Here is a 57,671-nt window from a genome sequence, read left to right on the forward strand (position 1 = left end):
CTTCACGAGGTATTCAGACATGATGCCGTCGTTGGATGTACTAACCATCGTCATCCCCTTTCCCGTTGAAACATGGGTCGCAGATGGGCGCTAGTCCAGAGGCCCTTGCCTCTGATCGCATGGGTGGCTGGGCAACCGGCTATCGCCGCTCAGGCTGGTAAATTCACGATCAGGGCTGATGCAAAACTTTTGACTTTTGCATCAGGGTCCTTTGGCTTCGGTGGATACCTGGGTATTAATCCGGGCACATATTAACTTGCCGGGACGAAATCGTACTGCCGCGAATTCGCCTTTCGGGATAGCCTCCCCCGTCCGAGGGTTTCGGACGGTTCGCTGAGCATGCTGGCTTAGAAAAAAATCGTCCAAAACCGCGTAATTCAACGGCACCGCCATCTCTGAGATGGTCGATAATGGCGTTAAACAGCTTTTCTACCAACGTCCGGCATACTGGTTCTGACAGGTCCGGATTTAGTGAGGCTATGCTCCGAATAAGCTCACTTTTACGCATTTGGCCTCCGCTGCTAACCACAAGCAAACGTATCGTTTCGAGCAGCGATCGTCATGCCATAACTGGTGCCGCGCATCCTGACCGGTGATGCAAAAGGGACCCCTTTTGCGATGCGACAGAAGCCGCCTCCGGTCAGTTATTGTCGCAAAATTAGCCACATATGCGACGTCCGAAAATCAGGATATTTGCAGCTGAGAGCTGCCAAGTTGATGCCGCTAAAACGATCATTGCTTCAACCATAATTAAGGGGTTATGCACCAAGCTAGACCGGCATGATGTATTCCCCAATCACAGCTGCCGATGCTGCACAATCAACGTCACTGGCCAGGTCGAAGGCGTGCCAGGGATGCAGAACCGGTGCCCCCCCTCACTATGACGATCACAATGGCGTTTTAGCCAATCGTCGACATCGGGTCCGGGGCGGTCTTCGCCTACGAAGCCCTTGTCCGCGGCGCGGACGGGCAGTCCGCCGGGGAGGTGCTGGCCAGCGTCGATGCGGACATAATCTACAAGTTCGACCAGACGTGCCGGGTCAAGGCGATCAAACTGGCCGGGCGGCTCTTTCCGCCGGATGACGCCACGAAGCTGTCGATCAACATCATGCCGAACGCCGTCTATGAACCCGACGCTTGTATCAGGGCGTCGCTGACGGCAGCTCATCGTGTCGGCTTCGATCCTCAGCGACTGATGTTCGAGTTTACCGAAGACGAGCGGATGCGCGAGGTGGCTCACGTCCGGCGGATTATCGACGCCTATCAGGCTCGCGGGTTTACGACGGCGATCGATGACTTCGGTGCCGGTTACGCAGGGCTCGGACTGCTCGCAGACCTTCAGCGTCCAGTCATTCGCCATGGCCAGCGCATAGCCGACCGACAGGTCGGTCGCCCAGCTGTGTAGACCATAGCGCCCGGTTACGCTGCTTGCCCCCGGCAGCGCGCGCGTGGCGCGGGCATCGCCACCATCATAAAGGATCGACGCGCCAATCATCGGTTCTGGTCGCAGCGCCAAGGGCACTGATCCGCTGGCGGCTGTTGAAATAGCCTGCAAATGCGCCGACCGGCCAATTATGGTTGCCGATACCGATCCCGCCGAGGAAGCTGTAACCGCTGCTGCGTGCCTTCGCGTTGCCCGAGTGGCGGTCAGCAGTGCGGGCAGGGCTGGCGAGCAGTGTACTGGTCGCCGGCTGCACCTGGATCGCGGGATTGGCATAGTCGATGCTGCGCGTGGTCTATGGGAGGGCAAGCCGTCATTGCCTGCGCCGAGAATAGGTAAGTTAACTCCCATCCACTGCGTTCAAGATTGCACGCCCATAGCTCGTTTTGTTAAAGCGCTCGCCAGCCTCGCGAGCCTGATCAGCAGTTATGAAGCCTTGGTGAAACGCAATCTCTTCGAGACATGCGACCTGAATGCCTTGGCGGTGCTGGATGGTGCGCACGAATTCGCTGGCTTCGAGCAAGCTATCGTGCGTGCCGGTGTCGAGCCAGGCGTAACCGCGGCCCATCTGTTCGACGAACAGGTCGCCCGCCTCCATGTAAATGCGGTTGAGATCGGTGATCTCGAGCTCGCCACGCGCGGAGGGCTTCAGGTCGCGGGCGAACTGGACGACGCGGTTGTCGTAGAAATACAGGCCGGTGACCGCATGGTGCGACTTGGGCTTTGCCGGCTTTTCCTCGAGGCTGACGGCCTTGCCGCCTTCGCCGAACTCGACGACGCCGTAGCGCTCGGGATCGTCGACGCGGTAGGAGAAGACCGTCGCGCCGCCCTTGCGCGCGACCGCGCTCGCCAGCAGGTCGGTCAGGTGTGCGCCGAAGAAGATGTTGTCGCCGAGCACAAGTGCGACATCGTCGTCGCCGATGAAGTCCGCGCCGATCGTGAACGCCTGGGCGAGGCCCTCGGGCCTGGGCTGTTCGGCATAGGAGATGGCGAGGCCGAACGCGGACCCGTCCTCGAACAGGCGACGGTAATTGTCGATATATTCGGGGCTCGAGATGATTAGGATGTCGCGGATGCCTGCGAGCATCAGCACCGACAGCGGATAATAGATCATCGGCTTGTCATAGACCGGCAGCAGCTGCTTGTTCACGGCGAGCGTCGCCGGATGAAGCCGCGTGCCCGAACCGCCGGCGAGAATGATGCCCTTCATTGGGAGATGTCCTTCTTGGGGGCCCCGAGCAGTTCGTCGAGGATGTTGCCGAGCGCGGTCTGCCACGCGGGCGGATGGATGCCATAGTCTCTCGTGATCGCGTCATGGCTGAGCAGCGAGTTGGCCGGGCGCGTCGCAGGCGTCGGATAGTCGCTGGTCGGGATGCCCTCGACCTCGGCGCTGGCCCCGCCGCGCGCGCCGCTCTGCGCGAAGATCTCGCGTGCGAAGCCGGCCCAGGTGACCGCGCCGGCATTGCTGAAGTGATAGACGCCGGTGGGGGCGGCGGGATCCTCGACGAGCCGCATCGCGATCGTCGCGAGCGCAGCGGCGAGATCGGCCGCGGACGTCGGGCTGCCATGCTGGTCGTCGACCACGCGCAGGCGCGGGTTGGTCGCGCCGACGCGGAGCATCGTCTTGACGAAGTTGTTGCCGTGCGCGCTGACCACCCAGGCAGTCCGGACGATCGCGTGACGGGCGCCCGAGGTGCGGACTGCGAGCTCGCCGCCAAGCTTGGATGCGCCATAGACGCCGAGCGGCGCGACCGGATCGGTGACCTCCCACGCGCCCTCGCGCGCGCCGTCGAAGACGTAGTCGGTCGAGACCTGGACGATCGGGATGCTAGCCTTGGCGCAGGCTTCGGCGAAGGCCGCGGGCGCCATCGCGTTGACCGCCCAGGCGGTGACGATATCGCTCTCCGCCTTGTCGACTGCGGTATAGGCGCCGGCGGAGATCACCGCGGCCCAGGGCGTGCCGTCATGGCCGCCCGCAACCATCGCGGCGATCGCCGCGGTATCGCGCAGGTCGAGTTCGTCGATGTCGATCGCGGTGACGGCCCAGCCTTCGGGCCAGGCATAACGCTTAAGCTCGGTGCCGAGCTGGCCGTTGCCGCCGGTGACGAGGATCTGCTTCATACCGAAAGCCCGCGACGCTGGTCGGCCTTGTGCTCGGCGACGATCGCCTGCCACCAGTCCTGGTTGTCGAGATACCAGGCGACGGTCTTCTCGATGCCCGTCTCGAACGTCTCGGCGGGCTCCCAGCCGAGCTCGTCCTTGATCCGGGTCGCGTCGATCGCATAGCGCTTGTCGTGGCCGGGGCGGTCGGCGACATAGGTGATCTGCGTCGCGTAAGGCTGGCCATCGGCGCGCGGGCGGAGGCGATCGAGGATCGTGCAGACGGTCTTCACGACCTCGAGATTCTGCTTCTCGTTGTTGCCGCCGACATTGTAGGTCCGGCCGGGCTCGCCCTTTTCGAACACCGCGTGGAGCGCGCGGACATGATCCTCGACATACAGCCAGTCGCGGACCTGATCGCCCTTGCCGTAGACGGGCAGGTCGGCGCCCGCGAGCGCCTTGACGATCATCAGCGGGATCAGCTTTTCGGGGAAGTGATACGGCCCGTAATTGTTCGAGCAGTTGGTGATCAGCACGGGCAGGCCGAAGGTGTGGCCCCAGGCGCTGACGAGATGATCCGACCCCGCCTTCGACGCCGAATAGGGCGAACGCGGATCGTACGGGGTCTCTTCGGTGAACAGCCCGGTCTCGCCGAGCGAGCCGTACACCTCGTCGGTCGAGATATGGTGGAAGCGGAATGCCGCCTTGGCCGCGTCGCCGAGGGACAGCCAATAGGCGCGCGCCTCGCTCAGCATCGTGAAGGTGCCGACGACGTTGGTCTGGACGAACGCACCGGGGCCGTCGATCGAGCGGTCGACATGGCTCTCGGCGGCGAGATGCGTGATCACGTCGGGCTTGAATTCGGCGATCGCCGCGCGGACCGCGTCTGCATCGCAGATGTCGCCCTGGACGAAGCGGTAGCGGTTCGAGCTCGCGACGCGCTCGACCGTCGTCAGCGTGCCCGCATAGGTCAGTTTGTCGAAGTTGAGAACTTCATGGTCGGTGTTTTCCATCAGGTGACGGACGAGCGCCGAACCGATGAAACCGGCCCCGCCGGTGACGAAAATACGCATCATGTCTATCCTTCAGGCGAGCGGTGCCAGCGGGCGGCCGTCATAGGGAAAGGGGCTGTCGAAATCTGCCAGCAGCGGCTGTACCGCATCCTTTGCCGAAAGCTCGGGGATAGTACGCGCAGGCATTGGCCAGTCGATGCCTACCGCAAGATCATCCCAGCGGATGCCACCATCAGAGTCTGGTGCGTAGATGTCCGAGCATTTGTACGTGACTTCGCAATTGTCCTCAAGCGTTAGAAATCCGTGCGCGAAGCCAATCGGAATGAACAGCTGATGGCCGTTTTCTGCCGATAATTCGGCGCCAATCCATTTGCCATAGGTAGGCGAGCCTTTCCGAATATCGACCGCGACATCGAAGATCGCACCACGAACGCACCGCACTAGCTTGTCCTGACCACGCGGCGGGGTCTGGAAATGCAGTCCTCGCAGCGTGAACGCTGGTACCGACAGCGAGTGATTGTCCTGAAGAAAGGTACAGTCAATTCCCAAAGCGGAAAAGGCAGGAACCGAATAGACTTCAGTAAACCAACCTCTAGTATCGCCAAACCGTTTGGGTCGAATTAATTGTACGGGAGAAGATCCAGTCATGGTTCAGACTTCGCCTAAATGAGCCACTGTTTGTTATAAAATAATAGTTATGTAGGAATAAAAAACAAATAATTTGTTAAAACTGATATCAAGATATCAGCTGATCGGCTTAATAAAGGTCAGTGTAAGCCATTCACGACGTTGCGGACGAATTGGTCCGACAAGCTCTGCCCAAGCAGCTCTGGCATATCCGCTCTTCGCCGACTGCCCGCTTGCAGTTGCTGAAAAGGGATAGACTTCAAACGGCACGAACGGCCGACGATGTTGCTCATCGAAATTGAGGCCATGTTCCTTGGCTACCATGCGGAGTGCCTTAAGGCTGGGTATGCATAGATGGCGTGGTGGGTCGAGATCGCGCCATCGTGCACCGTAATAAGCCAGCCCCTGTGCGTTCGGATTGGGGCATTCGATCCACAATTTACCGCCAGGTTTGAGCAGTCGGCTGGCCGTGCCGATAACGTGCCGGGGGTCATGCACGTGTTCGATCACATGGCTTAACGTGATATAGTCGAAATACCCGTCGCCCCAGATCGATGTGGCGGCGTCGATATCACCCTGATGAACATCGAGCTGTTCGGCGCGCGCCTGCTCAACGGCCTTCGGGTCAATCTCTAGCCCAGACGCTTCGTATCCAATTTCCTTCACGAACTTCAAAAAGCGTCCGTCTCCATGCCCCACATCAAGCACGCGGAGCGGTTTTCCAGACGGCGTCTTTGTAGGAAGGTGACGGCACTCGGCGTCGATCCAGCCCCGCAGTGGCGGGATCGCCAACGCAGCGGCCACACCTAAACCATTAAGTGAAGGGCGCTCGCTGCCATATTTGTGGTTGCGCCAGCTATTGGCGAGCTTTTTCGCTATGCCTGACTGAACGGAGATGCCGGAGATTGATGGCGTACCGGTTTCGTTCTCATGGGTGTAATAGCGCTCATAATAGCGTCCAATCTCATCAACGCTTGGACGATTGACTAGGAATAGACTTTCGCAGGTTTCGCATTGATTGACCGACCAATGCTCGTCTGTGGCGTGAAATACGAAATCGGGAACCGCATCAAAGCGACTATGTTGCGCTTCGCTGCCACACATAGGGCAGCGCAAAATGGTTTCGAGCATGATTTATTCCTCAAAGGCCAGAGCGACATAACATTCGGCGATCGCCTGCCATTGATAGCGCGGATCGGTCTGGAGCGCAGGTGGGGGAGTATAACGTTCGAGAGACCCAGCTTCGATCAACGCGCTCAAATCGGCTGTCGAGGCGAAGAATGCGCCGCTGTTATCGAGTGTATATCGATTAAAGGAGCAATCGAAACACAGCGTCGGACGGCCATAGGGGAGGATCTCTACCAACGACGGATTGGTGCCTCCGACGCTATGGCCATGAAGATACGCCTGACAACCCGACCGCAACGCCGCAAGTGCCATCGGATCATAAGTAGCAGGAATAAGACGTATCAAAGGATCGCCACGGTAGCGTTTAATAAGTTCTAGTCCGTAAGGTGACGATGTAAAGTTGCCGAGTATTACATATGGGACCCCCTGATTGCGAGGGATCGAACGGATCATCATTTCAATATTATTTTCGGGCTCGATCCGCGCGACAGTTAGGAAGTAGCCATCCGGTATCAGATCAAATTCAGACTTAAGAACTTGGCGGCATTCGCTATCGTCGATCTGCAGCACATGATCATTGCCATAGGCAATGATAGTAGACGTGTGGCCATGGGTTTGGGCGATAATATCCGCAATACCACGATTGTCGGCGACAATATGTCGCGCACCTCGAATTGCGAGCGTTTCGGCTGTTGCCAAGTAACGTTTGCCTAGTCGAGACCATTTTGCACGGCGAGATTCGAGACCGTCGACGTTGACAATCAAATTGCCGCCACGTGTTAGACGCCGCATAATCGGGACAAAGGGGCCGGCAGACACACCTAGCAGCAGCACCGCGTCGGCCCAGCGGCAGACGGTAGCGAAACTTGCTATATCATAGGGGATGGAGGCTACGCCGTTGGCGCTCAGTGGGAGATTCCGTACCGTGACGCCCTCGGGCAACGTTTCGCCAGCGGGCCGTCCACGCGACGAGCCGACCACGAGGACCTCGTGGCCTAATCCTGCAATCCGAGGCGAAACTTCCATGGCGAACGTCTCGAACCCGCCATACCGGGCGGGCAGGCCGTCCGTGCCGATTATTGCTAACTTCACGAACGCCCCTGTCCCGTTTTTCCGTTTGCCGGTCCAATGACTGCCCGGGCCAGCAATAGAAGGCCAATCGCCTTCCTCTGCCAAGTCGGCCCACGCATCACGGCCCCCATTGATAATGCTAATGCAGCAGGTCGATATCCGCATCGGCACCATGCTTCCAGTCCAGAAGACGTAATCGCTCGCTTTATCGAAAGATCGTGCGCAGCCCGTGCGAAGCCAACCGCCTGTACGACCATTCGATCAGTGAAGCGCAGCAGTCGCGACACCGATGCAATCCCGCCCCGGGTGCGATAAGCGCCAAGGACATTATTTTCATGCTGACGATAAAGACTGAGCGCTATAGGAATTTGCTCAATCCGCCCGGCGCGGCTGGCAATTAGCATCGCAAGCCAGTCGTGCATCATATAGCGGTCCGTGTCGGGCCATACCGTCATCAAGTTGATCAGGGCAGGCGACATAAGCATGGTATGCCCGATCGCGGGATTGGCCATTAACAATCGGGTGCGATCTATGTCGCGCGGTACGCAGAAAGGATTGCCCGTATAATAGGTCGGCCTTATCATTTGCAGCGTATCGTCGACGACATGAACGTCGTGGAAGAGAATGAACGGCTCGGCAGGGGACAAGCGCCGACGTTCAATTTCGTTCTTAACGGTAGATAGCTTTTCTGGAAGCCATATGTCGTCCTGATCCGCCAAGAATACGAGCGACTGCTCTGTCAGCACTGGAGCGGTATGCTGTAAGGCGCGGATAAAAGATGCAGCAGCCCCGGGGGCGTCGGGGTGATAATGAAGCTGGATCCGGCTTCCGACTTGTGCCTTCAGTCCGTCGAGCAATTCGCGCGACTTATCGCCCGATGCAAAATCGTGAATGTGCAAGACAGCAATTCCATCGCCTTGGCGAAGAATAGATGCAATCTGGGCTTCAATAAATGCCGCACCATTGTGGCTGCATAGAACCACGTGGAAACGGATGTCACTAGCGTGCATTATCATACCTGAACAATAGCTGGCAAGTCAAAAACCATGATGGAACAAACAGCCAAGGATTGTTAAATCCAATTAGTAAATAAACGGCAAACCTGGCAAATCCCATAATCCTGTTATGTGTAGATGACAGGAACATCATCAGCATAAGTGTAACTATTGATAATAGCGCAATAGGACCCAATTGTAGTAGCAGCATCGGCAGCTGCATCTCAACTTGGTAAGGTTGATCCGGATCGCTAGCGAGCTGAGGATAAAAGGTGCCCCACCCCCATCCTGACCAAAGGTCGCCAAGGGACCCGGTAATGATATCAAGCTGAAATTGCTTTACCTTCAAGCTCAAATATACATCTGGTCGTATAATGGGCAAATAGATATAAAGCACTGTAAAGGTGATAATTGCAACGACTGTAACAAAAAACTTTATGCCAAGCGAGCTTCTAAGAAGGTACGGTAATATCAAGTTCAGTCCGAGCAGCATTACAATAACTACGCTTTTCGCAATAAGTAATGTGAAGGCAAATACTGCAACTATCGTGAAAATCTGCAGCCATCGCCGCTTGAAAGTTGTTAGAAGGATAACGGCGGCTAGGCTCGACGACTCAAAATAAATACGGGCCGTAATGCCGTCGGTGCCGACAACGCGATTCAAGCCACGCAGGCCGTATAGATCAATGTTCGAGAATAAGAGAAAGAAGCCCATCGCTGTATTGAACAGAGTTAAATAGGTCAGAAAGCGGCGTAGCTTTTCGGCGTCAAGGCGGATGGCGTAGTTTATCGTTGGCATTGAAACGACAAACAGGAGAAAGCCGATTAAATGCGCTTGGTCGTAGGAATTGCCATACTGTAAAGCGTAGACGATTAGGCCGACGCACGACATTGCAGCTGCGATCAGCAAGTCACGGCGATACCCCGTGTCGCCTGCCCCGGTCAGGACGAGCGCGGGAATTACGAACGCCTTCTGTGACACAAACAGAAGGATGGGCCAGAGGTTTGTCAGCAGCGGGAAGGCCAGAATGCGCCAGGGCACGGTCGTTCCGACCCGTATTGGATCCCCGGCGTCGTTCTCCTCGAGCACCGTATTCGCGTGGGTGAGGGGTGCGCTCACGCTCGCGTCACGCCAGCAATCCGATCGCCAAGATGGCGGCTACGCCCACGATAATGGCGCTTCCTTCCTGCAGCATCGATAACCGTTCCTTTTGTGAATAACCGCTCCACAGCGTCAGCAATGCCGCATCAAGGAGGATCCGACCAGACCATAACCCTGCCGCACCTACGGCCCCTAGATGCCCGATAGCGAGCGGTACGCAGGCCAAATAGATAACTAATTCGCCCATATGCATCAGTGCCGCATCTCGCGCGCGCCCCGCCGCAACCAATCGTGCCATAGGGAACTGCGCCACCGCGCTAGCGGCGATACCCAAGAACAAGATGCGCAACGCTGCGCTAGCTTCGCCGACCGGAAGTAGTGGATAGAGCAGATGGACAATATAGGGGCTGATCAACGCGCCGCCGATGCATCCCAGCATCACTCCTGGTACAATGGCGAGAAACAGGCGGCGGGCAAGGGGGCGGGCTGCCGCGGTACCGTTACTTGCCGCGAGTCGAACGGCAAGAGCGGGAAGCAATGCCGCCGGAACCGCGATGGCTCGCAGTGCCAGATCTTGAGTTGCGAGGAACGTCGTCAACGTCTGGCCTGCCAAGCCACCCCAACCGATCATGATGTAGCGGTCGAACCCAGACATGGCGACGGCCAGAATGGAAAGAAGTGCAAACCACCCGCTTTCGCGCATAAAGCCACTGATGACGTCTTCGCGCTCGGCGTCCTCGCCGACGACGCGGCCTGCTACGGTCGAACGGATCGCACGCTGCTGCTCCCAAATGAATGGGATCCGCACGACTAGGGCGGCGAGGCTCAGCGCGGTTGCATCGCGAACGAAGAAGGATGTGGCAACGGGGGCGCCGACTAACATGATGCCGACCGCAGCGCGATTGAGTGCTGAACGCGAAAAGGCGCCCAATCCTTCCAAGATTCCGCGCTGGCAATTCGCATAGATTGCCAGCGACACGCCGAGTCCAGTTACGAGTGGTAGGCCAATCCTGGCAACGCCGTCATGCTGGGGTGGAAACAGGATAGCGGCACCGATCGTGGCGAAAACGGCTATCGCCATTGCGACGATCGTGGCGCGGCGAAGCGAATGAGCGACGAGCGCGCCCAAGGTTTCGACGTGGAAGGGGGCGGCATAGGCCACACGTCTCTGCATTGTCCGGGCGACGCCTAGGTCAAGGCTTGGAGCGAAATTGATCGCACCATAGGACAGGAGGAACAGCGTAAATACCTGCTGACCGACATTGCGAAAAATCAGCGGCAAAGCCAGTAATCCGATTGCGATCGGCACCAGCATTGCAAATGCACTCCACGCAACATCCTTGTCGAACTTATTTCGCGTGTCTTTCGTAATGCCGTGATTCACGCGGGAGACCTGTCACAAATTCAAGAAAGCAAGTAGATATTGATAGCTTCAGCGCGCGCCAAAGCCGCCAATCATCGTTGGAATTGTTCGAAACGCAATCACCATGTCGAGCCACGCGGAGAAGTATTTTACATAGTAGAAGTCATAGGCAAGTTTTTCACTGACCGCGCTCAAATCTGTCACATGACCTTGTTGCACTTGCGCCCAACCGCTTATTCCCGGACGGATAATATGCCGGTAGCTGTAGAACGGAATTTCGTTTTCGTACCATTGAGATAGCGGAACTGCTTCCGGACGAGGACCGATCCAGCTCATCTCACCTCGCACAATGTTAAGTATTTGTGGCAATTCGTCGAGCCGGGTCTGGCGCAGGAATCGCCCGATTCGAGTTATCCGGTCATCGTCACTCTGTGTCATCGCATCTTGACGCGCAGCCTGCTGGTCGAGCACGGCCTCGCGTGGGCGCATTGAGCGAAATTTGAACATCTCAAAAACCTCGCTGCGGTATCCGACGCGCCGCTGGCGGAAGATGACAGGCCCCGGCGAGTCCAGCTTGATCAATAGCGCGATTGCGATCATCGGTACCAGCAGCAAGGGGGCAAGCGCCAAGCAGACAAGGAGATCCGCCATCCGCTTGAATTTATGATATGCCAGATTGGGTAGAAGTGATCCAAAGCTGTTTTCGGAAAGATGCTCGATCGTCACCTTTCCCGTCAAAGACTCTCGCAAAAGCTTGGAATGGTAGACGAGCTGACCGCCAACCGCGGCGCGAGCCAGCAATCGCTCCCAGTCGTCATCGTGATCATAGCGAAAGTCTGCAACTAGCATAGCGCGCGGGTTGGTCGGAGCTGTAGGCTCCTTCAGCCGAACCCACTCAGCGGCTTCGATAGTTTCAAGCGAGTCCACGTCACCGCCCGGAACTACGAAGAATAGCAGCTTAATGATCCGTTCCGTCATGTAGACCAAGACGAACACAGTTATGACGGCTAGAACGAAGCTACCGGTCAGCACCGACCGGCTATATGCGAGACGTAGTCCAAAGATCAGGACCAGGGTTGCTCCATAGGCGGCGGCGAGAGACGGCAAGATAAAGGCGTAGGACCGGATACCCGGAAAATCGTTGATCCGGCGTAGCATCACTAGCGCGACAAACGACGCGAGGGCGGCTGCAACGGCGCTATTAAGAATAGCCCGATTTGACTCCGCCGTGATGAAGCCCGCATACACGTACAGACCCGGAAGGACGACGGCCAGCAGCCATAATGCCGTGAGTTGGAAGCGGTAGCGGCCGACAATCGCGACACTACGGGACGGGCTAGCGACAGCCTGTCTTGTCATCAGCATGGTGAACGTTCCAGATCACATAAGAGTTTGAGCGATCGCCTTGTTCCAAAGGATCTAGGCGCCTCTAGGCGTTTCGGATGCTCGGTCGAGTGGAGTGCCCTTTAGATCCGACAAAAGCCGATAGCATTTATGCTATTCGAATGCCAGTGACAGCCGGACTTCCAGTCCGGCGGGCAAAGCAACGGGTTGCCCAGAGGGGTTGTAGATGCTGATCGGTATCGATGCATAGTGCGCTACCGTATTGGCATTGCGATGGAGTACCTTGCGTTCGATCGAGATCGCGCCACCGCCCGGTTCGGCTTCCTCCATCGCCTGCCAGTAGGATCCCGTCACCTCCGGCACGATGGCTGATACCGTCCACTCGACGCATCGCGATACCAGCGATTTTCCGGGTGGAACCAGAACACGGAGCTCGTCGAGTAGCACCGACGTGGTAGGCGCGACGCGCGATGCAGAAGATTTTCGGACTACATGCCCCCAAGGCGCCGACTGAAGGTGCACGCAGCGGACCACGCCTGCTGATCCTTCGGTGACGATCCGGCCGCTAACGTTTGGCGCGCTGGCGGCATCGGCCCAAACCGCGATCCAATAGCTTGATCCGCTAAACGAGGCAGTGAGCGAGATTGAGTTTGATCGCTCGATACGAATGGCCCCGTCCGCACTAGCGAGATTGCCTGTCGACCAATAAGGCGTACCTATCGTCGCGTTAACTGATATATTAGTGCAATCCAACATAGTAACGGCCCGCCCAACTGGCTGTTCAACGACCCCTTCGAAAGACATATCGATACAGTTATCCCAAAGCATCGCTGCATGCTGCACTAGGGGGCCGCCGCGGTAGAAGCCGGCGCGAGCGAGCATGATGCCACTCATGGTCACGTATCGGCACGCCCGTAATATGACAGTCTCCTCACCAGTCTCGAACAGCGTCACGCCGATGATGGCAACAAACGGGGTGTCCTCGATCAGGATAGAATTGAGCGTGCATTGAAAGAAGCGCGCATTCTCAATGCGTAAACCGTCGCAGTTGCGAGCCTCGACAATGCGATTGCAATGAAGTGCCGCTAGACACCCCTCGATCCGCGCATCCCGAACGGCGTTGAAATTCTTGTTGGTCGATACAAACCGGAACACGGTGGCGCAATCATGCGCCACCCAGTTGCCGATGTGGGGCATTTGCGTCGTGGTACCATGATCGGCGACACTGGATACCGCGACGTCGAGGCCGTGAAACGACATATCGCGCGCATCGAACTGAAGCGATCCCGCAATATCGATACCGATCGAGCCCACTTGAACGCCCGGAGGCGCTCCCCAGCGAGACTGCGTGGTCTTCCGGGCTCGGATGGCGAGACCACTGACCGCGGCATTGTTCGTATCACGAGCGTCGAATCCCACGCGCGCATCAATGACAATCTCAGTGCGTGATGCTGAGCGTGGCGGCCCGGTCCCGGTATAGGGGTCCCATCCCGAGCGACCGGCACCGCGGACGAGATGCCCATCGGAAAGCTTGAGCGCTGCCTCTATACAGTACGTACCAAGTGGAACGTCAACAATTTGCGCCGCTGCCAACGCTGTTTTGAAGGCAGCGGTGTCGTCGGTTATGCCGTCCCCTTTGGCGCCGAAATCACGAACGTTGACCGTCCGCTTGGCTGGCGTGCCGGCTCCGGCGGTAGGCACCGTTGCGGCGACCCCGATTACCGGGACAGCCTTGAACAGATGGCGTCGCGTAATTTCTACGTCGCCAGCATTTTGGGTTTTTGAACCGTTCATTGTGCGCTCGGTCCGTTTGCCCGGCCCCAGTATGCGTGTTCAGCGCACGCGAAATGCTGGCGGGGTCGATGCATCACGTAGCGCCTAGTCCATTCAGCATGCGAACGCGAGGATGATTTGCCGCGCCCGTCGTCCACAAGTTCCTCGAATCCCCGCTATGGCAGTGCGAATGGGTTTCGTTTCCGGGCGGATGGGATTAAGCGCATGCGACCATGTCGACGTCTCAGCGATCCTCTCTACCGGCCAAGGCCAGCCTGCCGTTCATCCTGCTTACGCTTTTGCTATGCACGGCGTGGCTCGTAGGCGGAGCATCGCGTGCCGATGCGCTAGGGCAGGTTGTTATTCGCGTGGCGGCTTGGGTTGCACTCATCGTCGCGTTACTGATAGCGCCTCGACCCGTGCACCTCGACGCTAGGCCGGTTGCGATCCTCCTGCTCGCCGCTACCTTGCTGGTACTGGCCCAACTGGTTCCGCTGCCCCCAGCCGTCTGGCAGGGGCTTTCAGGTCGTGCGATGTTTGCCGAAGCTGCCGCGGTCAGCGGTCAAGGCCAGCCATGGCGGCCATTGGCGATTGTACCTGGTGCCGCGCTCAATGCAGCTGCATCGTTAATTGTGCCAATCACCATTCTCGTCCTCGTCATGGGGCTGGCCAAGCGGGAGCGATCATGGCTTCCGGGTCTTCTACTGGTGTTGATCGCGATATCAATGCTCGTCGGTCTGTTGCAATTTGCAGGCGCGGGCTTCAACAATCCGTTCGTTAACGATACGCCGGGCCAGGTGAGCGGCACCTTTGCGAACCGCAATCACTTCGCGTTGTTCTTGGCAATGGGGTGCTTGATCACCCCGGTATGGCCTTTTTTGGGCGGGCGCCGGTCAGGCTGGCGCGGTCCGATAGCGCTCGGACTTGTTCTCCTGTTAGCGTTGACGATTCTCGCCAGCGGATCACGCGCGGGAATGATTGTAGGCATGTTAGGGATGGCGTTTGGTTTGTTTCTTGCCCGCCACGGCGTAAAGCGCGAACTGCGATCTGCGCCGCGATGGGTATTTTCCGCTCTGATTGCCGCGATCGTGGGAGTAATCGTAATTTTCGTGCTCATCAGCGTAGTCGCCGGTCGAGCGGAATCAATCAACCGTATTATTGCAGTCGAGGCAGTCGATGATATGCGCAGCCGCGGCATGCCAACCGTGCTAGAAATGGTGCGGTTCTACTTACCGTGGGGATCCGGCTTCGGAGGTTTTGATCCGATGTTCCGAATTCACGAGCCGTTCGAACTCTTGAAGTTTACATACTTTAATCATGCACATAATGATTTTCTAGAGATCGTCTTAGACGGAGGTTTTCCGGCCTTGCTCTTGCTCTTGGCTGGCCTGGCGTGGTGGCTTTTGGCAAGTGTCAAGGTTTGGCGATCGGGATCGGGCTTTGACAATATATTGCCCAAAGTCGGCTCCGTGATGCTACTTCTTATCCTTCTTGCTAGCACAGTGGATTATCCGGCGCGCACTCCGACGATAATGGCCATGATAGTAATTTCAGGCTTGTGGCTTGGCGATACCCGTCCAAAGCCTCATGGCTCGTCTTTACCACGCGGTGGGCAGTACCTATAGCCCTCTGGCTCCTCAATCTGTCGGAAGCTTCCTGAGCGTATGCGTAAGATGATCATCGCCCTGCTGTTTGCGACTGCCCTATCGGCCTGTGGAGGCAGGGAGCCGCTCGTGTCGACGCCGCGCCTCACCGTTGTCCCAGACAGTGCTGGCTTACCCGCGCCGAACCGTGGAGATCTGACGGCAGCGGATCGCCCTGCTCTGATCGGCCCGCTCGATACGATACAGATTGACGTCTTTAACGTGCCGGATCTCAGTCGCGAGATTCAGGTCGATGCGAGTGGTCGAATCTCTATGCCGCTGGTCGGTACGGTTGATGCCCGCGGCAAGACCGCCGCCGAGCTCGAGGGGGCTATTGAGGGAGCCTTGCGCGGTCGGTACGTCCGCAATCCGGAAGTGACGATTAACATCAAGAGCTCGGTCAGCCAGGTCGTGACGATCGATGGTCAGGTCGTGGAACCAGGTCTGTATCCGGTCACCAATCAAATGACCCTGATGCGCGCAATTGCATCGGCGAAGGGTCTGTCCGAATTTGCGCGTCAGGAAGAAGTAGTGATCCTGCGCACCGTTAACGGACGCAAGATGGCGGGCCTCTACAACGTAGAGGCAATTCGGCGTGGAGAATACGACGATCCGGCCATCTATGCGAACGACATGATCGTCGTTGGGGACTCCCCGCAGCGACGCCTGTTCCGTGATTTCGTTTCCTTATCTCCGCTTCTCGCGGGGCCGCTCATCGCTGTCCTGCAGTAAGGCCGTACCGTCATGAACGTTGTATCTACAAATTTGCATACCGGTACACCCAAGGGGGCGATGGCGACTGACGCGCGTGGCGTGGAAGCGGACCGGATGCCGCTCATTCGGCAATACATGCGGATTGCCGTCCGGTGGCGGTATGTCATCCTTGGCATCATCGCTACCTGCATCATCCTTGGGTTGGTAACAACTTTGTTGATGACGCCAAAGTATACCGCGCTGACGACTGTCGAGATTTCACGTGAATCGGACAAGGTTACCGGCATCCAAGGCGTCGAACAGGAGGTCAGCGTCGCTGATCAAGAGTTTTATCAGACGCAATACGGACTTCTCAAATCACGTTCGCTTTCGGAGCGGGTCGCATTACAGCTAAGGCTTGTTGACGATCCAAAATTCTTTGAACTGTTTGGCAAAAATGGCGGCGAAACCGCGCTTGAGATGGTTAACGGCCAATATTCGGCAGCCGGCCGTGTCGATCGCCAGCGGATCGCGGGCGAGATTCTGTTGAAGAACGTTAACGTTTCTCCGACACGCTTGTCGCGTTTGGTCGACATCCGGTTTACTAGTCCCGATGCAGCGTTTTCAACGAAGGTCGCGAATGCGTGGGCTGAGAACTTCATTCAAACAAACCTAGAGCGTAAAATCCAGGCAACGTCCTATGGGCGCAATATGCTGCAGCGACAGCTTGGCCAGCTGAAAGAGCGGCTCGACCAGTCGCAGCACCAGCTCGTCGCCTATGCCTCTGCGCAGCGGATCATCAACCTGCCATCGCTTTCTGGCGGTGACGGGAAGACAACGTCCGAGCGGTCAATCGTTGCTGACGACCTTGCCGCATTAAACACAGTTTTATCGCAGGCAACGGCCGACCGTATTCAAGTTCAGGCCCGATATGAGCAGGCGGGGCGTGCGGGGGCGTCTACAGAGGCGCTGCGTAATGTCGCCATTAATAACCTGCGACAGAAGCGAGCCGAACTTGCTGCGGATTATCAGCGCCTGATGACGCAGTTCGAGCCTGGCTACCCTGCCGCCAAGGCCATTCAGTCTCAGATTGATCAGCTGGACCGCTCCATTGGCCGCGAGGAATCGCGCGTATCTAATTCGCTCCGTGCGGATTTTCGCGAAGCGGAAGAGCGCGAGAATGCACTTCAGGCACGGGTTAACCAGCTTAAGACGAACTACCTCGATCTGCGACGCCGAAGCATCCAGTATAATATTTATCAGCAGGAAGTGGACACGAACAAGGCACTCTACGATGGCCTTCTTCAGCGCTTTAAGGAAATTGGCGTAGCTGGCGGCGTAGGGATTAATAACGTTTCGATCGTTGATGCTGCAGATATGCCGCAGAAGCCGTCGAGCCCACGCATTCTGCTGAATCTCGTTATTGCCCTATTTGCAGGCGTCGCGTTGGCCGCGGTCACGGCCTATGCGCTCGAGCAGATTGACGAAGCGATCGCTGATCCCGCAGAGGTTGAACGTCGGCTTGGCCTACCATTATTGGGCTCAGTACCGAAGGTTGACAATGCAACGCCAAAGGAAGCGTTGCTCGATCGCAAGTCAGACTTGGTCGACGCCTATCTTGCGGTTCAGACAAATCTGGCGTTTACAACTGAGCATGGCGTGCCGCGTTCGTTTGCCGTCACCTCGACGCGCCCGGCAGAAGGTAAGTCGACGACGGCGTTGGCGCTGGCCTCGACACTAGCACGTGGCCAACGCAAGGTGATTCTGATCGATGGTGACATGCGCTCGCCTTCCGTTCATCATTTGGGCGGTGTCGATCATAACCTCGGCCTGAGCAACTTCCTGACCGGCCGCGACGACATCGAGATGCTTACTTTCCCGATGACTGATCTCGGCTTCACGGCCATGTCAGCCGGGCCAATACCACCTAATGCTGCTGAACTATTGATGAGCAATCGCTTCGGAGTGCTGATCGACCGACTGCTTGAAACCTACGACCATGTCATTGTCGATTCTCCCCCGGTCATGGGGCTAGCGGATGCTCCGCTGATTGCCAGCCATGTTGAAGGGGTGATCTTTGCTATTGAATCGCACGGCATCCGCTCCAGCATGGTGAAGACTGCGCTCATGCGTCTTGTGAGCACTAATGCACGTATTTTGGGTGGCGTGTTGACGAAATTCGAAGCACGTAAGGCGCATTATGGCTATGGCTACGAATATGGTTATGGTTATGGACGGTCCGAGCAAGGGAAGGCATCAGGCGGCTGATGCCACGGCGATTATCTAAGACGCGTCGCTCTAGAGCGGAATGGTCGGTGCGCGGGATGCTCGCACTGATCGCTGCCGCTCTAGGCTATGTAAGCGTTGCATACACCTTGGGCTATAGTCTTCGCACGAGTGCCACCGAACGGGGCCATAGGCTGGCACCGGCCGATGGACGTATCACGGCTTTGATGGCACAGCGGCTTGCCAAAATTGATGCGCGCGCTGCCGATCAACATCTGGCAGACAGACTGGCGCGTGCTGCTCTATTGCAGGACCCTACGGCGGTGGTGGCCGCCTCTACGCTTGGTCTCAATGCCCAGCTTGCGGGTGATACGAAAAGCGCTCGACGGCTGTTCTCATATGCCGAAAAGCTGTCACGGCGCGAATTTCAAACAGAAATATGGGCCATTGAAGATGCTGTAGGTCGCGGTGACGTGCCAGGCGTGCTGCATCATTACGATGTTGCTTTGCGCACCTCACGGAGTGCGCCTGATGTGCTGTTTCCAATTCTATCATCGGCAATCTCGGACTCCGACATTCGCAGTGCATTGTTGAAAACCCTCACGAACGGGCCCGCTTGGGGACCTAGTTTCGTCAACTATGCTTCTGCTAACGCGGAATCAGACGCAGCAATCCGATTGTTCCAAAGTATGACTCGCGCTGGGCTTGCCGTCACCGATGAACCGCGTGCGCGGGTTGTCTCTGCGATGATCTTACAGGGCCGTGCAAGGTCTGCGTGGGCATACTATACGACGTTCCGCACTAATGCTGACCCCCGGATATCGCGGGACGCCAGATTCAATGCGGACGTCAAATTGCCGACTCCATTCGACTGGGTGGCTATTAATGATGACGGAATGTCGGCTTCGATTCAGCGCAATGGAAATGCGGGCATATTTGACTTTGCCGCTCCGCCAAGTGTTGGTGGAGCGCTGCTTCGACAAATGCAGGTCCTGCCGCCAGGCGAATATCGTCTGGCAGGACATAGTATAGGTATTGATCAAGACGTGGCTGTTCGTCCCTATTGGCTATTAAACTGTAGTGATGGGCGCGAACTCGGCCGTGTTAATATACCTAACTCGATCCAGGCTAAAGGTATGTTCGAAGGCCGCTTTACCGTATCAGCCGACTGCCCTGTGCAGTCGCTGATGTTGGTGGCTCGACCAACCGACAATGTCGTTGGCTTGTCAGGACAAATTGACTGGGTTCGCTTAGAACCGCTACGCTGACCGGATCGGATAAAGTCAATTCGCATGCGCATCTTCTTCGCTCCGCTCATCATAGTGACGTCCGCAATGCCTGCAATGGCGCAACAGGGAACGGGCCGAGTTGCAGATTCAGCGGTTGGCCAAGTTGGGCAACGTCAGTCCGCAACTAACGCAAAACCTATGGATAGGATTAGTAATCGCATCCGTAACCGCGTTGAGCTTCGCATTCGAAACCGCATCGACCGATTTTATAATCCGCAGGGCGATGCTGCATCATCATTCGATACGGCGAACGACCGCTCACGCATCAACCCGGACGGTCGCAGCCGATGAGCGGCAGCGTTTCGTAATCGTTCCGACGATCGGGACGGCAAACTACGCATTACCGTCTGATGTCCGATAAGTGTCATTCTCGGACATAAGGGTGGCGTGGCGAAATCGAGCGTGGCACACGCTCTTGTATGGTCGCTTCCCGCACTCTTGGACCGATGCCGTCCGATCCGGACCTCACATCGTCGCGAACACCGTTCGTTACCGTAGACTCGGATGAACCGATGCTGCCCGCGATCCTGCATGACAAGATCGAGCGCGCGGCCGCGTATGCGAAAGCGGCCCGCGCCGGTGCGACGCGACGCGCTTATGATTCCGATTGGACGATCTTCACCGCCTGGTGCACGCAGCATGGTCTGCCATCGCTGCCGGCCACACCGGACATCGTTGCGGTCTTTGCCAGTGACCAGGCGACCGCTGGGCTCAACCCGTCGACGATCAACCGGCGGGTGGCAGCCATCGGACATCATCATCGCGCTGGCGGGTATCCGGCACCGACCGCGATGCCGACCGCGGGTCGCCTGGCTGAAGTACTCGCCGGCATTCGCGCGGAACACGGCGGTGCCAAACGACAGAAGCGTCCCGCAGACGCGGCTGCGCTGCGCAACATGCTGGCCGCGATCGACGGTGAAGGTCTGCGGGCCCTGCGCGATCGCGCGATCCTGGCGATCGGGATGGCCGCAGCGTTGCGGCGGTCCGAAATCGTTGCACTTCAGGTCGAAAATGTCGGGGTCGTACCCGAGGGGCTTAGACTGACCATTGCCCATTCGAAGACCGATCAGACCCGGCAAGGCATCGTTATCGCCATTCCTGAAGGCTCGCATATTCGACCAAAAGCGCTCCTCCTCGCTTGGATGGCTGCGGCCGGCCATATTGAGGGACCGCTTTTTCGACGGCTGTCGAGGCTCGATGCGCTTACCCCTGCCGCCATGTCGGATCGTGCGATTGCCCGCCTGGTCCAGCATCATGCTGCCGCTGCGGGCTATGATCCGACACAATTTGCGGGGCATTCCCTACGCGCGGGTTTTCTTACCGAGGGTGCCTCGCAAGGCGCGACGATTTTCAAACTTCAGGAAGTTAGCCGACATAAATCAGTCCAGATTCTTGCTGACTATGTACGGAATGCGGATCTTTTTAAGGATCATGCAGGGCAGCGGTTCCTCTAAAAATCTGATAACCATAGATATCGAAGCTCAGCAGGTCGACGTGTCTACAGGTGGACTTGTAGGGCTCGATATGCCGGTAGATTGGCCGAGGGATCAATTATCGCCAATTGAACCATGGCAGACATTTTAAACACGCTAGTCGCCTGCTCGCAAAACGGTGGCGTGATAGGGCGGGTTTCGGGTTTTCCGCGTGATAGCACGAAGCCGTATCTTCACACCGTATGGTGTTTGCCGTTGCTCGGCGTTTTCCTCGTAAAATCACGAACGGCGAAACCAATCGCGGTACCATATTCCTGAAATCGGAGCGTTTTCCCGGAGGCGGGCTGTCCATATGTCTAGTGCCACGATCCAACCCAGCCAATGTTCGTGCTATCACACGGAAAACCCCCTTTCCGTTGGACAAGTGTGAGGCACCGACACAGGTTGATCGCTGATAAAGGCGAGTTTGGGATCATGAGCGACGTTGCGGTTTTTCAGGGCGATCTGTTTTCGGTGCATAGCCCGCTGTACGGCGATGTGCAGGGCGAGCGGACCGTGGCTGAATTTCCGTTCTTCGCCCTGTCGAAAAAGGCCCATATGACGCCGATGGTCTTTGAATCCGGCGAAGCCCGGATCGAGATCAATCCGAGCAAGACCGGCGTCGCAACGATCTATGACAAGGAAATCCTGCTCTATATCGCCAGTCTGATGGCGGAGCGGGCCGAAAAAGGCGAAAAAGCCGACCGGATCATGACGTTTACCGCCAATGATCTCTTCCGCGTCACCGGTACGAACGCGTCGGCACGGTCCTATACGTCGCTCAAGGCCTCACTGAATAGGCTGCAAGGGACGCAGATTATCACCAATATCGAAACCGGCGGCGAAGGATCGGACAGCTCCTTTTCCTGGCTGCTCAAGGCTGACATCAAGTACATCAAGACATCGACGGGCGAGCGCCGGGTAAAGTGGGTCGAAGTCATGGTGTGCGATTGGCTGCATCGTGCGATCCTGACGGATCAGAGGATCGCTGCATACCATCATGACTTCTTCAAGCTTGGTCCCATCGAGCGGCGTCTCTACGAACTTGCCAAGTTCAACTGCAAGGACGACGGATTCACACTTGATATTGGTGAGCTTGCGGCGCGAGTAGGCTGTGCTTCGGACCGACGTGGCCTCGAATATTTCAAGAAACAGCTTCGCGACGTGTCCGAACAGGATAGTCTACCTGAATATACCCTCGATGTGGCTGAAACAAAAATTCCGTCGGGACGTGGTGGTCGGCCACGGTTGCACACGACCATCGGCTTTCGACCCAAAAGAGAACTCGAAATACTAGACGACGACACGGACGCGTAATCCGTTTGCATGCTAGCACGAGGTTTTCCGTGTAATAGCACGAACGCAAACGCGATACCCGTCGGCCTGCCCGGCTAAGCTACCGGACGCCGGCGAGGGTTTTCCGTGTAATAGCACGAACATTTCCCGGGTTTTCCGTGTGAAAGCACGAACCTTGGCGCTTTGCCCTGTCCCCATAAACCGCAAGGATGGCCTAACGGCGGTCATCGTTCGTCGGATCCGGTTTCTCGCGGATCCGATGAGCGAGGACGTGGTCGTAACAATCATCGGCAAGGGAGGACGAGTGCCGACGTTTCGGAGCCGCATCGCGCGCAGCATCTAACGCGGGTGCAGAATGCATACGCCGCTCAGATCGGCACCCTGCCCTATCTTGACCATAGCATTGATAACGAAGGAATGGCCGTGAGCGGATAAAAGGAAACCCGGCACAAGGGCCGGGCATCCCGAAAGCACATACTAGGTTCGTGCCGGCAAGCACAAACGATCGTCTACACAACGATCCCTAAATATGCGCTTTTCAGATTAAATTCAAGGATGCGCGTTTCGTGCCACGGCTGACTTTTGCCTGTTTCCGCCACCCTAAAAAGGGAACGGACGATGGGGACTATAACGATAGGCGATGCTGCGCTTAAGGCGTTCGGCCGGCTGACGCATGAGCGGTCGCCAGGGCAATCGGCGGGACGATCGGGTGCGCCGCACCGGACGGGCGCGCCTGTGCTGCGCGACAGCCTGGAGGCGGGCAGCTTCGAGGAGGCGTTCTGGACGGTGCCGGCCAAGGGCGAAACCGACCGTTTGCTGCATGTCGCGCGTAAGACCCTCGATGCTGCACGACGTTTGCGCCGTGATGCGCGATCGGGGGAGCGGACGTTGACGGCGGTCGAGCGGGGCATTGCCAAGCTGACCGGCAGCGCCGTCCGGGTCTTTGAGGAAATCCTCACGCTGGCACGGTTGAATCGCGGCCGCGTCTATCCTTCCTACGATTATCTTGCCGAGGCGACGGGGCTTGGTCGTGCAACGGTTGGCCGCGCGCTCGTGATCCTCGAAGCGATCGGCTTTTTGGTGCGTCAGCGACGTTTTCATCGCGTGAAGAGCGAGGGACCGGGGCCGCGATACGTTCAGACATCCAATGCCTATCGGCCTCTACTGCCTGGCAGCGTCCGATCCTATCTCCCCCGCTGGATGCGTCCTGCGCCGTTGCCGGATGACGTTGTCCAGCATCACGCTGATCATGCGGTTCAAACCGCTGCAATGCTGGACACGCTGTCCTGTCGGGAGCTTGCGCAGATTACCGTCGATGGCCAGCTGGGCAAAATTCTGGCTAAGCTGGGTGAAGCGATCGATCGTACGGAGCGTGAAGCTCAAAATGGTTCAGAACCGCCAACAGATTCTATTAATATGGGTAACTATCAAAAGCGCTTTGCCTAAGGATCGCGTCGAGACAACATGAACAACCAGCCGGTACTTACACACGAATAACACGCGGAAAACCCTGGACACGCCGACGTTGTCGGCGCGAATGCTCCCTACAGGATCATGCGGCTTCTGGAGCTCGATTATCGGGGCTGTCCCGCACGCGTGAGCTAACTGCGCTTGCAAGGGAGCAGCAACGTGATTGCGCGGCCCATCCGTGTAGACCAAATGACAAACGTCACGACGCCGGACAGGTTAAAGCGGCGCCTCATGATTGCCGCATCTGCATCAGGGACCTAGAGAGACATAATATCCCCGAAGCCCGCGCCGACATCTTCACCGGAGCGCCCTGGACGGCTGACCGTTTTTAGCATTGTGCCGATGCTATAATGCGCGCAGTGTCAGCGACGCACCGTACGCCCGGCTGCTCCCTGCTACCGATCTCTTCTACGCTCCCCCGCCGATTACCCGCGCAATCGCATTCGATGCATTCGGGACGCTGGTGCATACCGGCATGCAAGCGGCATGCGTTCGAGCGGCTGACCCGACAAGCACAGAACTAGGCATGGCCCCTGCCCTCACCGATGATCCAGCCGATCGACTTCGCAGACTATGACGCCGGTTGGCTGCCGTACCTTAACGCCGAGCTGACGATGCTGAACGAGAATTAGCGACGATCGCGCCCTATTCTGACACCCTAGGTACGCTGCGCCGGGTCGGCGAAGAGGGTGTGATGATCGCTGTCGCATCCAACCTTGCCCTGCCCTATGCAACCCCGCTGAGGGCTTTGTTGGGCATTCTAATGGCCGTCTGATATTCTCGTTCGATGCAGGGGCGATCAAGCCTGAAAGAGCGTTCTACGCTGGCCTGAGGGCTCTTTTGAGATGCGACGCCAGTGAACTGCTGATGCTGTTCAATATGTGGCGCGATGATAGCGACGGCGCCGTATAGGCTGGATCGCGCTCAGCGGGTCGATCGCTGGGGCCGTGCTTCTCATGCCCGCCAGTTTATCGCTATTCGCGAACTCGGTGACGCTTGTCACGATCGACGGAGTACTCCGCAAATGACGAAAACGGATCTTGCCCGTAACTCTATCGATGGAAATCTCGCATACCTTCAGGCCCAAGGGTGGGCACGCCAGGCGGCACGATTAGGGTAGACACTCACGAATGCACCGGATGCAGAAAAGGCGGCTACCAACCTAGGGCGGGACGATCACTACGATATTCGCGAACAGCCCGAAACCAGCCGTACTGCTCTAATGCGAAACGTAGTTGCGACTATCGCCGCACGGATTATGCGTGATTGGCATAAATGGCTTATGGGGTGAATACGTCCTCGCCGGTTGGGCATCACCTGCTGAATCACGGGTGGTCTTTCATCCGCTATAAATAGCGCACGCTGCAATGGGACGATTCTCGCTGTCGAGGAGGGGTTCATTCCATTTGCTGTTGATCTGCAGGCAGGTCTGAAAGTGACCTACGTCGCATGGTGCATGCGCAGATACAGGCACAGGCACGACCTGATCCATTTCTCAAAAATATAGAAACTCCATTGGTTAGAGGGTTTATAACTGATGTTAATGATTTAGGCGGCTATTTATCAGGCTTAAACGCTTTGTTTTCCGTGAGTTAGATCGGCACTGCCGTTCCGGATGTGTCGTCGATCCGTTCCTGGAGTGTCGACGACTAAGTTCCTGAAAGATCGACCTTGCGTTCCTGAAGAACCGAATGCTGTTCCTGGAGTGTCGAAGCCCCAGCCGATCCGATAGTTTTTTAAGAGCAATTGAAACAGTTCGACGGGGTTTGTCTGAAGGGACGTTCAATTGGGATAGATACCCAAGCGTTAAGCGGGAAAGACATTTGTGAGCACGACACTTCGGGAACGGTCGCGCCAGTTTGAGCGGTTTCGACGTACGTGCGGGGCCCCTGCCCTCCTGAGGCAAAGGGCGTTCGTAAGACGAAAAACTGCTAACGCCCAAGTTCGTGGCGGTGCTTTTCATGATAGCGGCGGACAAAGCCGATGAACGCCGCCTGATAACTCACCGGGGTGCGAGCGCTGTCTGCCTCAACCCATGTGCGAAACTCATCGTGCAACGTCTGGTAATCCCAACCTGGGCACTCTGCGCGCAGCGTTGCCATCGTCGCATCTGTGATTTCGCCGGCGGTCGCGCGTGTCGCCAGACTGGTGCGCGACCGCCGCAGCAACGCTGTCACGTCAATCGTTTCAGTCGCATCATTAGCCGTGGCAGCGGGATTGGTTGACGCTGGCCTTGGTGCAGGCTTAGCGCCGCGCACCTTGTGCGCCGCCACGGTTTTCACCGGGCGCTCGGCATCACTGCGACGTTGCATCCGCAGCGCTGGCTCGCGCTTGCCAGCCGGCGTCTCCAAGGCGAGCGCATAGCCAGGAAGCTCGTTGCGCTCGACGATCTTGGCGATCTCAAACTTGAAACGACGATACTGCCCTTCCGCGCCCGATTTCTCGAACAGTGTCGGCATGGCGATCGCGAAGCCGACCTCCCCTGCCCCGCCAGCGTGCTTGCGCGCTACCCGGTACAGCCAGCGCTCGCGCCCGCCGGTCAGGTCGAAATAGGCGCGGTCGATCGACAGCACCCCGCCCTGCATCATCACGCCTTCCCAGAACCAGTTCGATAACTCGATCGTCATGCCACGCGAGCGCTCGGTCTTTTCGTCGACCAGCTGGGTCCAGCCGTCGAGCCAGCTGAACGTCGCCTCGCGGCGGTTCTCTGCGCGGATGTTTGTCTTGACCGTGGTCGACACCAACCGGTCGAGCGCCTGCCCGAGTAGCTCATAGGCGCGCCCCGTCGTCGGTCGCCCGATCGCGCGGAGCAGGTCGTAGGGCATCAGATGGAGCTTGCGCGGCACATCGTTGACGCCGCGCCGGGCCATGTCGGCGAGCACGCTCGCGCAATAGATCAGGATATCGGCATCCCAGATCGTCGCCATGCCGTAATCGGGGTTGCCCGAGACATGCACCCACAGCTTGCCGTCGGGGCTCTTGTAATCGATCGGCTTGACGCGCTTCGACTTGGCGAGGCTGAAGAACGGGCGTTCCATCATCTCGCGCTGGTCGCGCAGCGGCATGTCGGCGAGATAGGGGAGGAACAGGTCGAACTGCTCGGACACGTTCTGGCGATCGGCACGGGTCATGCGGTCAGACTCCGGGTGTTTCCCCGGGGAAACACCGTCGGGCCGGTGCGGGCAACCGTCGGCGCCGGGGTGCGGCGCGGCCTGTTTCCCCGGGGAAACACGTTCACCGTTTCAGCCCGCGGCCTTCGGCCTCCAGATGCGCCAGCGCTTGGCGCAGCGCGTCGACCAGCTCGTCGGTCCCCGCACCCGACCCGGCGTGGAGCCGGATCGTGACGCCCTGGCGGTTGCTCGACTGGACGCTGAGCCCAGGGCGGCCGTGCGGCGTGGTCCAGGTAAACGGGCGAGCGCTGTCGGCGTGATCGTTCGGCGCGTCAAGCAACCGCCGCAATACGTCCGCGGCAGGGTAGGGGGTCGCACCCCGATCGCGCCGCGCGGTCTGTTCGCGCGCGAGCTCGCGCGCCGCGCCCTGGATCGCCTTGGTTGCAGCCTTGTCGTCGAGCGCCTGCGCCAGCGCATAAGCGGGCTTGAGCTGGACGTCGGCCGGGGAGGCGAAGGCTGCGATCACCGCATCGGGGATCTGAGCGACCTTGACCATCTTCGATAGCCAGCCTTTTGACACCTTGAGCCGTTCCGCCATCCGCGTTAGGTGGTTGCCGTAATGCGTTTTAAGCGCCTCGGCGTAATTGCGTGCGCGTTCGAGATCGGACACGTCCTTGCGCGCCCGGTTCTCGAGGTCCGCGAGCCGGAATGCTGCTTCGTCGTCGAGGCTTGCAACTTGCGCCACGAACTGCATTTCGGGATAGGAATGCGCGCGCAGCCAGCTGATCGACCAGTGGCGTCGGGTGCCCGCGATCACTTCGAAATCATACGCCGGATCGCCGTCAACACGGCGTACCACCGCTGGGACTTTCTGCCCACCTTCGGCAATGATGGAGTCGATCAGCTCGCGGCAGCCATCTTCGGTCAGATGCTGGTAGCTGCGCGCATTGCCGGGCCAGATCCGCACGCGCGCCGGATCGAGCAGCAGCTGCGTCACTTGCCGCACTTCGCCGCTCGTCACGCGCGCGAGCGCGGTCTCTCGGTTGAGCAGCGTGGTACCGCGCGACCGTTCGGGTGCGGGCGGGGCAGGGGGGGCGCCCGCGTCGGTTTCGGTTGGCTCATCCGCTAGCAAGGCCGCGAGATAATCGGATTGCTTACGCGCCATGCGGCACCTCCCGCATTAGACATATTTGGAACGCTGATGTGTCGGACAGCGACAATTCTGATTCACGCGACATGGAGTAAATCTTCCTCACGTGCGGGCTCGACCCGGCCCCAGCCTTGGCGGACGAGCTGCTCAATCTGTCCCATCGCCTCATCCAGATTTGCGCGGCAACGCTTGTGCGTCTTGGGTGTGCCGATCGGGCGTTCGAGTTCATAGATCGTCATCATACGCATTGCGGCGTGGCTGATCTCGGCGGATTCTAGGATCGGTACCGGAAGCAGGGCAGGGCCGAAGCTCTGTTCCATGATCGTGCGGACCATTGCGTGGCTCGGGTCGTTCGAGTCGAACTTTGAACATATCAACCGTAGGAAGCCGTATTCGACCTCAATTCCGGCATGCGCGAGCTGCTGTAGCACCTGGTCCATCATTGATAGGAACTGCACTGTCGAACAGAAATCCGGCGTTGTTGCGGCCAGCGGGACGAGCAGCGCATTCGCCGCCTGCATCACCGCCAGGCTGATCGTCCCGAGCGCAGGGGGAGGATCCAGCAGTACCACATCATAATTGCGCGCGAGATCGGCCAGCCCCTGCTTAAGCTTGCGGAAGCGTGCGGCGAGTACCGACTGCCCATCCGATCCCGCCGCGGCGAGCTCATACTCAACGTCGAATAACTCGAGGTTCGACGGGATCAGGTCAACGTTGGGCCACGGCGTCGATTTGACTGCATAAAGCAGATCGGCCTGGGTCGGATCGATCGACAGATACGGGTATAGCGTCTCTTCTCGTGTAATATTGAAATGGGGATTGAACCCGAACAGCGTCGTCGTCGTCGCTTGGCTGTCGCAATCGACTACCAGCACACGATAGCCCTGCACCGCAAAATAGTGTGCGAGGTGGCAGGTGACGGTCGACTTGCCGACCCCGCCCTTAAAATTCTGCACCGCGATGATTGCGGGAATATCAAGCGGCGTGCGGGCAGGAGAGGCGCCAAGTACCTCGCGCATTTGCAGCAAGTTCTCCACCGAATAGCCGAGTCTGCGCCCGTTTTCGCCCGCCGGGGCGGGGGGGAGGCGACCATCGTCCTCGGCCATGCGGATCCGGTTGGTCGAACAGCGGAGCAATTGCGCTGCCTCTGCGATCCCGAAGCGGACGTTGAGCCCCTTCCGGCTTTCGGGCAGGAATGCCTTACGCCGTAGGCGTTCGATCATTCGTTCGCCTGCGTCCGCAAGTTCGCCGATATGATTGACGATGGCATTCATGAACCGGTCCGATCGCGCATTTGAAGCTTTCATAGGCGCTTTATAAGCAAAAAGCTTCAAATGAAAGGGTCTATCATAAAAAGCCTTATTTCGATTTTCTCCTCCGCAACTGGGGTCAGGACTCATTAGTCATAGCCAGAAGATGACGGTGGCCGCGAGCGCGACGGCAGAGAAGAAGACGGTTGGGCAGCGGTCGTAGCGAGTGGCGACGCGGCGCCAATCCTTCAGACGGCCGAACATGATCTCGATGCGGCTGCGATGCCGGTACTCGCCCCGACTGCGAGCGTTTCACGGTAAGCCGTCTGCGCTTCCAGCCCTGGTCCGCGAACGAAAATCAGGCTGTTGATCGGCTGCTTGTTAAAGACGCAGCAGACGATCAGCAGTCACGTGGTCGTCGAGTGGAAACCCATAAAACCACGCCCCCTGCGCCGCCTGTCGCCCCCTCATGCTCGTGACTGCGTAAGCGTTCGAACCGTCGCGATCGGCAGGAAGAGTCGTAAGCCATTGGACGCCAGTGGCTCAAAACCATAGCCGGTATAGAGCGCCACGCGCTTCGCTACCGTGTCGGGATCGCCACAGTCCAGCACGTCGAGCATGACGACGACGATCCTCAGCGCATCGGCCGCCACGACCAGTCGCGTGAGGCAATCGACCAACAGATCGCCGCCATAGCCCTCTCCCTGGAACCGGCTATCGACGCCGATCATCGAGATATAGGCTGCCGGAATGCTCCCATGGGCAGGGCGGGTGCGGGCGAACCGCTCGGGCAATTTGGTATAGTCGATGGCGTGAGCATTTATGGCGTAGAAGCCAATCAGCTCGTTCTCGGGCCCCGTCATCACAAAGGCGCGGATGTTGCCCGCCTTGGAGAGTTTGTTGGCGGTACGACGGAAGAAGTTGTCGACCTGGTCGATACCACACGAGAAAGCCACTCGATCATGCCTGGCAGGATCGAGCGGCTCGATAACGATGCGTTTTGCAGTCTTGGCTGCGGTCACCGACTGATGATCGTCTCGCGATGGCGCGCAAAGGCGGTTCGCAGTCGCTCGGTGGGGTCCGGCGGTATGTCGAGCGCGGCGAAGAAGCCGGCATGGTCGATCGGCTGCAAGCTGGTGCGTTCATGCGCCGCGATCGTCTCCATTGCCGAACGATAGGCCGCGTTCATGGTGAAGACGGAGTCGTCAACGCCAGAGAGCGCGGCAGCCTGCTGGATGGCCTGCTTGATGCGCGGCTTGGTGCGGAAGTTCATCCGCTCGCTGCTGCGCTCGTCAACGGCGCGGACCTGATCCTGGAAGCCAAGCATGGCACACCTCCTTTAGCTATTGATCCTATGTACGCCACTAGGGCGTACATTTCAATAATTCGCTGCTGCTGTGAGGTGGCCGTGTCCGGCAGTTGCAATCGCCGCTTTCTACCGCCGCCACGTATGAGGAGGAGATTACCATCGAGCATGCTTATCGGCGTGGGCGTGATCCAGTCAGCGCCTAAGGTCGGGTAACTCTCCGTGTAGTCACTACCCGCAATCCAGCTCTTCGTGAGTGTGTCGACGCTGTTCGTGCCCCGCTGATAGGCTTGGCAACCCCGGAGCCTGACGATCGGGAATAGTAGGAGTTGGAGAGATAACAAAACCTCGATTTCTTCACCAAAATATAGCGTCCCCTCGGTGAGTCCGCTGCGTTGGTCGCCTCGAACACTTATTTCCCATGGCGGGAATGGTAATCGAATGCGTATGAGGGGCATTACCAGGAACAAACTGATCGCTTTTTGGTCGAAGCACCCCACGACGGAAGCCTCATTAAGGCACTGGTATGAGGCTGCCGGGGCGTCCACTTAGCAAAGCCCATTGGATGTCGTTGCCGACTTTTCAAAAGCGAAGTCGCTCAATGTCGAGCGGGTCCGGTTCAAGGTGGCTGGCGGTGATTACCGTATGGTGGTGGCGTTCGATTGGAAGCGGTCGATTGTCTTCGTCAAGTTCATTGGACGCATGCCGAATACGACAAGATTGATGTCCTGACAGTGAGCCTGTTTTGGATATGCCTAGTGGAGGTGGTGCGATGCACATTCGTCCTATCCGGACCGACGAGGACCAAGAAACCGCGCTACGAGAGATCGAGGCGCTATGGGGAGCAGAGGAAGGTACCGATGCCGGCGATCGGCTCGACGTGCTCGCCACGTTGGTCGAAACGTATGAAAGCCGTCGCTGGCCTATCGAGCCGCTAGATCCGGTGCGCGCAATCGAGGCAGCAATGGAGATGAACGGTTACACGTGCGCGGAACTGGCGGCGCTTATTGGCCAGTCACGGGCAACCGAGACACTGGCGCGTCACCGTGCCCTTACCCTTCCCATGATCCGCAAGATCGCAGGGGCCTGGCGCGTGCCGGAGAAGGTGTTGGTTCAGGAGTATGCGCTGGCCAAGGCGTAATCTGGGTACGGGGGTAAGATCTGACAGGAACACATGTTCGAGACGAATCGGCATCAGACGTCCATTCCCGATGCCGCGGTTGTCAGCGCACGGTAGAGTGTTGCATGATGGCATTTAAGTAGCTTGGCAGCTTCACGCAGGGGCCGGGCAGGGCGGGCGGTGACCGCGCCATGTCAGTGACGGCTTAACAAACAGTCGAAGCCAGCGGGCGTAGGTATCGAGCCGATCGGGCCGCAGGCACAGGAACACGGTAAGGGTCGTGTCCTTCAACCCAGCGAAGATGAAATCGGACGCGGTGGTACTGGCGACGATCCGCGGGCTGTCGAGAAAGTGGGTATGGCGCTGCGCCAAGGATCGTACGCCGGCAGCTTCGCGGTCGGATTTGCCGAGCTGGCGGTTGGCGGCGCGGGCGATCAGGCCACCGGCGCCGACGCTGTCCTGCATATTGGCCAGCAGCGCGGCAAAGGCGGCAGGGGCAAGCGTCAGCGTGTCGCGCACCGTCGCCAGGACGGGTACGTGGACGACGGTGTGTAGGGTTAGCCCGGCGATCAGTGCCTTGGCTTCCTCGCTTCAGTGGGATTCGCCCGATTGTCCCGGCGCGTCATGCACCAGCGCGTCGGGCAAAGGGTATTGGCATGTTTCGCACGATCGAGGCTGGCGGAATCGAGCCGATCGAGCGGATTGTAGCGGGCGGGGGCTGACCCGGCACGCCGAATGGATCGAGACACCAGACCTTGCCCTTGGCGGCATGCACACGGGCGGTGACGCGGGCATTCTCGCCCTTGGGGTCGATACACACCACCGAACGGTCAAGCAGCAGATTGGGAATGATCGTGCCGACGCCCTTGCCCGAGCGGGTGGGTACCATCGTCAGCAAATGCGCCGCGCCGTCGTAGTGCAGCAGCGTCCCCTACTTCGCCGAGCGGCCGATCAGAAGATCCCCGTTCGCTTCCAGCTTCCGCACGTCGGCACGGTCGCCGAAACGGGCAGAGCCGAGCAGATCGTTGTGCTGGTTGGCGGCACGTCGGTTGAAGCGCCAGGCCAGGAACAGTACCGCGCCGGCGAGCAGGAACGGAATGTCGGTTGCGATCTCGCCATAACTGAAGATGCTCTTGAGCCAGGCGTTGCTCGCCATCAGCACCACGAAGGCGATGAAGACCGCGAACAGCGGGCTGATCCGCCGCCGGGGCATCAGTGCGCTTCCATCGGCGTGATCGGCAGGGACCGATCGGCGTCGGGATGATCGAGCAGCCGGAGCAGGATTTGCGAGACCAGGGGAGGGGGCACGCCCTCGTCCAGCATCATCGCGAAGAACGCATCGTCGTTCGGCGACGGGATCATATCCTCGATGACCAGATTGGCGCGCGAGTCCGCCATATCCTCGTGCCACATGGCGACTTCCGCGGGCGTGCCACGCACGAAATCCATCGCGCGGACCTGGCGGCGGATCGTCTCAATATCGAAATCGCTCATGGGCCTTCCTTCCACTCTGCGAAAAGTTCGTTGCCGTTCGTCGTATCAATCGCCGGTATGGGCATGTGGTGCCGCCACAGGCTTGGACTCAGGGGACTCGCGTTGCCGCAGATAGATCGAGAGGACGACTAGGACGGCCGTCGAGAGGAACTCGCTCTGCCAGTTCTGGAAAGATTCGAACCAGAGCTGCGGATCACCGAGATACCCCCAAACGGTAGGCGCGACTTCGCCATGCTCACGCGCTTCCTGCGCGGCGACAGCGGCGCTCTGGGTCCAGTGCATAACGAACGACAGTAGAAACAGGACGAAAAGCACGGTGCCTAGCGAGCGTGCGTAGATCGCTCGCCAGACAGGCCCCCAGCGCAGCATTGCCGGTGCGCCGGGTTTCATCGCCTGCTGTTCGAGACGCTGATCGCGAGGCTCGCCATCTGGGTCTTTTGATTCCGACGATCCACGTTGAAAAAGCATCGCCGTCAGCACGACATAGGCTGACATCTGAAGGAACTCGCTCTCCCAGTTTTCGAAAACGGACGACAGGAAATCGGGGCTGATTGCATAGGCCGAAAGCGTCATGATATTCTGGCCATGACGAGCAGCATCGGAGTTGGCGACCTGCCACCCGGCCAGCAAATGCCCAAGGATGCTGCCTGCGAACAGCAGGAGCAGCACGATCGTCAGGCCATTGTTCCTAAAGAAGCGCATGGTCGATCCTTCCCCGTTTATGATGATCGACCGTCACTGCGTCACCCCTCAGTAAGTGAGCCAGAAGGTGTATCGGCTTCGGCATCGAACGCGCGTTTTCCGCGTCTTCTCCATAGCGCCAGCACATCGCCGGAATCATCGCCGCGGCCAAGCCCGGCGAGGTCGAGCAGCGCGCCGTAAAGGGTGGCGCGATCGTCGTCGGTCAGCTCGACCAGTCCGGCTTTCTTGACCAGTCCGCCCAGCTCGATCAGATGGCGCGTTCGCTCGCGACGTTGCACGACCCAGCCCCTGCTATCCGTTCGTCGTTCCGCCGCTTCCGCCCGCAGCGTCGCCGCCCGGTTCAATCGCAGCGCCCGATCCGTCGATCGCAGCAGCGCCGCCACCTTTGCGCCCACGCCGTTGAAAGAAGGCAGCGCCCTTTGTGCGCCATGCCTCCTTCGCACTCGCATCCTTCGATCCGATCGCATCGAGCAGTACGCCGGCGAGGGTTTCGGCATCGAGCGCATCGGCCCCGGTCGCGGCGACGAGCTGGCCTAGCTGTTCGACCCGCTTCGCCTTCAACGCGCGGGCCTTGTCACCTAGCGCCTTCAGCTCGGCATCATAATCACGAACCCTCCGCATCGCCTTCACCCTTCCGCGTATCGGTCAGCGGCATCTTAGCGCGCCCGGCTTTGGGGTAAAGCTAGAACGATCAAAAAACGGCACCAAGTCAATCAGAAGATGCGAAACAGATTGTGAGTGCGCGCTTATACGTCGTTGCCGACGTGCGCTAAGTAGGGCAGTGTGCGGAGCGTCATGGCGATCTACCACTTCTCCGCCAAGGTTGTGAGCCGCGCGAACGGATCGAGCGCCGTCGCGAGCGCCGCCTATCGTTCCGCATCCGAGCTGCACGACGATCGGCTGAACCGGGATCACGACTTCTCGGACAAGGCGGGCGTCATTCACTCCGAGGTGATGTTGCCGCAGGGTGCGCCGGAGCGTTTAAACGACCGCACGACTTTGTGGAACGAGGTGGAGGCAGGCGAGAAGCGCAAGGACGCGCAGCTTGCCCGCGAGGTGGAGTTCTCGATTCCACGCGAGTTGAACGAGAAGCAGGGCGTCCAGCTCGCGCGCGATTTCGTGAAAAAGCAATTTGTCGATCGCGGGATGGTCGCGGACCTGAACGTGCATTGGGACAAGGCGAAGGACGGCACGCCGAAGCCGCACGCGCATGTGATGATGACGATGCGCGACGTGGGACCGGACGGCTTCGGGAAGAAGAACCGCGATTGGAACAGCACCGAGCTGTTGAAGGACTGGCGCGAGGCATGGAGCGCGCATGTCAACGAGCGCATGGCCGAGCTGGGGCTTGAGGGCCGGATCGACCATCGCTCCTATGAGGCGCAGGGGATCGGACTGGAGCCGCAGCACAAGATCGGACCCGCCGCGTCGCGCAGGCCGGAGCAGGGGCTTGAGGCGGAGCGGATCGAGGATCACACCCGCATCGCGCGGGAGAACGGCGCGAAGATCATCGCCGAGCCCAATGTCGCGCTGGACGCCATCACGCGGCAGCAGGCGACGTTCACCACCCGCGATCTTGCGACGTTCGCGTTCCGGCACAGCGACGGCAAGGAGCAGTTCGACCAGGTGATGGGGGCGGTGCGCGCCAGCCCCGAGCTGGTCGCATTGGGGAAGGACGGACGCGACCAGGAGCGGTTCACGTCGCGCGACATGATCGCGGTGGAGAACCGGCTTGAGCGGGCCGGCGACGAGCTGGCGGGCCGGGGCGAACACAGTGTTGGCGATCGGCAGCGTGACGCCGCGATTGGCGCGGCCGAGGGACGTGGCCTTGTCCTGTCGGGCGAGCAGCGCGACGCCTTTGATCATGTCATCGGCAACGCGGGGCTGGCGTCCGTCGTCGGCTATGCCGGCAGCGGCAAATCGGCGATGTTGGGCGTTGCCCGTGAGGCGTGGGAGCGAGAGGGCTACACGGTTCGCGGCGCGGCACTGTCGGGCATCGCGGCCGAGAATCTTGAGGGCGGATCCGGTATCCGGTCCCGCACCATCGCCAGCCTCGAACACGCATGGGGGCAGGGGCGCGAGCAGCTAGGCCCGAAGGACGTGCTGGTCGTGGACGAGGCCGGCATGATCGGTTCGCGCCAGATGGAGCGTGTGTTGAGCCAGGCGCGCGATGCCGGGGCCAAGGTCGTGATGGTGGGCGACCCCGAGCAGTTGCAGGCGATCGAGGCCGGCGCGGCGTTTCGCAGCGTCACCGAGCGCCACGGCGCAGCCGAAATCACCCAGATTAGGCGGCAGCGCGAGGACTGGCAGCGCGACGCCACACGTGCGCTGGCGACCGGGCGCACCGGCGAGGCGATCCATGCCTATGAGGGCAAGGGCATGGTCCACGCGGCCGACACCCGCGAGCAGGCGCGGCGCGAGCTGGTGGACGGTTGGGATTGCGCGCGGCAGGCCGAACCGGGCAAGACCCGCATCATTCTTACTCATACCAACGCCGAAGTGCAGAGCCTCAATGGAGAGGCGCGCGACCGGTTGCGCGCCTCCGGCGACCTTGGTGACGACGTGACGGTGAAGGCCGAGCGCGGCGAGCGGCAGTTCGCGACCGGCGACCGCATCATGTTCCTGCGCAACGAACGGGGCATGGGGGTCAAGAACGGCACGCTGGCCACGATCGAGCGGGTATCTCCCGAGGGCATGGCGGTGCGCCTTGATGACGGGCGCGGGATCGTATTCGAGATCAAAGATTATGCCCATGTCGATCATGGCTATGCGGCGACGTTCCACAAATCGCAGGGCGTGACGGTCGACCGCGCGCACGTCCTAGCCACCCCCGGCATGGACCGCCACAGTGCCTATGTCGGCATGTCCCGGCACCGCGACGAAGTGCAACTCCACTATGGCCGCGGCGATTTCGCTGATCAGCGCCAGCTTGTCCGCGCCCTGTCGCGCGACCGGGGCAAAGACATGGCGGGCGATTACGCCCGGCCCGAGCAGGAGCAGGCGCGGGCGTTCGCTGATCGGCGCGAGATCCGGTTCCCGGAACTCGCACGGCAGGTGGTCGAGAAGGTCCGGGCAAAAGCGCGGGGCATGTTCGACGGATTTCGGCCGAACCCGACTGTTGCGAAAGGAAAAGAGGGGGCGATTAACACCGCTCGCGACCGCAACCAGGGGGGAGCGATTAACACTACCTCGACCGCCTCTCAGGCCAAGGCGATCGAACGTTATGCGCGGGCTGGTGCCGCCATAGGCCGGATGCTGGAGAAGGGATTGCCGGTGCTGGCGCACCAGGAACAGGCGCTGGCGAAGGCCGGCGACGCGCTCGACCAGGTCCGCCCCCAGGGTTCACGCGACCTCGCATCTGCGCTGGCGCGCGATCCGAAGCTGATCGAGCAGGCCGCGGGGGGCAACATCAGCGGCGCTGCGCGCGCGATGGAAACGGAGCGTCAGGTTCGCATCGACCCGGAGAAGCGCGCGGGCCGGTTCGTGGAGCAGTGGCAGGGCATGAAGGAAGCGCGCGCCAGTATGGAGCATGCCGGCGACCGCGAGGGCGCGGAGAAGCTAGGCAAGCGCATGGAGTGCATTGCCGGCGGGCTGCATCGCGATCCGCAGCTAGAATCCGCGTTGAAGAGATGCGCCCCCGAACTGGCGTTGAGTATGGAGCGGAGCCGGTCGATCGGGCAAGAATTGGCGCAGTCGGTCGCGATCGAGCGTGACCGCGATCGTGGCATGAGCCGGTAGGATAAGAATGGACGACGATATGCAGGAAGGCGGCGATCCGGCGGAGGCGTTCGACCGGTTGCGCGCCATAGTCGAAGGCCAGGACCGCGAACTCGCGTTGCTACGCCGTGCCGTCGAGGGCTTGGCGGCCGAGCGGGCACATATCGACGTGCCCGACTATTCCGAGACGCTGGGGCGGATGCAGCAAGGCGTGGACGCCACGGCCGACCGGATCGCGGTCATAAACGACGTGATCGCGCGCAGTCCGGCGCTGGCGATGACGCCAGAGCAGATGGCGCAGCGGATCGCCGCAGCAGGCAACACCGCCCGGCACGAGGATCAGGCGGCGCTCGCCAAGGCCGGCGAGGACAAGGCCCGCGTCATGGCCGAGCTTCGTGCCATCGCCGGTTCGGCATGGAACAGGCACGACCAGAACAACCGGCAGCTATGGTTCGGGCTGGGCGGGGCGGCGATCGGCATCCTCGCATGGGCGATACTGCCCGGCCTCGTCGCGCGCGAGGTCGCACCGGCAAGTTGGCAATGGCCCGAGCGTATGGCGGCACGGGCGTTGCATTTGCCCATGTGGGATGCGGGGCGGCGTCTGCTGATCGCGGATTCACCGAAAAACTGGAACGTGATGGTCGATGGGTGGAACATCATTCAGAAGAACAGTGGGGAAATCAAAAAATGCCGGAAAGCCGCCATCAAGAGCCGCGACACTGTACGTTGTACTATCAAGATCGGGGCTGAGGAGGGCGCGTAGCCGTCGACAGCAGGCGTTAGAGACAGGAGTCAGGTATGATTGGCTGGTCGATTACGGTCATCTGGATGACGCCCGAAGAGTACCCGTTGAAGCTCGACCGCGATGCTGTGCTGGCTAATTGGAAGGTCGGCGCAATGGGGACACGCTGGCTCAATAAGTTGGTCGCGGCGGGCGAGGCCCGGCAGGTCAAGTCGGGTGGCTATCCCAATATCTACACGGCACCGGTGGGATCGATCGTGCCGCTGCTGCTTGGCCATGAGCTACCGTCAGATGAGGACGTGCCAATGCGCAAACCGCACGAAATTACGATCGAGCGGGATAAGCTTGCAATGTGTTCGGCAGACGAGACGCTGACGATCGTGGTGTGGGATCAGAGCTAATAAATGACGCACCATTGCCTGATCAGCCGATCGATAGGCGTATGGTGGTGCGGGGTACGACCGTAACAGTCCGTCCGTAATCACGCTCTTGGCGTTCGGATCGCAAAGGCGTTTATGATGGAGGGGGATCAGGAGCGGCGAACGATTAACATAGTCCATAGTTGGCTTGGGCAACTCCGTGGGCGATGTTGAGCAGGGGTCAAAACCGCTCGGTTTTGACACGGGCAGCGGCAGCGCCGCTAGCGATGAGATTCTGCGGTTCAAACGGCTAAGCGTTGTTTCGAAGAGCTGCCGTTTCGTAAGACGCGACGCTTCGCTGGAATTTCCTGCTGCTCGGCCGCCAGGTGCTGACCATCGCGAAAGCCAGCAGCATTTCTGTGATGTCCCCTCCATAGTACATCAGCTCAGCGCCACGGCGGAGCTGATCGGGTGGGACTGGAACCGCGACGAACCAGCCAGCGTAGAGCATCTGCGCCATGATCGAGTGAATGACGACGGCAACTCCCAATACGATCAGTCTCGTAGACACGGACAGGCGATGCGGGGCTGGATCAGGACCCGCGATGACCCAGATATAGAGGCATCCGGCTGCCACGAAGTGAAAATGTACGAGGTAATGCAGGCTCGGATGCGTCATCATCGCCATGTAGAGTGGTGTGAAATACAGAGCGGCCATCCCGCCGAGGTTCAATACGAGTGCCGTTATTGGATTCGCCCAAAGACGGATCGGTCGCGAGCGCAGCACACGAACGATCGCCCTTCCAAAACGCGCGGGGACTGAGCGGAGGGTAAGCGTGATCGGCGCCCCCATGACTAGGCCAAGAGGTGCCAGCATGCCCAGAAGCAGGTGCTGGAGCATGTGCTGACGGAAGTCGCTCGCTGGAAACGGCAGGTACTGCGGCATTAAACCGAGTGCCAGAACCGCAGCGCCGGACCCCCATGAGGCGGTGCGCCAAGGGCTCCAGCCGCGACGAGCGACATGCGTCTGATAGGCGACGCTGCCGAAGTACAGCAGAGTCAGAAGCCCGAGGAGCACGAGTGGCAGTGCCATCGAAGGCGTGTGCCCATGTCCTTCCATGTGCATCGCTTCGTCTGCGAGTTACGCGATGTCGATAGGTTTGGCGCGGCGCGCGATGACCCCGCCGGCCAGGATGAAGATCACGCCCGAGGCGAGGAACAGCATGTCCCAGAGGAACTGGTTCGCGTCGGCGTACACGTGATGAATGCCAAGGATCTGGTGGTCGATCAAACCTTCGATTAGGTTGAACCAGCCCCAGCCGCTGAGCATCCAGCCCCAGAGCACGGCCAAGCCCCAAACCTGCCTGCGGGCGTGAGTCACGCGCGAGTAAAGCAGGCCGAGACCGACGAGCACCGCGAGCCAGGTCACGGTATGGAAGAAGCCGTCTCCCAGCGTGTTCATGCGCAGACCGGGCACTGTATCAGGCGTGATCCTGCTGCTGAACATATGATGCAGCTGAAAGATCTGGTGGAGAAGGATGCCGTCGAAGAAGCCGCCAAGCCCGATACCGAGGATAATACCCGGTGCCTTGACCGGAAGCGTGTCGGTTGTCGTGTTCACTTAGTGGGCTCCTTGTACCCTGCTTGTAACACCCAGGCACCGTATGTGATTCATCAATGGCTCAGATGTTGCCACCCGTAAACCACGACAGCCTGCTAGGCCCGTCCGGAACGAATGCGGGAAACCTTTGGTGTCGTAACTGGACGGTTTTGACCCCTACGCTCATGTCATGCTTGTCTGCGGATTACCGGGTGCCAAAACCCTGTGTCAGGCCTGTGCCTCAGACACATAGCGGCGTAGCACGCGGTTGATTTCAGTCTGATATCCACGATCCTGTGCGTGTTCTTTGAACCAGGCCACCACATCGGCATCGAGGCGAAGTGTAACTGGCTTCTTGATCGGCCGGTACAGACCGGGCTGGCGAGCGTGCAGCCAAGCTTCGGACGAGGCTTCCGGGATGTCGTTCGTATCGATCTGATCGTCTGGCAGCGCTGCCAGCTTGTTGAGCTGATCTTGTAATTTGGGGCTAAGCGCCTTCTTGCTCATAGCGGTACCTTTCCTGCTTTGTCGCCTTGCGGGCGCTAATGATGCGTATGCGATCCTCGTCACCGGCGTCGGGATAGCTATGGACGACGACCAGCACGACAATCGGTCCCACCAAGCCCAGTGCATGCCATCGTTGTTCGGCGCCCTCCACGCGGTCAGGGATAATGACATGAAGAGGGTCGTTCCAAACCTCCTTGGCCAGCTCGAATGACACACCGTGCTTGGCGAGGTTGAATACAGCTTTCCGGTCATCCCATTCGAACGACACACCAACTCCTGTGTTTACAATATTGTATGTACAGCTCATCTGCAGCAATCGCAAGCCGGAGCAGGCTTTCGGTGTTGCCTTGCGGCTCAGCAACGCCAGTGGTCAAAAGTTTGCATATAGCGACCGGCTGTCATCGAGCATGCTGATGGGGGTAGGTCCGATCCAGTCGGCACCCAGCAGCGGGTAGGGTCCGTGGAAAAGGTCGCCCAGCGCGCGTCGGTAGTGCGCGTTCATCCAGCGCCGGCGACGGTGCTCGGGACCGTCATGGATCATGTGGCAGCGCTGACATAACGCCGCGAGCTGATCGAGCGCGCTGTCGCTGGGATCATGGTTCAGGTGCGCGCAGGCGAGTACCACCGGGGTCCAGCGTCCTTCTAGCAGGATGTTCTCGTTCGGACGCCGTGTGCGCCGCCCCTTGCCGTTGCGCCAGTATCTCCGGCTGCGATCCCACCAACGGCCGTCACCGAGGTGGAACACCTTCTGCCCATGCGGCCGTCCACAATGCTCGCAGCATCCCCCTGCGCGCACGAAGCGGACGTGGTGTGAGATCTGTGGCCAGTCGATCGGATAGAGGAACACGTGCTCAAGGCGGATCGGCATCAGGCTTCCGATCCCAGTGCGTTAGGACGCGGCATGCACGGCATCATCTGGTCTGCGCCGCGGCGGTCAGCGCGCGGTAGAGCGTGGCATGATGACATTTGAGCAGCTTGGCGGCTTCACGCACCGATGTGCCTTCACTCACCAGCCGCTCGCCTAGTGCAATCTGCTCGGCAGTTAATTTGGGCGGGCGGCCGAAGCGTACTCCTCTCGCCTTCGCTGCCATCCGACCGCTACTGGTACGCTGGTGGATCAGCTCGCGCTCAAACTCGGCGATGCCAGCAAACACGGTCAGCACCATGCGACCCGCAGGCGAGGTCGTATCTGCCCAGGGCTCGGCCAGCGAGCGCAAGCCGGAGCCGACCTCCTTCAGTCTCTCGGCAATATCGAGCAGGTCGCGGGTCGAGCGTGCCAGCCGGTCGAGCCTGGTCACCACTACCGTGTCTTCATCGCGCAGCTGCTCGATCATCTTGGCAAGCTGGGGTCGGTCACGCTTTGCGCCCGAGATCTTTTCCTCGAACGTCCGCTTGCATCCGGCCTCTTTCAACGCGGTGCGTTGCAGCCGGAGATCCTGGTCATCGGTGGACACACGGGCGTAACCAATCAACATGTCGCACAACTGTATTGGAATTAATGTATTATGCAACAGACTTTAGCGACGCCGGTCTAGGAGAGAACACGAGCATCGGTATACTGTCGCGAAACTTAGCACTTATGCGACGAGCCTATGTCCGCTCCCGCCCAATTGCGGTCATTCACCGACTATGGATGGCCCGGTTGACGGCGCGGACGGAAGAACCTGTATGTGGAAGACTCTTACTTTGATCGGGCACCGGTAGAGAATTGGCTTTGTCTTCTGAATGCTTTGGCAGAGATCGAAGATGGCACGGGGATCAAAGTCCCTTCCATGGCTTCCACATTGATGGTCTGCTGTTACTCTGATTAGTAACTTTATTTAAGTTTGCTCGTACACCTGAGCTTCGCCGCGATTTATAGCCTCGTCCAGAAACTTTCGAAGCCGAGATATAGCGTCTGCAGTGAGTATCACATCGTCCTCATCACGACGTTCCGCCACCTGCCGGTCTTTGACAAGGTGTTCAATCCACCTTCGACCGGCGTCCTCGCTCGCGCCGGCTTTCTCAATAAGAGCACGTTCTGTCATCACTCGATTGTTAGCTAGCTCCACAAAAAGGTGCAGCATCATATTCCAGGCAAACTCATCAAAAAGCTCACTAGGAAATACGGCTTTTCGCAGCGAGCGAACGTCCAAAATACATTGAGCGGCTTTACCGCGAGCTTGGTCGCCATTCATCACATGATTTTGGCTAAATTATTTTAAGATGCCTTGATCCATGTGAGGTTTGGAAAATTTACTTTGTGCAATGACCACGATCGAAAATATAAAGATCGGACATTTAATATGTCGGAAATAGATGCGCAAAATGTCGAGTCGTTACGTGCAGCGATAGCGTGGGCGCTTCAGCTTGCAGATTCCCACAAGCAAAGTCTAATAGCTGCTTATCTTGCCGATGCACTTCAACTTGCAGAAAACCTGTCTGGGTATGATCCCAAATAAGAGTTTGTCACGGCATGCGCAGTACTGTTCTTAGGGGTGATGAGGGCGACTCACGTCTTAGTTACAGCGCCTCAAACCCAACTTCAGGCTTGATTTATTGGTGCTTGTCGACCGACTGTGCGTGGAGGTAGGCAGGGTCAAATTCGGCAATCTTAGTAAGAGCGGGCAGGTCAAGCACTGCCACTTGACCCCTGCGTATTTCGAGCACGCCTTCTTTCAGAAGCTGACGAACGACACGGTTGACGTGTACTGCCGTGAGCCCGAGAGCCTCAGCTAAGTCGGGCTGGGTTAACGGCATAGCGAACTGGCCGCTGTTCTCGCGATCGATATTGCGCATCCGCTCACGTAGCTCGCAAATAAGGTGGGCCACCCTTTCGCGTGCTGTCCGAACGCCAAGGCTGACAAGCCAGCTTCGCAACACGCCTTCATCAACCAATGTTGCCCACCACAGCGCCCGCGTGATTGCGGGTCGCATGCCAGTCAGTTCCTCGAATTGCGCACGATCGACATAGGCAAATGTGGTTGCGGTTATGGCGCCGATCGCATGATCCATTCGATCGAGCACACCTACATGCAGATCACAGAAATCTCCGGGGAGTAGTAGAGCAGTAATTTGCCGTTTGCCGTTCCTCAAAATCTTATACCGACAAGCCCAACCACTCAAAATGAGGTGGACGCGATCCGGCCTATCGCCATCACGAATAATGTCATGCCGGGCGGCAGCTTGACGAACGTCTTGGCACATCGCCTGAAGCGCAACGCAATCGTCTTGAGAGAGCGCTATTACGCGCGACAATTTGGCGATAAGCGGGTTAGCCCCCTTAAAGGCCCCCGGCTCCATCGCTGGCGCTAACAACACACAATCCCGTCGGCAGCGAGATACCCAACGCCGCCATGCCGCCTTATATTTGATTCTTTTTCTGTTGAATTAATACGTACCAATATCGATATACAACGATATGATGTTTGCATCGTATAAATTGATTTTGTTACATCCAGTGTTTCAGCGATGCAAATCAAAGTCGATGAATTCCTCAATGTAGGAACGGAATTTCAGGCGATAAGACGGGGTTACCGTATCCGAATGGTACGTAAACCATCGGATATTACAATACATATAATAATCACATAGATCAGTATTGATACGATTTAGCTTGGTATCCGAAATCTACAAAGGACAATACGTTATACGATCTGCAGAAACCCGCCTTCTGTGATCTTTTATCACCTTTGTGCGATCGTTGGTTTGATATGAAAAGGTGAGAAGGCGCCATCGGTCGATCGGTAGAATGGTGAGAAGCAGAAGGTCTCACCGTGGAGCAGACCAGGGCATCGGGACTGCCTAGGCAGTGACCGGTTTCCTTGATTGTAGACCCCAAAGCGGACGGTCTGCTTTTCACCAAGGTGCGACATTCCACTGTCGCAAAACCCGCGACATACGCGACGTGCGAAAGTCAGCACTTATGCGACGAGCCTATGTCCGCTCCCGCCCGATTGTGTTGAAAAAGTCGGCCTTGCAGTGGTGTCGGTGGTCTGATTCAATCTTCGCAAGGTGAGCGGAGACGGGCCGATGATGGGCGAGCGGACGGTAGCGCAGGAAGCGCTGTTCTACAGCTTCAGTCTGGAGCGGCATGTGCCGGCGGACCACATGCTGCGCTCGATCGACCGGTTCGTGGACCTGTCGGGCATCCGCGAACATCTGAAGCCGTTCTACAGCGAGATGGGACGGCCATCGATCGACCCCGAGCTGATGATCCGCATGCTCATCATCGGCTACTGCATGGGGATCCGTTCCGAGCGCCGGTTGTGCGACGAGGTGCATCTGAACCTGGCCTATCGCTGGTTCTGCCGGCTCGGGCTGGAGGGCGACGTGCCCGACCATTCCACCTTCTCGAAGAACCGCCATGGCCGTTTCCGCGACAGCGACCTGCTGCGCCGGCTGTTCGAAACGACGGTCGAGCGATGCATGGCCGAGGGGCTGGTCGGTGGCGAAGGCTTCGCTGTCGATGCCAGCCTCATCCGGGCCGATGCCAATCGTCAGACTGGCGGCCCGGGTAGCGAGGGCCTGCCGCCCGACGCCGACACGCGTGCCGTTCGCGAGTATCTCGCCGTCCTCGACGATGCCGCATTCGGGGCGGCCACGCCGGTGGTGCCGAAGTTTCTGGCACCGGCGGATCCGGCGTCGCGCTGGACCTGCGCGCATGGCGGGCAGGCCTATTACGCCTACTCGACCAACTACCTGATCGATCTCGACCATGCCGTCATCATGGACGTGGAGCCGAGCACTGCGATCCGGCAGGCCGAGGTGACCGCCTGCAAACGGATGATCGAGCGCGTGCAGGACCGCTTCGGCGTCTGGCCCGAACGGCTGGCAGCGGACACGGGATATGGCTCGGCCGAGATGCTGGCGTGGCTCGTCCACGAGCGCGACATCCACCCGCACATCCCCGTGTTCGACAAGTCGGCCCGCCGCGACGGCACCTTCGCGCGGGCAGACTTCCGCTATGACCTGGGCGACGACAGCTATGTCTGTCCTGCCGGCAACCGCCTGCGCCCCCGCAACCGCAACTTCACGCAGGCCCGCGACGATGTCGGCCAGGACGGCTTCATCCGCTATCGCGCCCGCCAGCAGGATTGCGCCGGCTGCGACCTGCCGCAACGCTGCACACCCAACATGCCGGCCCGCAAGGTCACGCGCTCCATCCACGAAGGCGCCCGTGACCTGGCCCGCGATATTGCCACCACCGACGCCTATGTGACCTCCCGTCGCCAGCGGAAGAAGGTCGAGATGCTGTTTGCTCACCTCAAACGTATCCTGAAGCTGGATCGATTGCGCCTGCGAGGTCCCAACGGCGCCAAAGACGAGTTCCTCCTCGCCGCTACTGCCCAGAACCTCCGCAAGATGGCCAAGCTGATCCCGATGCCGGCGCAGATCGCACCCGTCTGAGGCGCCGCGCGCGCCTAGCTCTGTTTCAAACTACGGGCCTGCCCGCGGCCGATCCCAGCTTTTTCAACACAATCGCCCAATAGCGGACGCTAACAGCCATTGTCTAAAGCAATCCCGAACTGATAGGCTCCGCGAGTGTTTCGGGCATGTCTACTCAAGATCGCGATCGCCACACTGGCCTTAACTGCGTGTTCAAATCAGAGGGAGGACCCCTCAGATAAGGCGATTATAGTGGAGTCTATGATCTACTATCTTGAGGGCCATCCAGCCATAGATCAGCGTCCTTCCTGCATCAAGCCTCGGATACTACGCAAAGCATCTAAAGCAAGGATCGACCAAGCCGATAACATCTACGGCTATTTAAACGAAGATGATGCGGCTAATATCGAACTATGTCCTTCTGAACCAGGCCAGGCGACCTATCAGATATACGAACCAAAGGTTAGCGGCGACACAGCCTCAATCGATATAGACTACCATTGCGGTCGCCTCTGCGGACGCGGGGAAAGCTATCGACTTCAACGCAGGAACAGTCAGTGGCGTGTGACCTCACGCGGATCGAGGTGGATTAGTTGAGAGCAAACGAACGGCAGCTTTCCACCAAACCCGAACATTCAGGGCCGACACGGTATAGCGGTATTTAACTGATACCCTCTGCCTCGAACAGTCTTTATTAAGCTATAGCCGCCATGTTTGTATATCTTTTTACGAAGCCTACTTACAAATACATCAATAGACCGAATATCGTAATCGCTGGAATTTATACCCTTGCCTATGATATCTGAACGGTCTTTAATAAGACCGGGATCAGCAAACAGATTCACTAATATTGAAGACTCTGTTTTGGTCAGGGCTATGACATCACCTGCTGGCGTCAATAGCTGGCATTTATTCGCATATAATATCCAACCTCGAAACGAGATCTCTGGTGCTAGAACGTTAGCTCCTTCTTTGAGTATTCCAGTTGATATGTGAGAATAAACTTTACGACGGCGGAGCAGCGCGCGCACTCTTGCCTTTATCTCTCGGGGGCTGCATGAAAAGGTAACGCAGTCATCAGCACCCAGCTCTAACGCAAGTACCGTGTCGACTTGGTCATCAGTCTCAGATCTTACTAATAGATAGAATGAATTGTTTCTCAAAGACAGCGTCTGAATTAAAGATACATTGTCTGTATCCGAAATATTTATATCTAGTATGACTAAGTCATAAATATTCTCGGAAAGGCAGGCAGCCAAAGATTGAGCCGTACTTGCCTGGTCTATGTCGTAAAGCTGCCGAGATAGTGATGATATGACGCCTCCATCGTCAGCAGGCGAACCAACTATAATAAGTCTCGGCTTTTGGATATTCATTTGCCTTCAAACCATATCTGGATCAATGCTCGAAAATATCCATTATCAGGCATAGGTATGTCTCTCACATTAACCGACAGGCGGTTCTAGCTTACGTTTCAAATAGACAAAAGCTAGGCAGCAGCGATGGCGGTCTAGTGGTCGCCATCTCGGTAGCGAGGGCGCCCTAGCTAAAATGATGCACTCTCCCAAGCGATGGATCAAACAGCGCTACGCTATGTAAGATTGTCGCAGTTTGGGGTCGGTCCCGGTTGAGGGGGGAATGACACCCTAGCCGCGTTCTAAGTTGTCAGTTTGAATCACCAGGCCTCATTTACGAGAAAGCGGTTTGCATTAGGTTAGAAATATTTCTTTCTTCTGAGAGGGTAAGAGAGGCGGAGCACTTTGCTGCTCTGCTTCGGGAGTTCGTCCTAACGATCTCTTCGCGGAAGGGCGTCGTGCTCATGTTCATTAAGACGGCGCTAAAGCGGTATAGGTGGCCTGACCGCGATACAGTTCGTGTTCGACAAACATGACGTTGCAATCTCAATTAAAACCTTCTTTGGAAGGCGGGCCGCCGTATCAGGCGACCCGCCGATCGTTCAGAACTTTGCGCGTGCAGTTACTGCAAAGCGACGGCCGATTGGATCGCCACCGATTGCGCCCGACGTGGGCTGGCTCGCGGGTAGGACGTAGCCGAAATAGTTCTGCCCCTTGCGATTAGTCAGATTGGTGACCGAAAACGTCAGGCGGAACTGCTGGTCCACGTCAAAATAGACATTGGGGTTGAACAGCACGAAATCATTGAGTTCGTCGACCTCGCGGATGTCAGGCCCGCGCGTCACGCGGGAGAACAACTGTTCGCCGATGTAGTTGGCCGACATCGTGAAGCCGAACCCCTCGCCGATATAGCGGACGTTGAGCTGCCCCTGGAAGGTTGGATCACCCAATGTTCCGTCGATCCGGACTGGTGCCACGCCGGTGATGTCGTTCACACGCCGGCGGGTGTAGAAGAACGTGCCGTCGATGCCCGCGCGGCCCGGCAGGCCCAATCCGGACAGCGGACGGATATAGTCCATCTGCGCCTGGATACCGCTGAAGCGGATTTGGTTCCCGTTGATGAAACCGCTCGTCACGCCGGGATTGACCGGATCGTTGATGACCTGCCCGCCGCGGTCACCGCCATTTGCGGCGGTCCCGCCCTGTCCAGCTGCGTAGCGCCGGATTTGCGAACAAAATGCGTTGCCGTTCGCCGGATCAGCAGCGTTAAAGCTACTGTTGTCGAAGCAGGATTGCGCGATCGTCGCTACCGTGAGGCTAGAGATCGGATTACTGATCTTGATGCGGATATAGTCGACCGACAGCGAGAATCCTGGAATGAAGCGCGGCTGCAACACTACGCCATAGGTGAAGCTGCGCGCCACTTCGTTGTCGAGCAGCGGGTTGCCGCCATTGATGCCCGGAACTGTGGTCGCCGCCGCATCCAGCGGGGTGGCATTGGGGAATGCCGCCAGGAACGCTCCGCAGTTGGCGGCGCGATTCTGAGGCACCGCGCCCGCGTTGATGTTCGCAGGCGAACAGATGTCAGTAACGGTAGTGAACACGTTGGTCTGCGGCGAGAACAATTCCGTGATCGCTGGTGCGCGGAACGACTTGGTGTAGTTGCCGCGGAAGCTGATGTCTTCCACCGGCGCGTACCGGCCACCCGCCGCCCAGGCGAAGAATCCTCCATTTACCGTATTGTCGACGTAGCGACCGCGGCCGAACACATCGAGGCTGTTGACGAAGGGAAGGCTATTTTGCGCGGTGACAAGCGGTACGATCACTTCACCAAACGCCTCATCCACGTTGTACTTGCCTTTGACTGGCAAGATGGCGACCGACCGGCCAAGTCCAGCCTGCTGGAATGCGCTAGGCGTAAAGCTGGCCTTCTCTTCACGATGCTCGTAGCCGATGTTAAAGCCGACATCGTTCCCGAACAGGGCGAAGGGGCTGCCGCCGACATTGGCGTTGAAGACATATTGCTCAAGTCGACTAGTCGTCACGTTCGTAGAAATGACATAGTCGCGCGCCGCTTGGCTGGCGGCGCCCTCACCGAACAGGTTCAGCGGCACACAGGCCGCATCGACGGTCGGCGTCCCGCCAGGTGCTGCCTGGAAGGTCGGCGTTGGATTGCAAACGATCTGCCCGGCGGCATTGCGTGTTACGTTCACAGCGTTGATGAAGTTCTGCGCGTTCAGATCTTGGCCGGTGTCGGTGATGTCGACCCGGCCGTAGTTTCCGCTGACCTCGTAATTGAACTTGCGGCTTCCGACGCCGAAGTCGCCCTTCACGCCGATGACACCGCGGTACAGGTTGTTGGTCGAAAAACCGGTAGGATCAGACAGATCAAGCGAGGCACGCGACACGCTGAACCGGTTGACACCTAAAGCGCGGAGCTGGGTCGCGGCCTGCTGCGTCAAGAATGGATTGTCGACGCTGAACGACGTGGCACCGCTCAGCCCGCCAAACAGACTGGAGTTAAAAGTCGGCTGCTGGACGAGCTCGTCGCCGCGCGAATGGAAATAGGTGCCTTCTGCAAAGAACTTCAGCGCGTCGGACACGTCAAATGCGGCAAAGCCGTTAAAAATGTCGCGCTTCAGCTCGCTGGTCAGCTGGACGAAATCGTTAAATCGAAATCCGTCGCCGCCGCTTGCCTCCTGCACGCTGAGGAAGCGGATTCCGCGGTTAAACGGAACGAGGTTGCCGCTCGGATCGAACTGAAAATTCTGCGTAGCCGCACCGACCGCTCCTGTCCCGTTGGCGTTCGCGAACGCCGACGTAATAAGGCCGCCACGCGTCAGCAGCGGGATGGTGCGATCCACCACCTGCACCGTGCCGGGAAAGCCATCGGTTGCGGAATCGTTGAAGCCAATTCCGCCATTAAGGCGCCCATCATTGGTGAAGCTGGTTCCCGCCGGCCGGCCGAGCGCTGCCGCTTGAGCCGTCGTGGGGTTGCCCGCGCCGCCGATATTATCGCGGATGAAGCCGCGTGCGTTGCCGAGGATGCCCTTCTGCTCGTCACGCGTATAGGCCAACGTGATGTTGCCGCGGCCGCCCGCGAAGTCAAAGCCACCAGCGATCGCGGCATTGTAGCGGAAGCCGTCGCCTTCCTGGGTAACGCTGCTTGTTACCTGCGCCCGAAGACCCTTGAGACGCGTATCAAGGGTATAGTTGATCGTGCCCGCGATCGCGTCCGAGCCATAGAGCGGCGCGCCGCCGATCGAGACAAAGTCAACGTTGCTGATCAGCAGCGTCGGAATGACGTTGACGTCGACCTGGGTCCCCTGGCTGCCTTGATTAAAGATGCTGCTGACGTTGGAGGACACATAGCGGCGTCCGTTGACGAGCGTCAGCGTCCGGTTCGATCCAAGACCAAACGTGTTGACAAAGTTCACGCCCTGCCCAAATGATCCCTGCGCACCGGCGGGCGTAATACTGCCCCTGATGCCCGGAATTTCGTTCAATGCATCGGCGACGTTCGTGATGCCACGATCCTGCAGATAGCGCTGGTTTATGCCAATCGTCGGCTCCAAGTTCTGAATATTGGGAAGCCGGATGCGCGAACCGGTAATGACGATATCGTTGTTGGCGGCCTCGTTGGCGGTAATCGGCGAACCATCTGCGTTGACTTCAGTGGTGCTACCCACCTGCGTTCCGGAGCTTTGCTCCAGCGCTGGATCGTCCTGCGTACCACCGACCGGTGCGGTTTGCGCAAGCCCCGCCGTGGGCATTATTGCGGCCACGATCGCGGTGATCGACGCACGATAGAACAAAGCCTTTTGCATTAATGCCCCCTGAATATGACACCTATGTCATATTCAGAAATAATGAGACGTTACAGCTGTTTATAAGCTTGGCCCACGAAACCTGCATGATGTGCCTTTGTGGCAACAGCCATGCCGGTGCAGGCATCTCGGAAAATCTTGCAAGCCCTTCTGGCACGTCTGCCTCTACCTCTCTGGCGACTTGCGAATCAGTGATCCGCCGACGATGGCTGTGACGATCGTGTCGCTCATCGTCGATAGTCGAGACAGAAGTCTTGCAGATGAAGCGTTCCGATACAAATTTGGCGCTTACTATGTGATGACATTGCGAAGCTGAGCAGATGCTTAGCATCGCGATCAAGGCTTGGAAAATATAGTGCGATGAGCGGAATTATACTAATAATTATCAGTTCATAAAATAAGAACGTCTGGAATATTGCCCATTGTCGCCGTTTAGCGGTCCAATGTGTGGAAAGACCGTTTGCAATCACGAACGTACGACAAACAGGTCAGACCATCCGAAAATTAATTGCTCGCCTTAATCAGAACACGGCAGGCGCTATATAGTGTAGTTCTTGTCCGCTATAAAGACGTGGCGAGGAGCAGCTATATTACTTCGCAATATGGGGTCAGGATTTTTGGAGCGGGCCGGCTGGAATGAGCGGGTCAATCACTGCAGTTATGCGCGCCAGGTGTCGGAATTGAGCAGACTGTAAAGCAGGGCCAACCGTCGGCCGCGCACGAGCGCCGCGCTCAACGCGCAAGGCCGTTCAGCGAGAGGCATCAGGCTGTGACGATGCGCGGCATGTTCAATGAGTTGGTCTGCAAGAGCCGGCGGCCTCTAGAGCATGCCGAGCGGGGCCGAGATTGGCTGCGATCAGGTGGCCAGCGGATGCGGTTTGGATCGGAGTTGGCAGCGAGGGCATAATCGGGCTGGTGCAAAGTGCAGCGTGGGTGGCGTGTATCAAGCTCGACCGGGGCGGAGGTGCGGAGCTCGTGCCGGCAATCGATGGCGAGCTACCCTGTTGGGAGCGGATGCCGCCCGTTGCGCAAGAGCGACATGTGCAGGAAGCGCACGAAGACTTACAGGTTCGGCGTGGCCTAGAGCCCGATGGTCCTGATCGAGGTCGGCGTGGGCGGTAGGGTCAGGCGGCGATTGGTGCCGGTAAGCAGAAGCTCAAGATGACCAATATCGCCGCGGGATGATATGCCGTCGTCTAGCATCATCATAAGTCGTCGCGGGCTTCGTCGCGCAACGTCCTCGGGTTTACCCGAAATACATTACATAGCTGATGATTGGATGCGCTGACTGTATTTAGGAAAAATCAGAAGATTCAGTAATTATAATATCCCAACCCATTGCTTTTCTAATAACACTTACAAAGGCTTTGCCTACTTTTCCAATTTGATTAGGACTATAAGTCGATAAAACCCAAGTTGATCCGTCTTTACCGTTATTGCCGGAGCAACCTAGCGGATCGGCATTGATGATTTGCTGATTACCAATCATTTTATCAAAATTATCCGGCATCCGGGTAATTACCCGGATGCCGTTGTATAAAACTTCCTTGATTTCGCTTCTTTGCGCAGTTACGATGGCAATCGTAAACTTACTCTCTTCGCTGCATACAAGCGAGACAGAGCGCTCAATTTTTTGCCATCGATGCTCACCCGGCCCCGGGGCTTGATCTCCAGAAGCCTGAACGGCGAGCAAAAAAACTGACGCTAGAATCATAGGGTTACGCATCCCGCTGCATCTGGCACAGGTGCCGGAAGACCAACTCCAGCGATCTTATCAGACTGACTAAGGCCGGTATAGTAGGCCTTATCTGCATAATTATATATACGAACATTGGCAGATGCGTCAGCGATTGCCACTTTCACACTAGGTAAAAGGTTACCGTCGGTTACGTTTTTAGTAACCGTGGCCCAATCAGTTGCGCTGGGATAGCGATTTAGTAGGTCGTAATCTGGCACAAGGCCGGTTGGATGGTTGTGAAAAACCAAAGGAAAAGCGGAAGGTACTCCTTGGGCAAGCACAAGGACGGTTTGAGTACTCTCATTGGTAGTCTTAATATCGTCCTGAAATAGTTTAAACTTGCCGTTACCGGCAGCCACTACCACCATAGAGTACTCCTCCGACCAAGAGCCAATAACTGCTTTTCGCATGTAATCGGATACAGCCTTGGATAGCTTTTCTGGTGAGGTGCACTGAATTTGCAGGGGATAACTAAAATATTCTGGGGGCGGCCCATTAGGAATGGGCGAGATAGTAGGGTGTGGTTCAAGACCACCCGATTGAATAATCCAGACGTCTACAAAAATAACATCGTTATCATATCTCTTGCCAACAACTACAATATCATCCATCTTCGATATCCTTTTATAGCCAATGGTTAGTTCGAAAAAATTCACAAACTTGGGTTACCACTGACTTAGGAACGTATGAAGGGATTAACCCTACAGATGTCCTACAATCGTTATGACAAAACATATTGTAGGAATTGTTAGCTACCTTGAGAATGGTTTCATATCACACGCCCAATCACACGTATGATGTAGAGAAGCATTCGGAAAAATCTTCTGGTGGTGTGATGTGTCCTCCCCACACCGTTGCGATTACTGAATCTTGTTCTGGGAAAGGCATAAAACGCTCAGCTCGGTCTCTAGCCTGCCACGGGAGCAATACAGCGATCTCAAGCTTCGCTCTCGACGCTGAGCCGGGAGCTCGGGATCAACCCGAAGACAGTGGCGAAGTGGCGTAAGCGAGCGACGGTTGAGGATTTGAAGACCGGGCCGAAGGCCCCTCACTCCACGACCTTGACCGAAGCCGAGGAGGCAGCGATCGTCGCATTCCGGCGCCATACACTCCTGCCGCTCGACCATTCGGCTTGGTAAGCCGGTGCTCAATGTCATTGGCTTCGCAGATCATGTCAAAGCGCATTTGGCGCGACCATGCGGTGTTACGGTTGCGCGGTTGCTCGGCGAACTGGATGCCGTTGTCGGTCGGATCGTGTGAATGCGGTAGGGCACTGCTTTCAGCAGAAGTTCGAGGAACTCCCAAGCCGTCCGCCTGTCCGCCTTGTCGACGAGCTGGGTGACCGCAAACTTGCTGGTGCGGTCGATGCCGACGAACAGGTAGAGCTTGCCTTCGGCAGTCTGAACCTCGGCGATATCTATGTGAAAGAAGCCGATCGGGTAGCGCTTGAAGCGCTGTCGCTTCGGCTTGTCCCCCTCAATGTCCGGCAGACGGGATATACCATGACGCTGCAGGCAGCGGTGCAGCGCTGAGCGTGTCAGATGCGGCATCGACGGCTGCAACGCATAGAGGCAACCATCCTTGGACCAACGGTCAGGTCGAGCGGATGAACCGCACGATTAAGGAAGCGACCGTCAAACGCTTTCACTACGAGAGCCACGAGCAGTTGCGGGTGCACCTCGCCGACTTCATGGCGGCCTACAATTTCGCTCGCCAGCTTAAGACGCTTAGTGGCCTCACGCCTTACGATACATCGCCAAAATCTGGACGTCAGAGCCGGATAGGTTCATCGTCGATCCGATCCACCAGATGCCGGGACTAAACAACTAGCGAGCTCGTAGTACTGTTAACTGGGATCGGTTGGCGGCGTGGGCACGGGGCCAGACTGAGGCATAGCCTTGGGCCGCTTGCGCAGCACGGATCGGACTGCATCGATAATGGCTGGGGCAGCAATGACCAATCGTCCGGCAACCTTCAACAGCCTGCTCAAATTGACCTTCATGGCTTGGTTCCTTCGTGTGATGGAGCCGGCCGACTCGGGCGGTCGGTAAGGCTTAATGGCGCCTTGGGTCGGAATGTACCAAGGAGACCGACTAGTCCGGTGGTAAGCCCTCCGAACCCAAGCGCTTCGGCGTATTTGCCGTGCCATGCGAGTAAGGCGGCGACGGTTGCAAGGTAGCAGATCGCACCCACCAGCACGCAGAACGCGATAAGCGCCTGGCGTTCGGTCATGGTAGTGCTCCGGTGCGCATCATATACGCCACCCGCATGGCGCGTGCCGGCGTTTGAGCGGCCCAAAGCGAATCCAGCATGGCGTCGGCGCCGGCGTCGAACTCCCCGGCTGCAATCTTGGTAAGCGCGGTCGTGAATCGTGCAAGGCCGCTGACGCCGATCTGGAAACACATCGACAGCAGCGCGGTCGCGCGAATGGGATCTGTCTGGATCCGGATCCAGGCTGGCCAATATTGCACCGCATTGATGCAGGCGGCGATGTCGTTGGCAAGCAGAAGATCGACCTCGGCATCAAGGAGCCGGCCATTACGACGGGCATCGATCAGCCGGCCGACGCCGATAGTTAGATAGCCGAGATGGTCTCGATAGGCGTAACGGACCCGTCCCTCCTCCCCCTCAAGATGCCGCTTCGTTGCCGCGAACACGCCCGGAGCTACACACGCAAAGGGCAGGGGGCCAAATCCGCTCGGCAGCATCGCTCGCTCGATTGCGTCGATGTCGGCTGAAACCAGCGGGCTGCCCTTGATCGCTTCCACGACGTCCAAGAGGGCTGTCATACACCAACGCCTTTGGAACATGCGCCCGTGATCGCGGCCGCTGCCAAGCTTGCCTTCTCGGTCGCTTCCGTTTGTTCTTGCATAGCACGCTGCTCCTTAATCCTAGTGGCGAACTCGCGCGCACGGTCAGGTGCCATCTCGATCATCAGCAGCAGGCTGCCAAACGAACCTGACAGGTTGTTCACCCTGTGCCGCAGCACGGCGAGGTTAGCGTCGCAGAGCACGCGCTCCTGCGCAGCACCGGCTTCCACAGTTTCAACTCGGCGGGTGAGCTGCTGGACGAGGCTCATAGCCACCTCGTCGGTCTGAAGGCGGGTGGCTCGACGGTGATCAAGCAGGGTCTTGAGCAGCCCGCCCATCCCCAAGCCTGCACCAGCTGTGGCGATGCTCGGCCAGTGCGAGAGAACGTTCGGCCAGCTCACCGGAAGGACTCCTGCCGGGCTTGATCCAAATAAGCGCACACGCGCAGCACCGTGCGCTCGCGCGGCTCGCGTCCGTCCCGCAGGTCAAACACGAAGTTCGGATCGCCAACCGCTAGGCGTCCGAACCGCGCCGGAGGCATTCGACATTCTTTTAGATATTGCTCAATACGCCGCAACAGCATGGAACACCTCGAATCAATGTTCCTGATCTGTTCTCACGTGAAATCCTACTTGTCTACAACCCTTTATGTGAATATGCCTGCGATATGAAAACGGATCTTCCTGTTGATGCGGCTAGCGCTCGTGCCGAGTTGGAGCGTTTGGTTACATCCAGCCCGGCCAGCTACGCGGCGCTGTCCAAGATGTTAGGGCGCAACGCCGCCTACCTTCAGCAGTATGTCAAACGTGGTTCACCGCAGTTCTTGGAAGAGCGTGACCGCAAGCTGCTTGCCAATTTTCTAGGCGTCGACGAGGCTAGGCTAGGAGCGCCGTCTGAACATGCAGCAGCGAGTAAGTTGGTCAGCATACGCAAGCTCGACGTCCGTGCATCGGCTGGCCCTGGTGCCTCGGTTGACGGAGAGGATCTAATTGCTGCCTACAGCTTTGATCGCCGATGGTTACGCAACATCGGGCAGGCCGCACTCGAGAAGCTATCGATCATACGCGTGCGCGGCGACTCGATGATGCCGACGCTCGCCGATGGCGACGAGATCCTGGTCAGTGCGCATGACGGCACCTCAGCGCTTCGCGATGGCATCTACGTGCTTGAACGTGACGACGCGCTGGTGGTGAAACGCCTAGCGCTCAATCCCTCCTCGGGTCTGCTGACCATCGCGAGCGACAACCCGGCTTATCCTACCTGGGGCGAATGCCCGTTCGACAGCATTCGGGTGATCGGGCGGGTCGTATGGACCGGCAGGAAGGTGAACTAACGCAATTTCTTACGAATACGGCTTCTGGATTATTGTAGGGCCTATGTAAGAAAATAATCTTCATTTAATAAGAATCAGGGGTGCTCTTCTGCCTATGCCCACGACGCCGTACGCGCTCTTGCGGGCATCCACGTTTAG

55 protein-coding genes and 5 pseudogenes are annotated in these 57,671 nt (G+C 58.3%); 18 read left to right on the forward strand and 42 right to left on the reverse strand.

Going from position 1 to position 57,671, the window contains the following annotated elements:
• Positions 1-201: 201 nt before the first annotated feature.
• On the reverse strand, positions 202-393 hold the full coding sequence (locus tag IFT87_RS21080) for an HU family DNA-binding protein (RefSeq protein ID WP_446740636.1): 192 nt from the start codon (positions 391-393) through the stop codon (positions 202-204).
• Between the two features lie 22 nt (positions 394-415).
• A pseudogene (locus IFT87_RS21085) lies at positions 416-508 on the reverse strand (HU family DNA-binding protein); the annotation flags it as partial.
• A 408-nt stretch (positions 509-916) separates the two neighbouring features.
• Between IFT87_RS21085 and IFT87_RS18180 the strand changes: the two are divergent.
• Positions 917-1,405, forward strand: a complete 489-nt coding sequence (locus tag IFT87_RS18180) for an EAL domain-containing protein (RefSeq protein WP_342211200.1) — start codon at positions 917-919, stop codon at positions 1,403-1,405.
• 64 nt (positions 1,406-1,469) lie between these two features.
• Here the strand turns inward: IFT87_RS18180 and IFT87_RS18185 are convergent, their stop codons facing one another.
• The 12 genes from IFT87_RS18185 to IFT87_RS18240 form a co-directional block, all read right to left on the reverse strand.
• The gene (locus IFT87_RS18185) at positions 1,470-1,697 is read right to left on the reverse strand and encodes a hypothetical protein (RefSeq protein ID WP_192191494.1); all 228 of its coding nucleotides are present in this window, start codon (positions 1,695-1,697) and stop codon (positions 1,470-1,472) included.
• 84 nt (positions 1,698-1,781) lie between these two features.
• On the reverse strand, positions 1,782-2,651 hold the full coding sequence (gene rfbA, locus IFT87_RS18190; protein WP_192191495.1) for a glucose-1-phosphate thymidylyltransferase RfbA: 870 nt from the start codon (positions 2,649-2,651) through the stop codon (positions 1,782-1,784).
• Positions 2,648-3,562 (reverse strand): dTDP-4-dehydrorhamnose reductase, encoded by a 915-nt coding sequence (rfbD, locus tag IFT87_RS18195; RefSeq protein WP_192191496.1) that lies wholly within the window; start codon positions 3,560-3,562, stop codon positions 2,648-2,650. Before rfbD ends, rfbA begins: the two co-directional genes overlap by 4 nt.
• Entirely contained in the window at positions 3,559-4,614 is a 1,056-nt protein-coding gene (rfbB, locus tag IFT87_RS18200; protein WP_056025501.1) for a dTDP-glucose 4,6-dehydratase, read from the reverse strand. The genes rfbD and rfbB overlap by 4 nt, the downstream gene beginning before the upstream one ends.
• Positions 4,615-4,626: 12 nt before the next feature.
• Positions 4,627-5,202: a dTDP-4-dehydrorhamnose 3,5-epimerase gene (gene rfbC / locus IFT87_RS18205; protein WP_192191497.1), complete on the reverse strand. Its 576-nt coding sequence runs from the start codon at positions 5,200-5,202 to the stop codon at positions 4,627-4,629.
• A 96-nt stretch (positions 5,203-5,298) separates the two neighbouring features.
• On the reverse strand, positions 5,299-6,312 hold the full coding sequence (locus IFT87_RS18210; protein ID WP_192191498.1) for a class I SAM-dependent methyltransferase: 1,014 nt from the start codon (positions 6,310-6,312) through the stop codon (positions 5,299-5,301).
• 3 nt (positions 6,313-6,315) lie between these two features.
• The gene (locus IFT87_RS18215; RefSeq protein ID WP_192191499.1) at positions 6,316-7,401 is read right to left on the reverse strand and encodes a DUF1972 domain-containing protein; all 1,086 of its coding nucleotides are present in this window, start codon (positions 7,399-7,401) and stop codon (positions 6,316-6,318) included.
• A complete protein-coding gene (locus IFT87_RS18220) occupies positions 7,398-8,396 on the reverse strand; it encodes a glycosyltransferase (protein WP_192191500.1) in 999 nt (332 codons plus the stop codon). The genes IFT87_RS18215 and IFT87_RS18220 overlap by 4 nt, the downstream gene beginning before the upstream one ends.
• Positions 8,380-9,495, reverse strand: a complete 1,116-nt coding sequence (locus tag IFT87_RS18225; protein ID WP_192191501.1) for a hypothetical protein — start codon at positions 9,493-9,495, stop codon at positions 8,380-8,382. Before IFT87_RS18225 ends, IFT87_RS18220 begins: the two co-directional genes overlap by 17 nt.
• Positions 9,496-9,502: 7 nt before the next feature.
• The gene (locus tag IFT87_RS18230) at positions 9,503-10,861 is read right to left on the reverse strand and encodes a lipopolysaccharide biosynthesis protein (RefSeq protein WP_192191502.1); all 1,359 of its coding nucleotides are present in this window, start codon (positions 10,859-10,861) and stop codon (positions 9,503-9,505) included.
• 48 nt (positions 10,862-10,909) lie between these two features.
• Complete coding sequence (locus IFT87_RS18235; RefSeq protein WP_192191503.1) at positions 10,910-12,205, reverse strand: sugar transferase; 1,296 nt, start codon at positions 12,203-12,205, stop codon at positions 10,910-10,912.
• Between the two features lie 132 nt (positions 12,206-12,337).
• Complete coding sequence (locus IFT87_RS18240; RefSeq protein WP_192191504.1) at positions 12,338-13,978, reverse strand: glycosyl hydrolase family 28-related protein; 1,641 nt, start codon at positions 13,976-13,978, stop codon at positions 12,338-12,340.
• 398 nt (positions 13,979-14,376) lie between these two features.
• On the opposite strand from IFT87_RS18240, the gene IFT87_RS20940 reads away from it, so the two are divergent.
• The 8 genes from IFT87_RS20940 to IFT87_RS18280 all read left to right on the forward strand — a co-directional run bounded on the left by IFT87_RS20940 (position 14,377) and on the right by IFT87_RS18280 (position 24,022).
• Positions 14,377-15,582: an O-antigen ligase family protein gene (locus tag IFT87_RS20940; protein WP_192191505.1), complete on the forward strand. Its 1,206-nt coding sequence runs from the start codon at positions 14,377-14,379 to the stop codon at positions 15,580-15,582.
• A 48-nt stretch (positions 15,583-15,630) separates the two neighbouring features.
• Positions 15,631-16,332: a polysaccharide biosynthesis/export family protein gene (locus tag IFT87_RS18250; RefSeq protein ID WP_192191506.1), complete on the forward strand. Its 702-nt coding sequence runs from the start codon at positions 15,631-15,633 to the stop codon at positions 16,330-16,332.
• A 12-nt stretch (positions 16,333-16,344) separates the two neighbouring features.
• Entirely contained in the window at positions 16,345-18,561 is a 2,217-nt protein-coding gene (locus IFT87_RS18255; protein WP_197975356.1) for a GumC family protein, read from the forward strand.
• A gap of 56 nt (positions 18,562-18,617) precedes the next feature.
• Positions 18,618-19,787, forward strand: coding sequence for a hypothetical protein (locus IFT87_RS18260; RefSeq protein ID WP_192191507.1), 1,170 nt, complete (start codon positions 18,618-18,620; stop codon positions 19,785-19,787).
• 24 nt (positions 19,788-19,811) lie between these two features.
• Positions 19,812-20,099, forward strand: coding sequence for a hypothetical protein (locus tag IFT87_RS18265; RefSeq protein WP_192191508.1), 288 nt, complete (start codon positions 19,812-19,814; stop codon positions 20,097-20,099).
• Between the two features lie 221 nt (positions 20,100-20,320).
• A complete protein-coding gene (locus tag IFT87_RS18270) occupies positions 20,321-21,262 on the forward strand; it encodes a site-specific integrase (RefSeq protein ID WP_249403444.1) in 942 nt (313 codons plus the stop codon).
• A gap of 453 nt (positions 21,263-21,715) precedes the next feature.
• Complete coding sequence (locus IFT87_RS18275; RefSeq protein ID WP_056677485.1) at positions 21,716-22,597, forward strand: replication initiator protein A; 882 nt, start codon at positions 21,716-21,718, stop codon at positions 22,595-22,597.
• 714 nt (positions 22,598-23,311) lie between these two features.
• Positions 23,312-24,022: a helix-turn-helix domain-containing protein gene (locus IFT87_RS18280; protein WP_342211195.1), complete on the forward strand. Its 711-nt coding sequence runs from the start codon at positions 23,312-23,314 to the stop codon at positions 24,020-24,022.
• Between the two features lie 1,955 nt (positions 24,023-25,977).
• On the opposite strand, the gene IFT87_RS18285 is transcribed toward IFT87_RS18280, so the two are convergent.
• The 6 genes and pseudogenes from IFT87_RS18285 to IFT87_RS18310 form a co-directional block, all read right to left on the reverse strand.
• Positions 25,978-27,177 carry a replication initiator protein A gene (locus tag IFT87_RS18285; RefSeq protein WP_192191511.1) on the reverse strand — a complete coding sequence of 400 codons (1,200 nt, stop codon included), beginning with the start codon at positions 27,175-27,177 and terminating at the stop codon, positions 25,978-25,980.
• Positions 27,178-27,280: 103 nt separating this feature from the next.
• Entirely contained in the window at positions 27,281-28,321 is a 1,041-nt protein-coding gene (locus IFT87_RS18290) for a ParB/RepB/Spo0J family partition protein (RefSeq protein ID WP_192191512.1), read from the reverse strand.
• Positions 28,322-28,383: 62 nt separating this feature from the next.
• Positions 28,384-29,580 (reverse strand): AAA family ATPase, encoded by a 1,197-nt coding sequence (locus tag IFT87_RS18295; RefSeq protein ID WP_192191546.1) that lies wholly within the window; start codon positions 29,578-29,580, stop codon positions 28,384-28,386.
• A gap of 129 nt (positions 29,581-29,709) precedes the next feature.
• Positions 29,710-29,850, reverse strand: a pseudogene (locus tag IFT87_RS18300) (transposase); the annotation flags it as partial.
• A gap of 173 nt (positions 29,851-30,023) precedes the next feature.
• A complete protein-coding gene (locus IFT87_RS18305) occupies positions 30,024-30,578 on the reverse strand; it encodes a GNAT family N-acetyltransferase (RefSeq protein ID WP_192191513.1) in 555 nt (184 codons plus the stop codon).
• On the reverse strand, positions 30,575-30,883 hold the full coding sequence (locus IFT87_RS18310; protein WP_192191514.1) for a type II toxin-antitoxin system TacA family antitoxin: 309 nt from the start codon (positions 30,881-30,883) through the stop codon (positions 30,575-30,577). Before IFT87_RS18310 ends, IFT87_RS18305 begins: the two co-directional genes overlap by 4 nt.
• A gap of 540 nt (positions 30,884-31,423) precedes the next feature.
• On the opposite strand from IFT87_RS18310, the gene IFT87_RS20585 reads away from it, so the two are divergent.
• Both IFT87_RS20585 and IFT87_RS18320 read left to right on the forward strand, forming a co-directional pair.
• Positions 31,424-31,594, forward strand: coding sequence for a type II toxin-antitoxin system HigB family toxin (locus tag IFT87_RS20585; RefSeq protein WP_249403445.1), 171 nt, complete (start codon positions 31,424-31,426; stop codon positions 31,592-31,594).
• 40 nt (positions 31,595-31,634) lie between these two features.
• Positions 31,635-32,003: a helix-turn-helix domain-containing protein gene (locus IFT87_RS18320; protein WP_192191515.1), complete on the forward strand. Its 369-nt coding sequence runs from the start codon at positions 31,635-31,637 to the stop codon at positions 32,001-32,003.
• Between the two features lie 132 nt (positions 32,004-32,135).
• Here the strand turns inward: IFT87_RS18320 and IFT87_RS20945 are convergent, their stop codons facing one another.
• The 7 genes from IFT87_RS20945 to IFT87_RS18345 all read right to left on the reverse strand — a co-directional run bounded on the left by IFT87_RS20945 (position 32,136) and on the right by IFT87_RS18345 (position 34,799).
• On the reverse strand, positions 32,136-32,501 hold the full coding sequence (locus IFT87_RS20945; RefSeq protein WP_342211196.1) for a type IV secretory system conjugative DNA transfer family protein: 366 nt from the start codon (positions 32,499-32,501) through the stop codon (positions 32,136-32,138).
• Between the two features lie 103 nt (positions 32,502-32,604).
• Positions 32,605-32,871: a type IV secretory system conjugative DNA transfer family protein gene (locus tag IFT87_RS20950; protein WP_342211197.1), complete on the reverse strand. Its 267-nt coding sequence runs from the start codon at positions 32,869-32,871 to the stop codon at positions 32,605-32,607.
• A 42-nt stretch (positions 32,872-32,913) separates the two neighbouring features.
• Positions 32,914-33,195: a hypothetical protein gene (locus IFT87_RS20955; protein ID WP_342211198.1), complete on the reverse strand. Its 282-nt coding sequence runs from the start codon at positions 33,193-33,195 to the stop codon at positions 32,914-32,916.
• Positions 33,195-33,476 (reverse strand): hypothetical protein, encoded by a 282-nt coding sequence (locus IFT87_RS18330; protein ID WP_192191516.1) that lies wholly within the window; start codon positions 33,474-33,476, stop codon positions 33,195-33,197. The genes IFT87_RS20955 and IFT87_RS18330 overlap by 1 nt, the downstream gene beginning before the upstream one ends.
• 45 nt (positions 33,477-33,521) lie before the next feature.
• Positions 33,522-34,178 (reverse strand): DUF6766 family protein, encoded by a 657-nt coding sequence (locus IFT87_RS18335; protein ID WP_192191517.1) that lies wholly within the window; start codon positions 34,176-34,178, stop codon positions 33,522-33,524.
• 41 nt (positions 34,179-34,219) lie between these two features.
• Positions 34,220-34,456, reverse strand: coding sequence for a conjugal transfer protein TraD (locus tag IFT87_RS18340; RefSeq protein ID WP_192191518.1), 237 nt, complete (start codon positions 34,454-34,456; stop codon positions 34,220-34,222).
• A 13-nt stretch (positions 34,457-34,469) separates the two neighbouring features.
• Positions 34,470-34,799: a conjugal transfer protein TraD gene (locus IFT87_RS18345; RefSeq protein ID WP_192191519.1), complete on the reverse strand. Its 330-nt coding sequence runs from the start codon at positions 34,797-34,799 to the stop codon at positions 34,470-34,472.
• Between the two features lie 174 nt (positions 34,800-34,973).
• On the opposite strand from IFT87_RS18345, the gene traA reads away from it, so the two are divergent.
• Genes traA through IFT87_RS18360 form a run of 3 tightly spaced genes read left to right on the forward strand, consistent with a single transcriptional unit; the run spans position 34,974 to position 39,038 of the window.
• Complete coding sequence (traA, locus tag IFT87_RS18350; RefSeq protein WP_192191520.1) at positions 34,974-37,916, forward strand: Ti-type conjugative transfer relaxase TraA; 2,943 nt, start codon at positions 34,974-34,976, stop codon at positions 37,914-37,916.
• 7 nt (positions 37,917-37,923) lie between these two features.
• A complete protein-coding gene (locus tag IFT87_RS18355; RefSeq protein ID WP_192191521.1) occupies positions 37,924-38,658 on the forward strand; it encodes a DUF6118 family protein in 735 nt (244 codons plus the stop codon).
• A 35-nt stretch (positions 38,659-38,693) separates the two neighbouring features.
• Complete coding sequence (locus IFT87_RS18360) at positions 38,694-39,038, forward strand: hypothetical protein (RefSeq protein WP_192191522.1); 345 nt, start codon at positions 38,694-38,696, stop codon at positions 39,036-39,038.
• A gap of 268 nt (positions 39,039-39,306) precedes the next feature.
• Here the strand turns inward: IFT87_RS18360 and IFT87_RS18365 are convergent, their stop codons facing one another.
• From IFT87_RS18365 to IFT87_RS18400, 8 genes are all read right to left on the reverse strand, one after another.
• Positions 39,307-40,089, reverse strand: coding sequence for a cytochrome c oxidase assembly protein (locus tag IFT87_RS18365; RefSeq protein WP_197975357.1), 783 nt, complete (start codon positions 40,087-40,089; stop codon positions 39,307-39,309).
• Between the two features lie 48 nt (positions 40,090-40,137).
• The gene (locus tag IFT87_RS18370) at positions 40,138-40,617 is read right to left on the reverse strand and encodes a DUF2243 domain-containing protein (protein WP_192191524.1); all 480 of its coding nucleotides are present in this window, start codon (positions 40,615-40,617) and stop codon (positions 40,138-40,140) included.
• Positions 40,618-40,824: 207 nt separating this feature from the next.
• Positions 40,825-41,103, reverse strand: a complete 279-nt coding sequence (locus IFT87_RS18375; protein WP_192191525.1) for a BrnA antitoxin family protein — start codon at positions 41,101-41,103, stop codon at positions 40,825-40,827.
• The gene (locus tag IFT87_RS18380; RefSeq protein ID WP_236559438.1) at positions 41,084-41,371 is read right to left on the reverse strand and encodes a BrnT family toxin; all 288 of its coding nucleotides are present in this window, start codon (positions 41,369-41,371) and stop codon (positions 41,084-41,086) included. Before IFT87_RS18380 ends, IFT87_RS18375 begins: the two co-directional genes overlap by 20 nt.
• A gap of 102 nt (positions 41,372-41,473) precedes the next feature.
• On the reverse strand, positions 41,474-41,971 hold the full coding sequence (locus tag IFT87_RS18385) for a hypothetical protein (protein ID WP_235516303.1): 498 nt from the start codon (positions 41,969-41,971) through the stop codon (positions 41,474-41,476).
• Between the two features lie 43 nt (positions 41,972-42,014).
• Positions 42,015-42,578 carry a recombinase family protein gene (locus IFT87_RS18390; protein ID WP_192191527.1) on the reverse strand — a complete coding sequence of 188 codons (564 nt, stop codon included), beginning with the start codon at positions 42,576-42,578 and terminating at the stop codon, positions 42,015-42,017.
• Positions 42,579-42,923: 345 nt separating this feature from the next.
• Positions 42,924-43,280: a hypothetical protein gene (locus IFT87_RS18395; RefSeq protein ID WP_192191528.1), complete on the reverse strand. Its 357-nt coding sequence runs from the start codon at positions 43,278-43,280 to the stop codon at positions 42,924-42,926.
• A gap of 358 nt (positions 43,281-43,638) precedes the next feature.
• Positions 43,639-44,400 (reverse strand): Crp/Fnr family transcriptional regulator, encoded by a 762-nt coding sequence (locus IFT87_RS18400; RefSeq protein ID WP_249403446.1) that lies wholly within the window; start codon positions 44,398-44,400, stop codon positions 43,639-43,641.
• Between the two features lie 714 nt (positions 44,401-45,114).
• On the opposite strand from IFT87_RS18400, the gene IFT87_RS18405 reads away from it, so the two are divergent.
• On the forward strand, positions 45,115-46,491 hold the full coding sequence (locus IFT87_RS18405) for a transposase (RefSeq protein ID WP_192191529.1): 1,377 nt from the start codon (positions 45,115-45,117) through the stop codon (positions 46,489-46,491).
• Positions 46,492-47,105: 614 nt separating this feature from the next.
• Here IFT87_RS18405 and IFT87_RS18410 read toward each other — a convergent pair.
• The 4 genes from IFT87_RS18410 to IFT87_RS18425 all read right to left on the reverse strand — a co-directional run bounded on the left by IFT87_RS18410 (position 47,106) and on the right by IFT87_RS18425 (position 54,001).
• Positions 47,106-47,846: a response regulator transcription factor gene (locus IFT87_RS18410; RefSeq protein WP_192191530.1), complete on the reverse strand. Its 741-nt coding sequence runs from the start codon at positions 47,844-47,846 to the stop codon at positions 47,106-47,108.
• Between the two features lie 581 nt (positions 47,847-48,427).
• The gene (locus IFT87_RS18415) at positions 48,428-51,652 is read right to left on the reverse strand and encodes a TonB-dependent receptor domain-containing protein (protein ID WP_249403447.1); all 3,225 of its coding nucleotides are present in this window, start codon (positions 51,650-51,652) and stop codon (positions 48,428-48,430) included.
• 1,294 nt (positions 51,653-52,946) lie between these two features.
• Positions 52,947-53,378, reverse strand: coding sequence for a hypothetical protein (locus IFT87_RS18420; protein WP_192191531.1), 432 nt, complete (start codon positions 53,376-53,378; stop codon positions 52,947-52,949).
• Positions 53,363-54,001 (reverse strand): hypothetical protein, encoded by a 639-nt coding sequence (locus tag IFT87_RS18425; protein ID WP_192191532.1) that lies wholly within the window; start codon positions 53,999-54,001, stop codon positions 53,363-53,365. Before IFT87_RS18425 ends, IFT87_RS18420 begins: the two co-directional genes overlap by 16 nt.
• 315 nt (positions 54,002-54,316) lie before the next feature.
• Between IFT87_RS18425 and IFT87_RS18430 the strand changes: the two are divergent.
• Positions 54,317-54,518 (forward strand): annotated as a pseudogene (locus tag IFT87_RS18430) (IS481 family transposase); the annotation flags it as partial.
• On the opposite strand, the pseudogene IFT87_RS18435 reads toward IFT87_RS18430, so the two are convergent.
• Positions 54,516-54,970, reverse strand: a pseudogene (locus IFT87_RS18435) (DDE-type integrase/transposase/recombinase); the annotation flags it as partial. The pseudogenes IFT87_RS18430 and IFT87_RS18435 overlap by 3 nt on opposite strands.
• Between IFT87_RS18435 and IFT87_RS18440 the strand changes: the two are divergent.
• Positions 54,964-55,220, forward strand: a pseudogene (locus IFT87_RS18440) (integrase core domain-containing protein); the annotation flags it as partial. The pseudogenes IFT87_RS18435 and IFT87_RS18440 overlap by 7 nt on opposite strands.
• 398 nt (positions 55,221-55,618) lie before the next feature.
• Here IFT87_RS18440 and IFT87_RS18445 read toward each other — a convergent pair.
• Together IFT87_RS18445 and IFT87_RS18450 are read right to left on the reverse strand one after the other, a co-directional pair.
• Positions 55,619-56,179 (reverse strand): glycoside hydrolase family protein, encoded by a 561-nt coding sequence (locus tag IFT87_RS18445; protein WP_197975358.1) that lies wholly within the window; start codon positions 56,177-56,179, stop codon positions 55,619-55,621.
• Positions 56,176-56,601: a hypothetical protein gene (locus tag IFT87_RS18450; protein ID WP_192191533.1), complete on the reverse strand. Its 426-nt coding sequence runs from the start codon at positions 56,599-56,601 to the stop codon at positions 56,176-56,178. Before IFT87_RS18450 ends, IFT87_RS18445 begins: the two co-directional genes overlap by 4 nt.
• A gap of 158 nt (positions 56,602-56,759) precedes the next feature.
• Between IFT87_RS18450 and IFT87_RS18455 the strand changes: the two genes are divergently transcribed.
• Complete coding sequence (locus tag IFT87_RS18455) at positions 56,760-57,533, forward strand: S24 family peptidase (protein WP_342211199.1); 774 nt, start codon at positions 56,760-56,762, stop codon at positions 57,531-57,533.
• Positions 57,534-57,671: the final 138 nt, after the last annotated feature.

The organism is Sphingomonas sp. CFBP 8765 (assembly GCF_014841445.1).
GTDB classification, from domain to species: Bacteria; Pseudomonadota; Alphaproteobacteria; order Sphingomonadales; family Sphingomonadaceae; genus Sphingomonas; species Sphingomonas aerolata.

Coding starts and splice junctions, on each gene's coding strand:
- IFT87_RS20950 (WP_342211197.1), bottom strand. CDS start 32,871: ATGGTACCCACCCGCTCGGGCAAGGGCGTCGGCACGATCATTCCCAAT.
- rfbC (WP_192191497.1), bottom strand. CDS start 5,202: ATGACTGGATCTTCTCCCGTACAATTAATTCGACCCAAACGGTTTGGC.
- IFT87_RS18250 (WP_192191506.1), top strand. CDS start 15,631: ATGATCATCGCCCTGCTGTTTGCGACTGCCCTATCGGCCTGTGGAGGC.
- rfbA (WP_192191495.1), bottom strand. CDS start 2,651: ATGAAGGGCATCATTCTCGCCGGCGGTTCGGGCACGCGGCTTCATCCG.
- rfbD (WP_192191496.1), bottom strand. CDS start 3,562: ATGAAGCAGATCCTCGTCACCGGCGGCAACGGCCAGCTCGGCACCGAG.
- IFT87_RS20955 (WP_342211198.1), bottom strand. CDS start 33,195: ATGCCCCGGCGGCGGATCAGCCCGCTGTTCGCGGTCTTCATCGCCTTC.
- IFT87_RS18210 (WP_192191498.1), bottom strand. CDS start 6,312: ATGCTCGAAACCATTTTGCGCTGCCCTATGTGTGGCAGCGAAGCGCAA.
- IFT87_RS18260 (WP_192191507.1), top strand. CDS start 18,618: ATGCTCGCACTGATCGCTGCCGCTCTAGGCTATGTAAGCGTTGCATAC.
- IFT87_RS18285 (WP_192191511.1), bottom strand. CDS start 27,177: ATGACCCGTGCCGATCGCCAGAACGTGTCCGAGCAGTTCGACCTGTTC.
- IFT87_RS18410 (WP_192191530.1), bottom strand. CDS start 47,846: ATGAATATCCAAAAGCCGAGACTTATTATAGTTGGTTCGCCTGCTGAC.
- IFT87_RS18270 (WP_249403444.1), top strand. CDS start 20,321: ATGCTGCCCGCGATCCTGCATGACAAGATCGAGCGCGCGGCCGCGTAT.
- IFT87_RS18330 (WP_192191516.1), bottom strand. CDS start 33,476: ATGAGCGATTTCGATATTGAGACGATCCGCCGCCAGGTCCGCGCGATG.
- IFT87_RS18290 (WP_192191512.1), bottom strand. CDS start 28,321: ATGGCGCGTAAGCAATCCGATTATCTCGCGGCCTTGCTAGCGGATGAG.
- IFT87_RS18385 (WP_235516303.1), bottom strand. CDS start 41,971: ATGCCGATCCGCCTTGAGCACGTGTTCCTCTATCCGATCGACTGGCCA.
- IFT87_RS18445 (WP_197975358.1), bottom strand. CDS start 56,179: ATGACAGCCCTCTTGGACGTCGTGGAAGCGATCAAGGGCAGCCCGCTG.
- IFT87_RS18375 (WP_192191525.1), bottom strand. CDS start 41,103: ATGAGCAAGAAGGCGCTTAGCCCCAAATTACAAGATCAGCTCAACAAG.
- IFT87_RS18405 (WP_192191529.1), top strand. CDS start 45,115: ATGATGGGCGAGCGGACGGTAGCGCAGGAAGCGCTGTTCTACAGCTTC.
- rfbB (WP_056025501.1), bottom strand. CDS start 4,614: ATGCGTATTTTCGTCACCGGCGGGGCCGGTTTCATCGGTTCGGCGCTC.
- IFT87_RS18320 (WP_192191515.1), top strand. CDS start 31,635: ATGCACATTCGTCCTATCCGGACCGACGAGGACCAAGAAACCGCGCTA.
- IFT87_RS18425 (WP_192191532.1), bottom strand. CDS start 54,001: ATGGATGATATTGTAGTTGTTGGCAAGAGATATGATAACGATGTTATT.
- IFT87_RS18360 (WP_192191522.1), top strand. CDS start 38,694: ATGATTGGCTGGTCGATTACGGTCATCTGGATGACGCCCGAAGAGTAC.
- IFT87_RS18240 (WP_192191504.1), bottom strand. CDS start 13,978: ATGAACGGTTCAAAAACCCAAAATGCTGGCGACGTAGAAATTACGCGA.
- IFT87_RS18275 (WP_056677485.1), top strand. CDS start 21,716: ATGAGCGACGTTGCGGTTTTTCAGGGCGATCTGTTTTCGGTGCATAGC.
- IFT87_RS18365 (WP_197975357.1), bottom strand. CDS start 40,089: ATGGCACTGCCACTCGTGCTCCTCGGGCTTCTGACTCTGCTGTACTTC.
- IFT87_RS18395 (WP_192191528.1), bottom strand. CDS start 43,280: ATGAATGGCGACCAAGCTCGCGGTAAAGCCGCTCAATGTATTTTGGAC.
- IFT87_RS18220 (WP_192191500.1), bottom strand. CDS start 8,396: ATGATAATGCACGCTAGTGACATCCGTTTCCACGTGGTTCTATGCAGC.
- IFT87_RS18255 (WP_197975356.1), top strand. CDS start 16,345: ATGAACGTTGTATCTACAAATTTGCATACCGGTACACCCAAGGGGGCG.
- IFT87_RS18235 (WP_192191503.1), bottom strand. CDS start 12,205: ATGCTGATGACAAGACAGGCTGTCGCTAGCCCGTCCCGTAGTGTCGCG.
- IFT87_RS18420 (WP_192191531.1), bottom strand. CDS start 53,378: ATGCGTAACCCTATGATTCTAGCGTCAGTTTTTTTGCTCGCCGTTCAG.
- IFT87_RS18310 (WP_192191514.1), bottom strand. CDS start 30,883: ATGCTTGGCTTCCAGGATCAGGTCCGCGCCGTTGACGAGCGCAGCAGC.
- IFT87_RS18345 (WP_192191519.1), bottom strand. CDS start 34,799: ATGCGGAGGGTTCGTGATTATGATGCCGAGCTGAAGGCGCTAGGTGAC.
- IFT87_RS18335 (WP_192191517.1), bottom strand. CDS start 34,178: ATGCGCTTCTTTAGGAACAATGGCCTGACGATCGTGCTGCTCCTGCTG.
- IFT87_RS21080 (WP_446740636.1), bottom strand. CDS start 393: ATGGCGGTGCCGTTGAATTACGCGGTTTTGGACGATTTTTTTCTAAGC.
- IFT87_RS18265 (WP_192191508.1), top strand. CDS start 19,812: ATGCGCATCTTCTTCGCTCCGCTCATCATAGTGACGTCCGCAATGCCT.
- IFT87_RS18355 (WP_192191521.1), top strand. CDS start 37,924: ATGGACGACGATATGCAGGAAGGCGGCGATCCGGCGGAGGCGTTCGAC.
- IFT87_RS18415 (WP_249403447.1), bottom strand. CDS start 51,652: ATGCAAAAGGCTTTGTTCTATCGTGCGTCGATCACCGCGATCGTGGCC.
- IFT87_RS18295 (WP_192191546.1), bottom strand. CDS start 29,580: ATGAATGCCATCGTCAATCATATCGGCGAACTTGCGGACGCAGGCGAA.
- traA (WP_192191520.1), top strand. CDS start 34,974: ATGGCGATCTACCACTTCTCCGCCAAGGTTGTGAGCCGCGCGAACGGA.
- IFT87_RS18390 (WP_192191527.1), bottom strand. CDS start 42,578: ATGTTGATTGGTTACGCCCGTGTGTCCACCGATGACCAGGATCTCCGG.